Raw genomic sequence first — 55,399 nt, 5'->3', positions numbered from 1 at the left:
TGAGTTCTCAAGGAACGGACGCTTCCTTTGTACTCACCCTCTCGGGCTTTCCTCCGGGCGCTTCCCTTCGGTCTTGCGTTTCCGACTCTATCAGATCTTTCAGGACCAGATTTCCTCGGCGCTTTCCAGGTAATCCGCTTTCGCGTTTCCCTTTCCGGCGGTTCCGACTTTATCAGATTCTCTGAGTCGGAATTCCCGCCCCGTTCGGGGACCGGCTCCGAGGCACGAGGCTTCGGGGTTCCCGTTCAGGCGGAGACGTAAACGTACTGGAGCGGGGCGCCCCGATGCAAATCGAGGCGCCCCGCTCCTGGTCATGGCCTGATGGAAGGTCAGACCTCGACGACGACCGGCAGGATCATCGGGCGCCGGCGGTAGGTGTCAGACACCCACTTGCCCAGCGTGCGGCGGATGAGCTGCTGCAGCTGGTGGGGCTCGACCACACCGTCCTGGGCCGAACGCTCAAGCACCTCGGTGATCTTCGGGATGACGTCGGCGAAGACCGCGTCGTCGATGCCGGAGCCGCGTGCCTGCACGTGCGGACCGCCCGTGAGCTTCCCGGTGCTGGCGTCCATCACCACGAAGACCGAGATGATGCCCTCGTCGCCGAGGATCTTGCGGTCCTTCAGCGCGGGCTCACCGACGTCACCGACCGAGAGACCGTCGACGTAGACGTAGCCGGCCTGGACCTTGCCGGAGATCTTCGCCTTGCCCTCGACGAGGTCGACGACGACGCCGTCCTCGGCGATCACGATCCGGTCGTGCGGGACACCGGTCAGGGCACCCAGCTCGGCGTTGGCCCGCAGGTGGCGCCACTCGCCGTGGACCGGCATCAGGTTCCGCGGCTTGCAGATGTTGTAGAAGTACAGCAGCTCGCCCGCGGAGGCGTGACCGGAGACGTGCACCTTGGCGTTGCCCTTGTGGACGACCTTGGCGCCCCAGCGGGTCAGGCCGTTGATCACGCGGTAGACCGCGTTCTCGTTGCCCGGGATCAGCGAGGACGCCAGGATCACCGTGTCGCCCTGGACGATCCGGATCTGGTGGTCGCGGTTCGCCATCCGGGACAGGGCCGCCATCGGCTCGCCCTGGGACCCCGTACAGACGAGGACGACCTCGTGGTCCGGAAGGTCGTCGAGCGTCTTCACGTCGACGACCAGGCCCGGCGGAACCTTCAGATAGCCGAGGTCACGCGCGATGCCCATGTTGCGGACCATCGAACGGCCGACGAAGGCGACCCTGCGGCCGTACTCGTGGGCCGTGTCGAGGATCTGCTGGATGCGGTGCACATGGCTGGCGAAGCTCGCCACGATGATCCGCTTGCTGGCGCCGGCGAAGACCTGGCGCAGCACGTTCTGGATGTCGCGCTCGGGCGGGACGAAGCCCGGGACCTCGGCGTTCGTGGAGTCCGAGAGGAGGAGGTCGATGCCTTCCTCGCTCAGCCGGGCGAACGCGTGCAGGTCGGTGAGCCGGCCGTCCAGCGGGAGCTGGTCCATCTTGAAGTCGCCGGTGTGGACGACCATGCCCGCGGGGGTGCGGATGGCGACCGCGAGGGCGTCCGGGATGGAGTGGTTGACCGCGACGAACTCGCAGTCGAACGGGCCGACGCGCTCACGGTGGCCCTCGGCCACTTCGAGCGTGTACGGCCGGATGCGGTGCTCCTGGAGCTTGGCCTCGATGAGCGCGAGGGTCAGCTTGGAGCCGATCAGGGGGATGTCCGGCTTCTCGCGGAGCAGGAACGGGACGCCGCCGATGTGGTCCTCGTGGCCGTGCGTGAGCACGATGCCCTCGATGTCGTCGAGGCGGTCCCTGATGGACGTGAAGTCCGGCAGGATCAGGTCGATTCCGGGCTGCTCCTCCTCGGGGAAGAGCACTCCGCAGTCGACGATCAGCAGGCGGCCTCCGTACTCGAAGACCGTCATGTTGCGGCCGATCTCGCCGAGGCCGCCGAGCGGGGTGACCCGCAGGCCGCCCTTCGGGAGGGCCGGCGGTGCGCCGAGTTCAGGATGCGGATGACTCAAAAGACTCTCCTCACCACGCACGCCACGTACCTCGCAAGGCACGTGGCGTGCGTGACGTTCGTGCAGTAGCTGTTGTGTGGGGTGCAGGCCCAGGGCCTGCGGATCATGCGTATTCAGTTGTGAAGTCTGTGATCAGAGCTCTACCCCGCCGGCGCCAAGATCGATCTTGAGCTGGCTGGTCTCCTCGGGCGACAGTTCGACCATCGGGGCGCGGAGCGGACCGGCGGGCAGGCCCTGGAGGGCGAGCGCGGCCTTGGTCGTCATGACGCCCTGGGTGCGGAACATGCCGGTGAAGACGGGGAGCAGCTTCTGGTGGATCTCGGTGGCCTTCTGGACGTCCCCCGAGAGGTACGCGTCGAGCATCGCGCGCAGTTCCGGGGTGACGACGTGGCCGACCACGGAGACGAAGCCCACCGCGCCGACGGACAGCAGCGGCAGGTTCAGCATGTCGTCCCCGGAGTACCAGGCGAGGCCGGAGCGGGCGATGGCCCAGCTGGCCCGGCCGAGGTCCCCCTTGGCGTCCTTGTTGGCGACGATACGCGGGTGCTCGGCGAGCCGCACCAGGGTTTCGGTGTTGATGGGGACGCCGCTGCGGCCGGGGATGTCGTAGAGCATGACCGGCAGTTCGGTCGCGTCGGCGATGGCCGAGAAGTGGCGGTACAGGCCCTCTTGCGGGGGCTTGTTGTAGTACGGCGTGACGGTGAGCAGGCCGTGTGCGCCGGCGCGCTCGGCGTCGTGGGCGAGCTCGATGCTGTGGCGGGTGTCGTTCGTGCCCACGCCGGCGACGACGTGGGCGCGGTCGCCCACCGCCTCCAGAACGGCGCGCACGAGCTCCGATTTCTCCGCGTTGCTGGTGGTCGGGGACTCACCGGTGGTGCCGTTGATGATCAGGCCGTCGTTGCCTGCGTCCACCAGGTGGGTCGCGAGCCGCTGAGCGCCGTCGAGGTCGAGTCCGCCGTCCGCCGTGAAGGGCGTGACCATGGCGGTGAGGACCCGCCCGAAGGGGGTCTGCGGAGTGGAGGTCGGAGCCATGGGTAATACGCTACTCGCTGCTCACCGCGCGGTCTGCCCTCGGGGGCCACGACAAAGCATGACAAAGGTGGAACCCGGCACTGCCTGCTCGGGGGTTCAAGCAGTGCCGGGTCCGTTTGATCAGGCTAGATGAACTTCGCGAAATGCCGCAATACGGACACTTCGCTCGGCTGATCCGTACATCTGTGCCGGACCGGTGCGCAGTGGCGTGTTACGGCGCCACGCGCCCGTTGGCGTTGTAGGCCGCGTGTGTGAGAGGCATGAGCCGGGCCCACTCCGCCTCCATCTTCTCGGCGACCATCTCGATCTCCCGCTGCGGGAACGACGGCACCTTGGCGAGCTCGTGCTGGGTGCGCAGTCCGAGGAAGTGCATCAGCGAACGGGCGTTGCAGGTGGCGTACATCGAGGAGAAGAGACCGACCGGAAGGGTGGCCCGGGCGACCTCGCGGGCGACTCCGGCCGCCAGCATCTCCTGGTAGGCCGCGTAGGACTGCCGGTAGGAGTCCTCCATGGCCGCGGTGACCGTCCGGTGCTGCTCCGCGGTGCCCTGGACGAACTCGTACTTGCCGGGACGCCCCTGCTGGACCAGCTTGCGGTCCTCGCCGGGAACGTAGAAGACCGGCTCCAGCTCCCTGTAGCGGCCCGACTCCTCGTTGTACGACCAGCCCACGCGGTGCCGCATGAACTCACGGAAGACGAAGATCGGGGCGCTGACGAAGAAGGTCATCGAGTTGTGCTCGAAGGGGCTGCCGTGGCGGTCCCGCATCAGGTAGTTGATCAGACCCTTGGAGCGCTCCGGGTCCTTCTGGAGCTCCTCCAGCGACTGCTCGCCTGCGGTGGAGACACGGGCGGCGAACAGCACGTCGGCGTCGGAGGCCGTGTGCTTGATCAGCTCGACGGTGACATCGCTGCGGAAGAAGAGCTTGAAGTCGTCGGCCGGGTTGTCGGTCACGGTGCGGAGGGTCCTTCCCATCACTGGCTCGGGCGGCGACCACTCTACGGCGCGGCGTCCGGCCGGTGTCCCCAACCGGGCGTTCGGTGCGGGCCTCGACATTCGTCGGCGAACTTCTGCGAATTCGGTGATTCCGGGCACCTCTTGTAACGTTCGCCCGTCTGTATGAGTGAGAGTGATGCGTTCGAGCGGTTCGCGTCGCTTGTCATCGGATCACCCCGGACGTCCGGATCACCGGGCCGCGCGCCCGGCAGGCCCCCCAGAGGAGAAGCACCGCCCATGAGCCGTCGGCGCGAGCCCGTCCCGTTCGCCTTCACCGCCGAAGCCGACCAGTTCCGCAGCAATGTCGCTCCCCCGCCCCGCGAGCGGTCCTCCGCCGGGCAGATAGCCGGCCGGTGGCTCTTCGGCCTCACCCTGATGGCGGGGCTCGCCGGAGCCCTGGTCCTCGGAATGCCCGCCCTGTCACAAGATGGGTCACCTGCTCAGACGCAGCATTCCGTGGCGTCGGACGGCCGCTGACCCTTCCGGCCCCCCAAGGGTGGTGAGCACACAACCGGCTCGATAACCTCACCGGGCACAGCCCGTGCGTGGATCGAGTGAGGATCAGTCGTGCCCCTGCCCTTTCTGACGGCGGACCGCGCCTTTGACGAGGCGGCCGAGGATGTCGCGCTGCCCTTCGACGACCGCGACCGCTGGCGGCGCCCCTACCGGCCCGGCCCCTGGCGTGTGGGCGCGGCCGCGCTCGTCCTGCTGCTCGCCTCGTACGTGCTCGTCGCGGCCGTGATCATCGCCGTCGCCGGGACCCTGTCCGGCGCCGCCGTCTGCATGGCCGCCGCGACGGTCGTCATCCTGTGCGCGCTGCGCCTGTTGCGCATGGGCGTGTGGGTCAGTGCCCGGGGTGTGCGCCAGGTGGGCTTCTTCGTCACCCGGACGACGCCGTGGAAGCGGGTCGTGGCGGTGCGCACGGCACAGCAGCCGGTGCGCTGGCTCGGGCTGCCGCGCACGGTGCAGGGCCAGGCCCTGACGCTGGTGACCGCGGACCGCGCGCCCGGGGACGTACCCCCGCTGCTGACCACCCACAACGCCGACTTCCTGGCACGTGCCGAGGCCTTCGACCGGGCGGCGGACGTCATCGAGGTGTGGGCGGACGAGTACCGCCGGGCCTGAGACGGCACGGAGAGACATCACGGCGAAGGGGCCGGTCCGCACGAGGTGCGGGCCGGCCCCTTCGCCGTACGGCCTGATCAGGCTTCCAGGGTCCTGCCTTCGTGGAGGGCGATGGCCCGTTGCATGGCCTTGCGGGCGCGCGGGGTGTCCCGGGCGTCGTGGTAGGCGACCGCGAGGCGGAACCAGTTGCGCCAGTCGTCCGGGGCGTCCTCGGTCTCGGCCCTGCGACGGGCGAAGACCTCGTCGGCCGAGTCGCGGTCGATACGGCCGCCCTCGGTGCGCCGCAGCTCGTCCACGGGCAGTCCGCCCTCGGAGTCGAGCACGGCGGCGAGCTTGTTGGCCTTCCGGACGAACTGGGTGTTCTGCCAGAGGAACCAGATGCCGATGACCGGCAGGATGAGCACCGCGACACCGAAGGTGACGGTGAGCAGGGTGCCGTTCTGGATGAGCAGCACCCCCCGGCTGCCGACCAGGACGAAATAGACGACCAGGACGGCGGCCGTGATGGCATAGGTGATCTTCGCGCGCATGTCTGCCGGCTAACTGTCGTACGTACGTCCCCGGCTCAGCCGAGGTCGAGGAAGTGTTCCAGGCCGAAGGTGAGGCCCGGGGTGGTCACCACGCGGCGGACGCCGAGCAGGATGCCCGGCATGAAGCTGCTGTGGTGGAGGGAGTCGTGGCGGACGGTCAGGGTCTCGCCCTCGCCGCCGAGCAGGACCTCCTGGTGGGCCAGGAGGCCGCGCAGCCGGATGGCGTGCACCGGGACGCCGTCGACGTCGGCGCCGCGGGCGCCGTCCAGGGCGGTGACCGTGGCGTCCGGGGCCGGGGCGGTACCGGCCGCGCGGCGGGCCTCGGCGATGAGCTGGGCCGTGCGCGTGGCGGTGCCGCTCGGCGCGTCCACCTTGTTCGGGTGGTGGAGCTCGACGACCTCCACCGACTCGAAGTACGGCGCGGCGATCTGCGCGAACTTCATCGTCAGCACGGCGCCGATGGAGAAGTTGGGCGCGATGAGCACGCCCGTGTCCGGGGAGGCGGCGAGCGAGGTGCCGAGCTGCGCGAGGCGCTCATCGGTCCAGCCGGTGGTGCCGACCACGGCGTGGATGCCGTGCCGGACGCAGAAGTCGAGGTTGCCCATCACCGAGGCCGGGGTGGTCAGTTCGACCACGGCCTCGGTGCCGGCCTCGACCAGCGTCTCCAGCTTGTCGCCGCGGCCCAGCGCGGCCACCAGCTCCATGTCCTCGGCGGCCTCGACGGCTCGTACCGCCTCGGCTCCGATCCGGCCCTTGGCACCGAGGACCGCCACGCGCAGCTTGCTCATTGCTTCGTTCCTTACCGAGACGGGATTTACGCGACCGCGTCGTGCAGCCGGGACGCCTGCTTGTCCTTGACCGGGCCGATGACCGCCAGCGAGGGCCGCTGTCCCAGGACGTCCCGGGCGACGGAGCGGACCTCGTCGGGCGTGACCGACGCTATCCGGGCGAGCATGTCGTCGACCGACATCTGCTCGCCCCAGCACAGCTCACTCTTGCCGATCCGGTTCATCAACGCGCCGGTGTCCTCCAGGCCGAGGACCGTGGAGCCCTGGAGCTGGCCGATGGCGCGCCCGATCTCGTCGTCCGAGAGGCCGTTCTCGGCGACCTGGTCGAGCTCGTCGCGGCAGAGCTTGAGGACGTCGTGGACCTGGCTCGGGCGGCAGCCCGCGTAGACGCCGAAGAGGCCGCAGTCGGCGAAGCCCGAGGTGTACGAGTACACGCTGTAGGCCAGGCCGCGCTTCTCGCGGACCTCCTGGAACAGGCGCGAGGACATGCCGCCGCCGAGGGCGGTGTTCAGGACGCCGAGGGCCCAGCGGCGGTCGTCGGTGCGGGCCAGGCCGGGCATGCCGAGGACGACGTGGGCCTGCTCGGTCTTGCGGCCGAGGAGTTCGACACGGCCCGCGGTGCGGATCGTGCGCAGGCCGTCGCGCGGGGCGATGGGAGCGGCCGTCGCGTTCTTGAAGGCGCCGGCCTTCTCGAAGGCGGCGCGGACCTGGCGTACGACCTTGTTGTGGTCGACGTTGCCCGCGCAGGCGACGACGAGGTGCGTCGGGTCGTAGTGCTTCTTGTAGAAGCGGCGGATGCGGTCCGCGGTGAGGGCGTTGACGGTGTTGACGGTGCCGAGGACCGGGCGGCCGAGGGGGGTGTCGCCGAGCATGGTGTGCGCGAACAGGTCGTGCACGCAGTCGCCCGGGTCGTCCTCGGTCATCGCGATCTCTTCGAGGATGGCTCCGCGTTCGACGTTGACGTCGTCCTCGAGGATGAGCGAGCCGGTCAGCATGTCGCAGACCACGTCGATGGCCAGCGGCAGGTCGGTGTCGAGCACGCGTGCGTAGTAGCACGTGTACTCCTTGGCCGTGAACGCGTTCATCTCGCCGCCGACCGCGTCGATCGCCGAGGAGATGTCCAGCGCGGACCTGCGGCCGGTGCCCTTGAAGAGCAGGTGCTCCAGGTAGTGCGTGGCGCCGTTCAGGGACGGCGTCTCGTCGCGGGAGCCCACGTGCGCCCAGATGCCGAAGGTGGCGGAGCGCACGGAGGGAAGCGTCTCGGTGACGATGCGCAGCCCGCCGGGCAGGGTGGTCTTGCGGACCGTTCCGATACCGTTCGCGCCCTTGATGAGGGTTTGGGTACGGGCGACGGCCCGCGCCTCCGGAGAGGTGCGGGCCGTCGTCGTGGAGCTACTCGACGTCACTGGTCGGTGTCGTCCTTCTTGTCGTCGTCGCCTTCGCCCTCGACCACGGGGATCAGGGAGAGCTTGCCGCGGGAGTCGATCTCGGCGATCTCGACCTGGACCTTGGAGCCCACGCCGAGGACGTCCTCGACGTTCTCCACGCGCTTGCCGCCGGCGAGCTTGCGGATCTGCGAGATGTGCAGCAGTCCGTCCTTGCCCGGGAGCAGCGACACGAACGCGCCGAACGTCGTCGTCTTCACGACGGTGCCCAGGTAGCGCTCGCCGACCTCCGGCATGGTCGGGTTGGCGATCGAGTTGATCGTGGCGCGCGCGGCCTCGGCCTGCGAACCCTGGGCGGCACCGATGTAGATGGTGCCGTCGTCCTCGATCGTGATGTCGGCGCCGGTGTCCTCCTGGATCTGGTTGATCATCTTGCCCTTGGGGCCGATGACCTCACCGATCTTGTCCACGGGGATCTTGACGGTGATGATCCGCGGGGCGTTCGGGGACATCTCGTCCGGCGTGTCGATCGCTTCCATCATCACGTCGAGGATGTGGAGGCGGGCGTCGCGGGCCTGCTTGAGGGCCGCGGCCAGGACGGAGGCCGGGATGCCGTCCAGCTTGGTGTCGAGCTGGAGGGCGGTCACGAACTCCTTGGTGCCGGCGACCTTGAAGTCCATGTCGCCGAAGGCGTCCTCCGCACCGAGGATGTCGGTGAGGGCGACGTAGTGCGTCTGGCCGTCGATCTCCTGGGAGATGAGACCCATGGCGATGCCCGCGACGGCGGCCTTCAGCGGCACACCGGCGTTGAGCAGCGACATCGTGGAGGCGCAGACCGAGCCCATGGACGTCGAGCCGTTGGAGCCGAGGGCCTCGGACACCTGACGGATCGCGTAGGGGAACTCCTCGCGGGTCGGCAGGACCGGCACGATCGCGCGCTCGGCGAGCGCGCCGTGGCCGATCTCGCGGCGCTTCGGGGAGCCGACGCGGCCCGTCTCACCGACGGAGTACGGCGGGAAGTTGTAGTTGTGCATGTAGCGCTTGCGGGTCACCGGGGAGAGGGTGTCCAGCTGCTGCTCCATGCGGAGCATGTTGAGGGTGGTGACGCCCAGGATCTGGGTCTCGCCACGCTCGAACAGCGCCGAGCCGTGCACGCGCGGGATGGCCTCGACCTCGGCGGCCAGCGTACGGATGTCCGTGACGCCACGGCCGTCGATGCGGACCTTGTCCTTGATGACGCGCTCGCGGACCAGCTTCTTGGTCAGCGCGCGGTACGCGGCGGAGATCTCCTTCTCGCGGCCCTCGAACTGCGGGAGCAGCTTCTCGGCGGCGATCTCCTTGACGCGGTCCAGCTCGGCCTCGCGGTCCTGCTTGCCGGCGATGGTGAGCGCCTGGGCGAGCTCGCTGCGGACCGCGGCGGTCAGGGCCTCGAAGACGTCGTCCTGGTAGTCCAGGAAGATCGGGAACTCGCCGGTCGGCTTGGCGGCCTTGGCGGCGAGGTCCGACTGCGCCTTGCAGAGGACCTTGATGAAGGGCTTCGCGGCGTCGAGACCGGCGGCCACGACCTCCTCGGTCGGCGCCTCGGCGCCGCCCTGGACGAGCGTGATGGTCTTCTCGGTGGCCTCGGCCTCGACCATCATGATCGCGACGTCGCCGTCCTCCAGGACGCGACCGGCGACGACCATGTCGAAGACGGCGTCCTCGAGCTCGGTGTGCGTCGGGAACGCGACCCACTGGCCGTTGATCAGCGCGACGCGGACGCCGCCGACCGGGCCGGAGAAGGGCAGACCGGCCAGCTGGGTGGACGCGGAGGCGGCGTTGATCGCCACGACGTCGTACAGGTGGTCGGGGTTGAGCGCCATGATCGTCGCGACGACCTGGATCTCGTTGCGGAGGCCCTTCTTGAAGGACGGACGCAGCGGGCGGTCGATCAGACGGCAGGTGAGGATCGCGTCCTCGGAGGGGCGGCCCTCACGGCGGAAGAAGCTGCCGGGGATCTTGCCCGCGGCGTACATCCGCTCCTCGACGTCCACCGTCAGGGGGAAGAAGTCGAGCTGGTCCTTGGGCTTCTTGGAAGCGGTGGTGGCCGACAGCACCATGGTGTCGTCGTCCAGGTACGCGACGGCGGAGCCGGCGGCCTGCTTGGCCAGGCGGCCCGTCTCGAAGCGGATGGTGCGGGTGCCGAAGGAACCGTTGTCGATAACGGCCTCGGCGTAGTGGGTCTCGTTCTCCACTAGCGTTTTCTCCTCGTCTTCGTCCCGTCCTGCCCGTGTGGCAGGGGGACGGTGGCGGAGAAGCGCTCCTTCTGGTGCGGGCCGGTCTTCGATCGAAGCACCCGGGGCTCTGACGCCCGGGGGCCACTACCGAGGACCGGCGGCGATGAGGCGCGCTTCTCCTCGTTCGTTGTCGTGCAGATGCCCTACCCGGTGGGTGGGGCATCGTCACGCTGTGTTCGTCCGTGCTGTTTCCTGCGTATTGCGTTGTGCTACCACACTACAAAGCGTCGGTGACACTCCGCACGTAGAGAGCGCCCTCGGCAGCACATACAGCAAAAGGAGCGGCCCCCAGGATGTGGGAACCGCTCCCTTCACGGCGTCTTACTTGGCGCCGCCGGCCGCACCGCGGCGGATGCCCAGGCGGTCGACCAGCGCACGGAAGCGCTGGATGTCCTTCTTGGCCAGGTACTGAAGCAGGCGGCGACGCTGGCCGACCAGGATCAGAAGACCACGGCGGGAGTGGTGGTCGTGCTTGTGGGTCTTGAGGTGCTCGGTCAGGTCCGAGATGCGGCGCGAGAGCATGGCGACCTGGACCTCGGGGGAGCCGGTGTCGCCCTCCTTCTGACCGAACTCGCTGATGATCTGCTTCTTCGTAGCGGCGTCGAGCGGCACGCTTACTCCTCGTAGTCTCATGTCTGCCACCGAGTGCCCCTGGTCCACATCTCAGGGGAGCTTCCGTAACTCGGGAGGCGGGGATCCGCTGGGCGCGGCCTCCAGAGCAGCGCTCCGGGGGTGCGTACACAAACGGCCGTTTCACAGGGTACCAGCCTGGCCGGATACGCCTGCCCGGGTCGCCGAACCCCACCGGACGGCACGGACCGGGCCACTAGGGTGACGGAACAGCTCATTCGTACGTGGGGAAGGGGCCGGCGGAACATGGCCGACGAAGCGGGGAACGACGCCAGGGCGCGCAAGGAGCGGGAGAAGGACGAGCTCTACGCCCTCGACATCTCGGGCGCCGAATGGCAGAGCGCGCCGGGCACCGAGCAGCACGAGGAGCGGGTCGAGATCGCCCATCTGCCCGGGGGCGCGGTGGCCATGCGGTCGTCGCTCGACCCGGGGACGGTCCTGCGGTACACGGAGGCGGAGTGGCGCGCGTTCGTGCTCGGCGCCCGGGACGGCGAGTTCGACCTGGAGCCCGCTCCCCACGCGGGCGGTCCGGCGGAGTAGGCCGCCCTCGGGAACCCTGGGGCCGGCACGGAGACCTTCCGTGGCGGCCCTTTCGTCTGCCCCGCTCCGCCGCCCCTGCCCGGCCGCACCTCGCCGTCCGGTGCGCGCCCGTACGGCAAGTGGCCTTCCGGGTGGCGTTGTTTGTCCGCTTTCGAGGTCAATAGTGAGCGTGCGTACGCCACTTCTGGGCAGGGTGTGCCGTAACGGGCTCTCACGGTGGGGTGGACAGGCCTGCCCCGTGAACAGTCATGGTGATTAGGCTGGGACAGGCGCGACGCCTGAACCCGTGGACGGGGGGCGCGCGTTATCCGGGGAGCCGGTCAATTCGGGCGGCCTCGGACGGACTTCGGGCGGCCTCGGTCGTCCGTGAACGTCAACGGACGACAAGCAGACGGTCGAACCGGCTCGGCTCGAGGGTGCTCGACCACACCAGGAGGAATTGTGAACAGCGATCGGGGCGGGATCCGCGGGGGCTGGGCCACGCCCGGCGATGACCAGTCCGACGCCGAGTCCGCCGTCGAGACGACGGGCGAGTTCACCATCGACTACGCGCCGCCCGCCTGGTACACGCAGAACGCCTCGGACGGTTCCGGGCATCCGGGCGACGCGGGGGACGCGGAGGCGTCGAAGGGCTCGGACGACCCGGACGACCCGGAGGAGGCCGGCGGCCCGAGCGCGTACGAGGGTGTCTCCGGCGCGGTTACCGGTGGCCCCGACTCCGGGAACGGCGATCTGGAGAGCGGCGCGACGATGCGGTTCTCCGCCGTCGCGCTTCAGCGCGAGTTCGCGGAACGGGTGTCCTCCGAGGACGGCGGGACCGGGGTCACGGGCGCGCCCGTGACCGGGTCCGGCGGCGGGGAGGACGCGGGGGCCGGGAGCGTGGCGGGCGCCGTCGAGGTCGAGAGCGACGGCTCCGGTGACGACCGGGGCGACCGTGGCCCGATGCTGGGCGAGGACCCGGCCGAGGCGCCCGGGGCGACGGTGGCCGTGGAGGGAGCACCTGGCACGCCCGCACCTGTGGCGGAAGCGCCCGGTGCGACGGAGGCCGTGGCGGAGGAGCCCGATGCGCCCGTGACCGGGACGGAGGCGCCCGGTGCGACGGAGGCCGTGGCGGAGGAGCCCGGCACGCCCGTGGCCGGGACGGAAGCGCCCCACGCGCCCGTGACCGTGACGGAAGCGCCCGGCACGCCCGTGGCCGTGGCGGAAACGCCCGGCACGCCCGTGACTGTGGAGGACGCGCACGGCACGCCGGTGACCGTGGAGGACGCGCATGGCGGGCCCGTGACTGTTGCCGAGGCACCGGGCGCGCCCGTGGCCGTGACGGACGCGGTGGCTGTGGCGGAAGCCGCGCCCGCGCCCGTGGCGCAGGCCGTGGCCGCGCCGGAGGCCGTGGCTGTCGCGGAGGGCGCGCCCGTCGCCGTGGTCCGGCCGGAACAAGTGGAACCCTCCGATCAGTCGGCGCACGCCGAGCCCCTCACCGTGGTCCGGCCGGAGCAGGCGGAACGGCCCGGGCAGTCGGCGGACGCCGAGCCCGTCGCCGCTCTCGCGCCCGCCCCCGCGCCCGTCGTCGATCCCGCGCTCGCCTACCAGTCCCTTGAGGCGGCCTCCCAGTCCCAGCGCGCGGGCGTGGCCGACGTACCGATGGCGGAGCGAGGCGCCCCGGCCGGTGACGCCGTCGCCGCCGCGGGCCCCGAGTCCGGCCAGGAACCGGGCTCCGCCGTGGTCGCCGACGCCGTGGAGCCGAGCTCCGTGGACGACGGGGCCGCCGTGGTCGCCGACGCCCAGGACGCCGATGGCTTCCGGATCCAGGACGCCGCCCCGCAGGACGCCGCCCCTCAGGACTCCGTTCCCCGGGCCCCGGAACCCCTCGCCGACGAGCCCCAGGACGCGGTACCCGTCGTACGGCCGGAGGAGCCCGTGGGTGTGCAGGACGCGCCCCCCGCCTGGGCTCCGCCGCCGCTGCCCCAGGGCGGGCTGCCTCCGTTGCCGCCCGCCTACCAGCCCGCGGCCCCCACGTCGGCCCCCCAGTGGCCCGCCGGCGCGGAGCCCGCGCCGGACGCCCGGAGCAGGGTGCCGGACCAGGTGTCGATGCCTCAGCAGCCGCCCGCGGCACCGGCGCCGGGAGCTCCCTTCCAGCCTCCGGCCGCCCAGTCCCCCGCACCCGGCGAGCCGTTCCGGCCCGCCGCTCCCGTGCCTGCCCCCGGCCAGCCGTTCCAGCCCCCGGCGCAGGTCCCCGCACCCGGCCGACCCTTCCAGCCCGCCGCTCCCGCGCCCGGTCAGCCGTTCCAGCCCCTGGCACAGCAGCCCGTTCCGTCGGCGTGGTCGGCGCCCGCCGCTCCCGGTCCCGTGAGTGCGCCCCACGAGCCCGCGCCCGCGCGGCCGGCCGGATTCGACAGCGCCGTGCCGGCTCCCCCGCAGGCCCAGCCCCCGGTACCGCCGGCACCCGCACCCGAGGTGCCCGCCCAGGCCGCCCCGCACGGGAGTTACGGATTCCCCCAGCCCGGCGCCCAGGCCCCGGTGTCCGCCCCGCAGGGCAGCTACGGCTTCCCGCAGCCCGGCGCAGCCGCGCCGGCACCGGCCCCCGCTCCCGCTCCGGCTCCGGCTCCGGCGCCCGCCCAGACTCCCCAGCCCACCCCGGCCCCCGGGTACGGCTTCCCGCAGAACGCCCCCGCCGCCGCTCCGGAGCAGCAGGTCCCCGTCCAGCCCGCCCCCGGGTACGGGTTCCCGCAGCCCGGCGCCACGCCCCAGGACCGGCAGGCCGCCCCGCCGGCTCCCGGGTACGGGTTCCCGCAGCCCCAGCCCCAGCCGCAGAGCCCGCAGCAGCACCCGCAGCCCCCGCAGCAGCCCGGCCCGCCGCCCGTGGAACCGCTGGTGCAGCCCGCCGCCCCCGTCGACCCGCGGACCGGTACCGCCTGGCCCCAGCCCGTGCAGCACGACCAGCGGCAGCCGGTCAATCCGGGTGCGGCCCCGCTCGGGTACACCGCGGCGGTGGAGCTGTCGTCCGACCGGCTGCTCAACAACAAGCGGCAGAAGGCCAAGAGCGGTCGTCCCACCGCCGCGCCCTCCCGCTTCAAGCTCGGCGGCAAGAAGGAGGAGGCGGAGCGGCAGCGCAAGCTGGAGCTGATCCGGACGCCGGTGCTCTCCTGCTACCGGATCGCCGTCATCAGCCTCAAGGGCGGTGTCGGCAAGACGACCACGACCACCGCGCTCGGCTCCACGCTCGCCACCGAACGCCAGGACAAGATCCTCGCCATCGACGCCAACCCGGACGCCGGTACCCTCGGCCGCCGTGTGCGGCGCGAGACGGGTGCCACCATCCGTGACCTCGTCCAGGCGATCCCGTTCATCAACTCGTACATGGACATCAGGCGGTTCACCTCCCAGGCGCCCTCCGGGCTGGAGATCATCGCCAACGACGTCGACCCGGCCGTGTCGACGGCCTTCAACGACGAGGACTACCGGCGCGCGATCGACGTCCTGGGCAAGCAGTACCCGATCATCCTGACCGACTCCGGCACGGGTCTGCTGTACAGCGCGATGCGCGGGGTGCTCGACCTGGCCGACCAGCTCATCATCATCTCGACGCCGTCGGTGGACGGGGCGAGCAGCGCCAGTACGACGCTGGACTGGCTGTCGGCGCACGGGTACGCGGATCTCGTCGCGCGGTCCATCACCGTCATCTCCGGAGTCCGCGAGACCGGCAAGATGATCAAGGTGGACGACATCGTCAGCCACTTCGAGACGCGCTGCCGCGGTGTCGTGACCGTGCCGTTCGACGAGCACCTGGCCGCGGGTGCCGAGGTCGATCTCGACATGATGCGGCCCAAGGTGCGCGAGGCGTACTTCAACCTGTCCGCGCTGGTCGCCGAGGACTTCGCGCGGCATCAGCAGTCGCACGGGCTGTGGACCAACGACGGCAACCCGCCGCCGGTGGCCGCGCCGCCGATGCCTGGCCAGTACATCCCCGGTCAGCAGGTCCCCGGGCAGTACGCTCCCGGCCAGCAGGCCCCAGGGCAGCACACCCCCGGACACCAGACCCCCGGCCAGTACGTTCCCGGTCAGCAGGTTCCGGGTCCGCCCGCGCCCGGTCAGGCCCCGCAGCAGCAGCCGCAGCAGCCCATCCCCGAACCGCTGTACGGGCAGCCCGGGCACCCCTACCCGCAGACGCAGCCCCAGGCGCCGGGACAGGGATACCCGCAACCGCCGCAGCCGGGGCAGCAGTTCGAAGCCGGTCAGCCCGGTCAGCCCTATCCGCCGTACCAGGGCCAGACCCCGCCGCCTCCGGCACCGCAGGCACCTCAGGCACCTCAGGCACCTCAGGCACCTCCGCAGCAGTAGCAGTAGCCGCGGCCGGCCCCTCGCAGGGAGCCGGGACGCGCGAAGGCCCGCACCGTTCACGGACGGTGCGGGCCTTCGCGCGTGCGGACGCTACTGCCCGGCGTACGCCTCGATCAGTTCGCGCGAGCGCTTCACGTCGTCGCCGATCGCCACGAGCAGGGCCTCGATCGAGTCGAACCTGGCCTGTCCGCGGACGAACGCCAGGAAGTCGACGGCGACGTGCAGGCCGTAGAGGTCGAGGCCGACGCGGTCGATGGCGTACGCCTCCACCGTGCGCTCGGTGCCGTCGAACTGCGGGTTCGTGCCCACGGAGATGGCGGCCGGCATGACCTCGCCCTGGGCGTGCAGCCAGCCGGCGTAGACGCCGTCGGCGGGGATCGCGGTGTGCGGGAGGGTCTCGACGTTCGCCGTGGGGAAACCGAGTTCACGGCCGCGCTGGGCTCCGCGGACGACGACGCCCTCGACGCGGTGCGGCCGGCCGAGGATCTCGCGGGCGCCCTCGACGTCACCCTCGGCGACGAGCCGCCGCGTGAGGGTCGAGGAGAACGGCTCGCCGCCGCCGGCCTCTCCCGACACGAACAGGTCGACGACCTCGACCTCGAAGTCGTACGTCTCCCCCTGCTCGCGCAGGAAGTCGACGTTGCCCGCGGCCTTGTGGCCGAAGCGGAAGTTGGGGCCCTCGACGACCGCCTTGGCGTGCAGCTTGTCGACCAGCACCTTGACGACGAAGTCGGCCGGCGACAGCTTCGAGAACTCGGTGGTGAACGGCAGGATGAGCAGGGCGTCGACGCCGAGTTCGGCCATCAGTTCGGCGCGGCGGTGGTGCGGGGCGAGCAGCGGGGGGTGGCTGCCGGGGCGGACCACCTCGCTGGGGTGCGGGTCGAAGGTGACCACGACGGAGGGGACGCCCCGTTCACGGGCGCGGTCCACGGCATGCCGGATGATCAGCTGGTGTCCGCGGTGCACCCCGTCGTAGGAACCGATGGTGACGACGCTGCGCCCCCAGTCCTCGGGGATGTCCTCCAAGCCACGCCAGCGCTGCACTGTGACCGCTCCTTGTCGAACCCGTGTCCGTGATTGCCTTATTCGCAGCTCTAAGGGTGCCATGCCGTGCGCTCCCGGCTTGCATCGGCATCGGGCTGTGACCGATCAGTCAGCGCCACGGCGCACGGGCGTGGTTCAGACGGGAGCCCTCGCCCCGGTCAGGCTCTCGATGGTGTGGCGGGTGCCGGGGCCGACCAGGCCGGACCAGGTCCGGGGGTCGCCCGTCACCCAGCCGGCCACCAGGACGGCGAACCCCGGGACGCGCCGGGCCAGGTCGGTCAGGCCGCGGTCGAAGGCGGTGGCCCCGGCCGGTGTGCGGACGAGGAGGAGTCCGACGCGGTGCACGAGTTCGCGCGTGGCGGCCTCTCCCCTGCGGCCGAGGCCGTCGGCGGCGGCCCTCAGCACGGTGTCGAGGACGACCGGATCGCGCTCGTGGGCCAGCAGCAGATCGAGCAGTTCGCGCCGCAACGGGGCCGACGCCGGTTCGCCCGGGGTCGCGAGGACCTGCGCGAGCGCGCCGCGCACCGACCGGCCGCAGGTCTCCAGCAGGGCGCCGACCAGGTGGAACAGCACCTCGTGCGAGGCGTTCGCGTGGTCGATGCGCCGGTCGACGTCCGCGGCCGTGCAGGCGGCGGCCGCGGGGCACGCCTCCACGGTCTCCCGGACCAGGGCGGCGACGGGGCGGGCCAGCGCGGGTGTGGTGACGTCGGCGAGGGCGCGCAGCAGTTCGGCGGTGTCGGGGCCGACCCGTAGCAGGCGGTCGCGGAACGCGGCGAGCACGGGCTCAGGATCGGTGGTGAGCGCGGCGGCGAGCGCGCCCGGCGGCAGCCGGGGATCGGCGGCCGCGAAGCGTTCGAGCGCCTGCGGCAGGGAGCGGCCGCGCGTGAGCGGATCCCGTACGAGGATGCCGAGCGCCGCGCCGTGCAGGGCGCGGTCCGCCGGGCGGGCGAGCACGGCGAGGGCGGCCCCGCGCAGCAGTTCCCGGTCGGCCGGGGTGGGCGCGAACGGTGCCGCCCGCAGGCCGTGGGCGACCGCCGCCGCGCGGCGCGCCGGCCGTTCGTCGTGGGCCCACCGGTCGACCGCCCGGCACACGGCCGAGGGCTCCTCCTCGGCGAGCACGGCCAGCAGTTCGTCGCCCCGCGGGTGCGCGGCGGCCGTCAGCGCCTCGGCCAGGTCGTCCGGGGCGCGCCGCCGGTGCGCGTACAGCAGTGCCTGGGCGGCCGTCGCCACGGTCGCGTTCGGTGTGGCGGGCAGGGGCCGCTCGTCGTCGAACCAGCGGGTGAGGTGACGGTGTACGGCGATGGGGTCGGCGGCGAGGAGACGGGAGACGGTGTCGAGGTGGCGCGGGGCGGCGGGGGTCCCGCCCGGGCACGGAGGCTCGGCGGCCGGGGCGCGGCGGGGGTCGGCCACCACCAGGCGCCGGAGCAGATCGAAGCGTTCCGTGTCCGGGACGGGCAGCGCGACCCAGAAAGCGGGGCCGAACTCCTCCGGGACGGCCCGGCCCCGCTGCCGCCATGCCACGATCCGCTCGGTGAGGAGCCGCAGCGCACCGGTGTACGGGGTGGCGTCGGGCACGCGGAGCAGGGCGGTGGTCAGCAGGCGGGTGGCCCACCAGAGGGAGTCCGCCCGCGGCGAAGGGGAGGCCGGACGGGCGCCGGGCGTCGGGCCGTGCGGGGCGGTGTCCCGGTCCGGCGCCTCGGGGAGCAGTTCGTCGACCGCGTGGACGAGGTCCTCCAGGCGGAGGGCCGGTTCGGCGGTGTCCTGGTGACGGGCCGACAGGAGCAGGGCCTCGACGACGGGGCCGATCCTGTGGCGGGGCACGGGAACGGGGTCTGCGCCGGGGTCGGAACCGAGCCGGGAGCCCGTACCGGCACCGGCACCCGTACCCGTACCCGTACCCGTTACGGAGCTGCTCCCCGGGCCGGGACCTGTGCCCGTCACGATGGCGGAACCCGTCCCTGAGCCGCCTCCGACCGCGTCCCCGGAACCCGTGCCGATCGAGGTCGCAGAGCCCGTACCCGCGCCGGAACGGCTGCCGGTCCCGGAACCGCCGCGGCTCCGGGAGCCCGTGCCGATGCCTGGACCCGGGCCTGGGCCGATGTCTGTGCCGGTCCCGGAGTCGCAGCCCCTGCCGGACCCCAGGCCGGACCCCGAGCCGGCACCTCGTCGCGCTGTAGCTCGGTCACGGGCTCGACCTCGGGCTCGGTGGACCAGGCTGTCGAGCGCCGCGGTCAGGTCGAGGTGGGAGCCCTGGATCCAGTCGGCGAGTTCCTCGTGGGCGAAGCGGTAGCCGTCGCCCGCGGGGACCAGGAGGCCTTCGGTGAGGACGGCGGACGCCCAGCCGGTGATGCCCGCGAGCCGTCCCCGGGCGGGCCCCCAGGGGAACACGCTCTCGAAGGAGGCCCGGTCCAGACGGCCCTGCCCTGGGCCCAGACAGCGCCGCGCCGCTTCGTGGACCTGGCCGGAGACCCGGGCCGCGAGCCGTCGCACGGCGGTGCCGCGCAGCCCGTTCGCGTCGGCGAGCCGGACCGCGACGCGCAGGCACATCAGGTCGAGGTGGGCGGCGAACACGTCGTCGCGGTCCAGCGGTCCGGCCCCCGGTGCCGTGGCGGACCGCGGCGGCGGGTCGACGGGCGCGGCCAGCACCTCGGAGAGCAGCCGGAGCACCAGCGGACGGTTGGCGTCGCCCGGGGCGAGAACGCCCTCCGGGATCCCGCCTCCCGACCGCGCCCGCCGCCCCTCATCCTCGCTCAGCTCCCCGAGCGGGACACAGGGAGGCAGGGCTCCGCCCGGGGCCGGGACGGTCCGGCCGTCCGGGTCCGGTGCCCACGGGTCGGCCGGACCCGGCGCCGGGCGGTGCAGCAGGTCCGCGGGGAATTCCGCGCCCGCCGCTTCCCAGTGCTCGGGGCGGCAGGCGATCACCAGGCGGGCGCCGGTCTCCGTCAGCCACGCGGCCGTCGCCCCGGTCCAGTCGGGGAGCCGGTGGGCCAGTTCGGGGGGCATCTCCTCCGGGCTGTCCAGGAGGAGCAGGAGGGGACGGCCTGCGGCGTCGGCCGGGCCGGCGAGACGGTCCGGGGCGATGTCGCCGAGTTCACCGTCGTAGCCCTCGGGCGGCAGGACGCTCGCCGCGGCCCGGGACCGCCGGGCGGCGCCGGACTCGCCGGGATCGCGCCGGGACGCGGCCACGATCCGCCCGGCGCGCTCCAGTGCGCGCGTGGCGGCGTCCGCGACCGAGGTGTCGTCGGCGCGGAGGTCGGCGCCGCGCAGCCACAGGGTGGGGGCCGGTGCGCGGCCCCAGAGACGGCGGGCGGCGAGGGCGGCGAGTTCCGTCGTACGGCCGCTGCCGGGCGGGCCGACGAGCCCGAGGACGAGGGCCCGGCCGTTCCCGAAGGACGCCAACTCCCGCGCAACGTCGTCCCGTTCGACGATTCCGGGGTACGGGCCGGCGGTCCCGGACGCGACCGGCGGGCGGGGTCCGTCCGAGCCGACCGAGGTCGCCGTGAGTTCGAGGGCGGCGGCGAGGTTCAGATCGTCGCCGTACGCGGGCACGGTGGCCGTGTTGCGGGCCAGCAGTTCGGCGAGCGGTCCCGCGGCGGCGCGCAGGGGGACGGCGAGGCCGGGTGCGCGCTGGACCGCCGGGGTGTCCCCGGAAGGGGTGCGGGCGACCAGGGTGGTGCAGACGACCGCCACGACCGCGCCGGTCCTGGCGTCGAGGACCGGTCCGCCGGACGCTCCGCCGCCCGGCCTGAGCGCGTCCGCGCCCGCCGTTCCGATCGCCAACTCCAGTGCGCCGTCCAGGAGATGGGTGCGGCCGTCGGCCGTGTACGTCACGGCGGAGGAGTCCAGCACCCGCGCCTCGCGCCAGCCGCCCGCGGCGAGTCTGACGTACGTGCCGGTCGCGACGCGGTCCCGCACGGTGACGGGGAGCGGGACCAGGCCGAGCCCCTCGGTGTGCACCAGGGCCAGACCGAGGCCGGGCAGGGGGGTGACGGCGTCGGGGCCCAGCACGCGGGCGCGGCCCCCGGGGGCGTGCAGGACGAGCCCGTCCAGGCCCTCGACGGCCTCGTGGCTGGTGACGACCGTGCCGTCGTGGTCGGCGGCGAAACCCGTGCCGCGGGGACGGCCGGCCAGGTCGCAGAGGCGTACGAGGGCGTCGTCCCCCGTCCGCACGGCTCCGTCGGCCGTGTCGTCGTACCCCGTTCCCCCGGATCCGCCCGCCGTCCCTGCGAAACCGGTCCGCGGGCCTCGCCCCGCCATACCCGAACCTCCCCGCCGCGCTCCTGCGTCCGACGGTAGGGGCGAGTTGATCAGCGGGACAGATCGTGCGGGAAACGCGCCCCCGTCTACTCCCCCGGTTCACTCCGAGCGCCCGCCCGATGGGGTGAATACGGCAGGTCGGATGGATACACCCTTGGGTGGGGGAACCGAGGGGGACCGTCGAGCGGCGGGCACGAGACCCCGTGACCGCCGCTCCACGGGCGCCGTGCCGCGCCGTGCCGCGCGCCCGCCGGGGGCGCGCGGTGCTCAGGCGAAGACGGCCAGGCTCTTGGCCTTGCCCTTCTGCTCCTCGACCAGCGCGAGGAACTGCCCCTCGGGGTCGAAGACGGCGACGGTGCCGTTGCCCGCGTACTCGTCGGGCATCTCGATCCGGACGCCGTTGAGCAGCAGCCGGGCCCGCTTGGTGTCCACGTCCCAGCGCGGGAACGCGGCCGCGGCCGCCTCCGCGATCGGCATCACGGTCAGCTCCTCCTGGAGCTGGTCGAGGGTGCGCGCGGAGTCCAGCTTGTACGGGCCGACGCGGGTGCGGCGCAGGGCCGTGAGGTGGCCGCCGACGCCGAGGTCGGCGCCGAGGTCGCGGGCGATCGCCCGGATGTACGTGCCCGAGGAGCAGACGACGGAGACGACCAGGTCGAGCACCGGGGTGCCGTCCTCGGCGACCGCGTCACGGATGTCGTACACCGTGAACGAGGAGATGGTCACCGGGCGGGCCGGGATCTCGAAGTCCTCGCCCTCGCGCGCCCGCTTGTACGAGCGCACGCCGTCGATCTTGATGGCGCTGACCTTGGACGGCACCTGCATGATGGCGCCGGTCAGCCTGGCCACCCCGGCGTCGATCGCGTCCCGCTTCACGCCGGAGGCGTCCGCGGAGGAGGTGATCTCGCCCTCGGCGTCGTCGGTCAGCGTGTTCTGGCCGAGCCGGATCGTGCCGAGGTACTCCTTCTCGGTGAGCGCGAGGTGCCCGAGGAGCTTGGTGGCCTTCTCGACCCCGAGGACGAGCACGCCCGTCGCCATGGGGTCGAGGGTGCCCGCGTGGCCGACGCGGCGGGTCCTGGCGATCCCGCGCATCTTGGCGACCACGTCGTGCGAGGTGAAGCCCGACGGCTTGTCGACGATGACAAGCCCGTCGGGCGTTTTGGTCTTCTGCGTCATCGAGCCGAGTCGTCCTCGTCGTCCTCGTCGTCCTCGCCCGGCTTCTTGTACGGGTCGGCGTCGCCCGCGAAGGCGGCACCGGCCGAGACCTCGCGCACCTTCGCGTCCGAGGCCCGTGCCTTGTCGAGCAGGTCCTCGATGGTCTTGGCGGTGTCCGGGAGGGCGTCCGCGACGAACGTCAGCGTCGGCGTGAACTTCACGCCCGCCGCCGCGCCGACGGCCGAACGGAGTACGCCCTTGGCGCTCTCCAGGCCCGCGGCCGCCTCGGCACGCTGCTCGTCGTCCCCGTACACCGTGTAGAAGACGGTGGCCTCCCGGAGGTCCCCGGTGACCCTGGTGTCCGTGATGGTGACGTGAGTGCCGAGCCGCGGGTCCTTGATCCCGCGTTGCAGCTTCTGGGCCACCACCTCTCGGATGAGGTCCGCCAGCCTCTTCGCCCGCGCGTTGTCGGCCACTGGTCCGTCTCCTTCTTCGCCTTGCGTGTTGCGTCGGTCTTCGTCAGTCTTCGTCGCTGTGGAGCCTGCGTCGTACCGACAGCAGTTCCACCTCCGGTCGGGCCGCGACCAGCCGTTCGCACCGGTCCAGTACGTCGGTCAGGTGCGCGGTGTCCCCGGAGACCACCGCCAGGCCGATCTCCGCCCTGCGGTGAAGGTCCTGGTTGCCCGTCTCGGCGGCACTCACCGCGTACTTCCGCTGGAGTTCGGCGACGATCGGCCGGACGAGAGAGCGTTTCTCCTTGAGCGAGTGAACATCGCCGAGGAGCAGATCGAAGGACAGCGTCCCCACATACATGTGTAACCGGATGTCCCGCCGGTACGGGGTAGACGGCCTGCCAAAGCGCTTGGCAGGGACATCAGAACCGTACAACGAACCGTCGGCTCGCTCGACGGGGTTTCCGGGCCCGGTCACACAGTTCCCCGCGCCCCGGGAAGGGACGCGGGGAATCGTGTGATCCGGCAAAAGCCAGGCTGGCCGGCGGTGACTGCTCACCGCCGGCCAGCCTGGGAACCGCTTTACGAGCGCGGCTTCTCGCGCATCTCGTACGTCGCGATGACGTCGTCGACCTTGATGTCGTTGAAGTTTCCGAGGTTGATACCACCCTCGAAGCCTTCGCGGATCTCGGTGACGTCGTCCTTGAAGCGACGCAGCCCGGAGATGTTGAGGTTCTCCGCGATGACCTTGCCGTCGCGGACGAGGCGCGCCTTGGTGTTGCGCTTGACCTCGCCCGAGCGGACCAGGACACCGGCGATGTTGCCCAGCTTGGACGACTTGAAGACCTCGCGGATCTCCGCCGTGCCGAGCTCGACCTCCTCGTACTCCGGCTTGAGCATGCCCTTGAGGGCCGCCTCGATCTCCTCGATGGCCTGGTAGATCACCGAGTAGTACCGGACGTCGACGCCCTCGCGCTCCGCCATCTGCGCCGCGCGGCCCGCAGCGCGGACGTTGAAGCCGATGACGATGGCGTCGGAGCCGGTCGCCAGGTTGATGTCGGACTCGGTGACCGCACCCACACCGCGGTGCAGGACACGGATGTCGACCTCGTCGCCGACGTCGAGCTGGAGCAGCGAGGACTCGAGAGCCTCCACCGAACCGGACGCGTCGCCCTTGATGATGAGGTTGAGTTCCTGCACCAGACCGGCCTTGAGGGCCTCGTCCAGGTTCTCCAGGGAGAACCGGACACCCCGGCGGGCGAAGTTGGCGTTGCGCTCGCGCGCCGCCCGCTTCTCGGCGATCTGCCGCGCCGTGCGGTCCTCGTCGACGACGAGGAAGTTGTCGCCGGCGCCCGGGACGTTGGTGAGACCGAGGACGAGGACCGGGGTCGAGGGACCCGCCTCTTCCACGTTCTCGCCCTTGTCGTCGAGCATCGCGCGGACACGGCCGTACGCGTCGCCGACCACCATGGTGTCGCCGACCCGCAGGGTGCCTCGCTGGACCAGGACGGTCGCGACGGCACCGCGGCCGCGGTCGAGGTGGGACTCGATCGCAATACCCTGCGCGTCCTGCTCCGGGTTGGCCCGCAGGTCGAGCGAGGCGTCCGCGGTCAGGACCACGGCCTCCAGCAGGCTCTCGATGTTGAGGCCCTGCTTGGCGGAGATGTCGACGAACATGGTGTCGCCGCCGTACTCCTCGGCCACCAGACCGAACTCGGTGAGCTGTCCGCGCACCTTGGTCGGGTCGGCACCCTCGACGTCGATCTTGTTGACCGCGACCACGATCGGCACGTCGGCCGCCTTGGCGTGGTTCAGCGCCTCGATCGTCTGGGGCATCACACCGTCGTTGGCCGCCACCACGAGGATCGCGATGTCGGTCGACTTCGCGCCACGGGCACGCATGGCGGTGAACGCCTCGTGACCCGGGGTGTCGATGAAGGTGATCTTGCGCTCTTCGTCGTTGACCTGGGTCGTGACCTGGTACGCACCGATGTGCTGGGTGATACCGCCGGCCTCGCCCGCGACGACGTTCGTCTTGCGGATGGTGTCGAGAAGGCGGGTCTTACCGTGGTCGACGTGACCCATGACGGTCACGACCGGCGGACGCGCGACGAGGAACTCCTCGCCACCCTCGTCCTCGCCGAACTCGATGTCGAAGGACTCGAGAAGCTCGCGGTCCTCCTCCTCCGGGCTGACGATCTCGATGACGTAGTTCATCTCGCCGGCGAGCAGCTGGAGGGTCTCGTCGGAGACGGACTGCGTGGCAGTGACCATCTCGCCGAGGTTCATCATCACGGCGACGAGCGACGCCGGGTTGGCGTTGATCTTCTCCGCGAAGTCGGTGAGGGAGGCACCGCGCGACAGGCGGACGGACTGTCCGTTGCCGCGAGGCAGCATCACGCCGCCGACCGACGGGGCCTGCATGGCCTCGTACTCCTGGCGCCTCTGCCGCTTCGACTTGCGACCGCGACGCGCGGGACCGCCGGGACGGCCGAACGCACCCTGCGTGCCACCACGGCCACCGGGACCACCCGGACGACCGCCGAAGCCGGGACGACCGCCGCCGCCACCGCCGGGACCACCCGGACGGCCGGCGAAGCCGCCGCCACCGCCACCGGGACCACCGGGACGACCGGCGAAGCCGCCGCCGCCACCGCCGGGACCGGCCGGACGACCGGCGAAGCCGCCGCCGGGACGACCGCCGCCGGGACCGCCCGGACGACCGCCGCCTGCACCCGGACCACGGCCACCGGGGCCGCCGCCGGGACGCGGGCTGCCCGCGGCAGGACGCTGAGGCATCATGCCGGGGTTCGGACGGTTACCGCCCGGACCGCCGCCGGGACGCGGGGCCTGCGGACGGGGCATGCCGCCCGGGGTGGGACGGGCACCGCCCGGACCGCCCTGCGGACGCGGGGCGCCGCCGGGACCGCCCTGCGGACGGGGAGCACGGTCCTGGCCGCCGGCACCCTGCGGGCGCGGGCCGCCGGGGGCACCGGCGCCACCGGGACGCGGGGCACCGCCGGGACGGGGCGCCTGCGGGCGCGCCATGCCGGTGGAGCCACCAGAGGTGAACGGGTTGTTGCCCGGACGGGGACCCGCGGGACGGGCACCACCCGGACGCGGGGCCTGGCCGCCGGGACGCGGGGCGCCCTGACGGTCGCCGCGCTCGGGACGGTCACCACGGCCCTGACCGCCCTGGCCGGGAGTACCGGCCGGACGGGCACCGGGACGCGGGGCCTGGCCGGCGGGACGCGGGGCGCCCGGACGGGGACCCGCGGCCGGAGCCGAGGGGGCCTGCTGCTGCGGCGCGGCCGGCGCCGACGGGGGCGCCGTGAACTCGGCCGCGACCGGAGCCGGAGCCGCCGGAGCGGGCTTCGGGGCCGGCTTGGGGCCGGGCATCGGGCGCGGGCCCGAGGCGGCCGGGGTCACCGGAGCGGCCGCGGGCTTCTCGGCCGCGGCCGGCTTCGGGGCCGGCGGGCGCGGGGCGGCCGGACGGGCAGCCTGCGCCGGGGAGGGGGCGCCCGGCTTCGCCGGGGCAGCCTTGCGCGGGGCGGCCTTGCCGCCACCGTTGCCCTGCTGGAGGGCATCTGTCAGTTTGCGTACGACGGGGGCCTCGATCGTCGAGGACGCCGAACGGACGAATTCACCGAGTTCTTGGAGCTTGGCCATGACGACCTTGCTCTCTACGCCGAACTCCTTGGCGAGTTCGTATACCCGGACCTTAGCCACTTCGCTCCTTTTAGGTCCGGGTCTGCGTCCGGACCGTCGCTACTTCATGGGCGTACTCATCGCGTGCTCATCGAGTGCTCATCGCAATCTCGACCTACTTCCAACTCGCGGAATACCAGGGCCGCACGGGGGTTCCGTACGACGCTTCTTACGGTGCTGCCTGCTCGACGTAGAGGCGCAACGCCGCGGTGTCGAGCGGTCCCGGGGCGCGCAGCGCCCGTGGGATCGCCCGGCGGCGGACCGCCAGATCGAGACAGACCGGAACGGGGTGCACGTACGCACCCCGACCAGGCAGCGTACCGCGATGATCGGGGACACCTTCACCCTCGACCGCCACGATGCGCAGCAAGTCTCTCTTGGCCGCTCGCTCCCGGCACCCCACACAGGTGCGTTCAGGGCATGCGCGGGCTCGCGTCCGGCCAGACACTGTTAAGTCTACCTCCCCGTACCGACCTCACCCCTTTGGGGCAAGAATCGAACGGTTGTTGTCGTGATGTAAGCGACGCGCGGGCCGGATCTATTCCCGGTCTATTCCCCGCGCTGCCCGTCGGGCTGCTCGGTGTCCGGACGGATGTCGATCCGCCAGCCGGTGAGGCGCGCGGCGAGGCGGGCGTTCTGGCCCTCCTTGCCGATCGCCAGCGACAGCTGGTAGTCGGGGACCGTCACCCGCGCGGAGCGGGCCGCGAGGTCGACGACCTCGACCTTGGAGACACGGGCCGGCGAGAGCGCGTTGGCCACCATGTCGGCCGGGTCGTCCGACCAGTCGACGATGTCGATCTTCTCGCCGTTGAGCTCGGCCATCACGTTGCGCACCCGGCCGCCCATCGGGCCGATGCAGGCGCCCTTGGCGTTCAGGCCGCTGCGGTTGGACCGGACGGCGATCTTCGTGCGGTGGCCGGCCTCACGGGCGATGGCGGCGATCTCGACGGAACCGTCGGCGATCTCCGGCACCTCCAGCGCGAAGAGCTTCTTCACGAGGTTGGGGTGCGTACGGGACAGGGTCACGGACGGACCGCGGACACCCTTGGCCACCCGTACGACGTACGAGCGCAGGCGCAGGCCGTGCTCGTAGGTCTCGCCGGGGACCTGCTCCTGCACGGGCAGGATGGCCTCCAGCTTGCCGATGTCGACGAGCACGTTCTTCGGGTCGCGGCCCTGCTGGACCACACCGGTGACGATGTCGCCCTCGCGGCCCGCGTACTCGCCGAGGGTCGCGTCGTCCTCCGCGTCCCGCAGACGCTGGAGGATGACCTGCTTGGCGGTGGTCGCCGCGATCCGGCCGAACCCCGAGGGGGTGTCGTCGAACTCGCGGGCCTCCTGCCCCTCCTCCAGGTCGGCGGGGTCCTCCTTCGCCCACACGGTCACATGACCGGTCGACCGGTCGAGTTCCACGCGCGCGCGCCGGCGGCTTCCCTCGGTGCGGTGGTAGGCGATGAGGAGGGCCGACTCGATCGCCTCGACCAGCAGGTCGAAGGAGATCTCCTTCTCCCGCACCAGACCCCGCAGGGCACTCATGTCGATGTCCACGGCTACGCCTCCTCTTCCTTCTTGTCCTTGCGGTTGAACTCGACCTGGACGCGGGCCTTGACGATGTCTCCGAAGGCGAGCTTCCTGGCGGTGGGCTTGCGCCCCTTCACGCCCGGCACCTCGACGTCGAGACCGTCGTCCTCGACCCGCAGGATCCTGGCGAGCAGTTCGCCGTCCTCCGCCAGCTGGAACTTCACCAGGCGGTCGGTGGCGCGTACGTAGTGACGGTGCTCCTTGAGCTCGCGCTCGGCACCGGGGGTCCCGACCTCGAGGGTGTACTCACCGGCACCCATCACGTCGGTCTCGTCGAGCTTCGCCGAGAGCGCGCGGCTCACATCGGCGATCGCGTCCAGATCGGCGCCCTCGTCGGAGTCGACGACGACGCGCAGTACACGCTTACGGCCTACGGCCTCGACTTCGATCTCTTCCAGATCGAGTCCCTGGGAGGTCACGAGCGGATCCAGGAGTTCTCGAAGCCTCTCGCTCTGGGTCGTGCTCATCCGGGTGACTCCTCGGCCGCGTGTGCTGTTGTGGGTTGGTCGCGTGTCAGCTCAAAGGGTATCCGGTCGCGGGGGGTGTTGCCGTCCACCGGGCGGGCGGGGCGGCGCCCCGGGACCCCGGCGGGACCGCGCCGAACGGGGCCGGGGACAGTTGGAGGAGAGCCGCTGGGCCGTGTTCGGCCGATGCGCGGGTACCGTGATCACGGGCAGTTCGCCCATACATTCGTACGAGCCCTCCGAGGACGTCTGCCGTGTCGTTCCCCCTGCCGTCGCGCACCCCGTCGGGTCCGCGCCGAAGGACCCTGCTCGCGGCCGCCGCGGGTGCCTTCGCGCTCGCGGGCTGTTCCGCCGCTCCCGAGTCGTCGGGCGACACCACGAGCGGCAGCCCGTCGCTCGCGGACCGGACCCGCGCCCGTGCGGCCCGCGACAGCTCGACCCTCTCCGACCGGTACACCGCGGTGATCGCCGCGCATCCGCAGCTGGCGGAGCGGCTCGGTCCGCTGCGGGCGGAGGTCGTCCGGCACGCGAAGGCGTTCGGGGGCGGCAGCGCGGGAGCGACGGCGGCTCCGTCGGGGTCCGCTTCGGCGGCCGCCTCACCTACGGCGCCGGCATCTGCATCGGCTTCCGCGTCCTCCACCGGATCCCCGTCCGCGTCGGGTCCGGCTTCGGGTCCGGCTTCCGAGTCGTCCGCTTCGGGGTCGCCGTCCGCTTCGAGTTCGGCCTCGGCCTCGGCTTCGGGCGGGGCCTCCGGTGTGCCTGCCCGGCCCAAGGACGCGCTCGCCGAACTGGCCTCCGCCGAACTGGCGCTCGCGGACGAGCGGACACAGGCGCTGGTGCACGTCCCCGGCGAACTCGCCCGGCTGCTCGCCTCGGTGGCGGCGGCCGGCGCGGCCCACGCGTTCCTGCTGACGAAGGCGGCGAAGTGAGCAAGCGGAGCAGGACCGAGGAAGCGGAGCTCACGGCCCTTCAGGCCGCGCTGGGCGCCGAGCACGCGGCCGTCTACGGCTACGGCGTCGTGGGCGCCAGGATCGGCGCGGCCCGGCAGTCGGACGCCCGGTCGGCGTACGACGCCCACCGGGCGCGCCGCGACGAACTCACGCGCGCGGTCAGGGACATGGGCGCCGCGCCCGAGGCCGCGTCGGCCGCGTACATGCTGCCGTTCCCGGTGACGGACACCGCCGCGGCCATACGGTTCGCGGCCGACCTGGAGGAGCGGGTGGCCGACGTGTACTCCGACCTCGTGCGCGCCGCCACCGGCGACCGGCGGCGCATGGCGGCCGGGGCGCTGCGCGAGGCCGCGGTGCGCGCCGTGCGCTGGAGCGGCGAGAGCGTAGCCTTCCCTGGGCTCGCCGAGCGGGCGGCCACCCCGTCCCCGACGGCACCCTCGCCGACGTAACGCGACCTGGAAGGAAACATCTCGCGCATGGACTCGCGCATGGCCTTCGAACCGCCGCAGCGCCTTCTCCGGGCACTCGGCGAGACCCGCCGGAGCGGGCCGGAAGGCGCCGACGAGGCCGACGAGTGGCTGGAGAGCCTGCCCGGGCTGGCCCGACAGGCCGTCGCCGTACGCGAGTTGACCGTGGAACGGGTGCAGGCGCCGGGCGGGCGCAGCAGTCTGGTCGTGCTGGTGCGGCGGGCCGACGGCACGCCCGCGGTGCTGAAGCTGGCGCCCGCGCGGGCGCGTCCGCGGAGCGAGCGGGCCGCGCTCGCCCACTGGGACGGGCTCGGCGCGGTCCGGCTGCTCGACTCCGACGGCGTCGGGCAGGACGCGTCCGCCGACGGCGCCCTGCTGCTGGAGCGGCTGCACCCGGACGTGTCGGTGCGGTCGCTGCCGGAGGCGAAGGCCCTGCTGGAGGCGGCGGGGACGCTGCGGCGGCTGTGGGTCGAGCCGCCCCCGGACTCCGGCTTCGAGACCGTGGCGGAGCGGACCGGACGGCAGGCCGAGGCCATGCGGGCCACGGCGGCGGGCGAGGCAGGGGCCGGGGTCAGGGATCTGGTCGACGCGGCCCTCGCGGCCCGCGACGAGCTGCTGGCCGACCCGCCGGAGGCACGGCTGCTGCACGGCACGTTCCGCCAGAGCAAGGTGCTCGCCGCCGAGCGGCTGCCGTGGCTGGCCGTGGGGCCCGACCCGGTGGTCGGGGAGTGCGCGTTCGACCTGGCCCGGCTGGTCCGCGACCGGGTGGAGGACCTCATCGCCTCTCCTTCGGGCGCGTCGATCACCCGCCGGCGGATCAAGCGGCTCGCCGAGTCCCTGGACGTGGACCAGGCGCGGCTGCGCGGCTGGACCCTGTTCCGCGCCGTCGAGTCGGGCGTCCGGGCGGGCCGGGTCGGCCGCGCCCAGGACGCCGAACTGCTCCTGGAGTTCGCCGGCTGGCTCTGAGCTCGTCCCCTGCACGGGTTCACGGTTCACGGCTTTACGGGTTCACGGCCATACGGGTTCACGGAAACGACCGAGCGGCGCCGCGCACCCTGTCCGGGGTGCGGGGCGCCGCTCGGGTCGTCGGCTAGGCCGTGAGGCGGGCGATCGCCTCTTCGACGGTCAGTTCCTCGCGCTCGCCGGTGCGGCGGTCCTTCAGTTCCAGGACGCCCTCGGCCGAACGGCGGCCCGCGACCAGGATCTTCGGGACGCCGATGAGCTCCGCGTCGGTGAACTTCACGCCCGGGGAGACGCCCGCGCGGTCGTCGACCAGGACCCGGATGCCCGCGGCGCCGAGCTGCTCGGAGACGTCGAGCGCCAGCTCGGTCTGGAGGGCCTTGCCCGCGGCGACGACGTGCACGTCGGCGGGAGCGATCTCCTTGGGCCAGCACAGGCCCTGCTCGTCGGCCGACTGCTCCGCCAGCGCGGCGACGGCGCGGGAGACGCCGATGCCGTACGAGCCCATGGTCACGCGGACCGGCTTGCCCTGCTGCCCGAGGACGTCGAGGCCGAAGGTGTCGGCGTACTTGCGGCCGAGCTGGAAGATGTGGCCGATCTCGATGGCACGGTCCAGCTTGAGGCCGGCGCCGCACTTGGGGCAGGGGTCGCCCTCTTCCACCACGACCACGTCGAGGTAGTCGTCGACCTCGAAGTCACGGCCGGCCACGACGTTCTTCGCGTGCGTGTTGATCTTGTTGGCGCCGGTGATCCAGGCGGTGCCGGGGGCCACGCGCGGGTCGGCGATGTAGCGGACCTTCTCCAGGCCCTGCGGGCCCACGTAGCCGCGTACGAGGTCCTCGCGGCCCACGAAGTCCTCGGCCGTGACGAGTTCGACGACGGCCGGGGCCAGGTGCTCGCCGAGCTTGCCGAGGTCGACCTCGCGGTCGCCGGGGACGCCCACGGCCACGATCTCGCCGTCGATCTTGACCAGCAGGTTCTTCAGCGTCGCCGAGGCGGGCACGCCGAGGTGCTGGGCGAGCGTCTCGATGGTCGGGGTGTCGGGGGTGTCCAGCTCCTCGACCGCGCCGTGCTCACCGGCGACGGGCGTGAGCTTGAAGGTCACGGCCTCGGTGTTGGCGGCGTAGTCGCAGGCCGGGCAGTCCACGAAGGTGTCCTCACCTGCGGGCGCGGGCGCGAGGAACTCCTCGGAGGCCGAGCCGCCCATGGCGCCGGAGACGGCGGACACGATGCGGTAGTCGAGGCCCAGACGCGCGAAGATCTTCTGGTAGGCCTCGCGGTGCAGCCGGTAGGACTCGGCGAGACCCTCGTCCGTGATGTCGAAGGAGTACGAGTCCTTCATCTGGAACTCGCGGCCGCGCAGCACACCGGCGCGGGGACGGGCCTCGTCGCGGTACTTCGTCTGGATCTGGTAGAGCATGACCGGCAGGTCCTTGTACGAGGCCACCTGGTCCTTCACGATCAGCGTGAAGATCTCCTCGTGCGTGGGACCGAGCAGGTACTCGGCGCCCTTGCGGTCCTTGAGGCGGAACAGCAGGTCGCCGTACTCCTCCCAGCGGGCCGAGGCCTCGTAGGGCTCCTTGGGCAGCAGGGCCGGGAGGAGGACCTCCTGGGCGCCGATCGCGTCCATCTCCTCGCGGACCACGCGGGAGATGTTGTCGAGGACCTTCTTGCCGAGCGGCAGCCAGGTCCAGATGCCCGCGGCGTTGCGGCGGACGTAGCCGGCGCGGACGAGCAGCTTGTGGTTGAGCGTCTCGGCGTCCGCCGGGTCGTCACGCAATGTCTTGACCATCAAACGGGACATGCGCTGGACCTGGGCCATGGTTCTCGACTCCTGCTGCGTAAGGGTGATGTCTGGAGGTTATCCGGGCGGCGGCCGTCCCCGGAAATCCATTAGGGGTGTCGGAGGGGCAAGGGGGCGCCCATCACCGCGTACGGCTTGGGGGCGCTCGGGAACAGGACCCGGCGCGCGAGGTCCTCGTAGCCCAGGGAGCGGTACAGGCCGCGGGCCGGGCTGTCGATGTCGATCGCGGAGAGGATCGAACGGGGCTCGGTCGCCGTGTCGGTGATGGCGGTGATCAGGGTGCGTCCCACGCCCCGGTTCTGGAAGCGGGGGTGGACGTGCAGTTCGGTGATCACGAAGGAGTCGTCGAGCCAGCCGTCGTGGCCCTGGGCCCGCAGATACGGTTCGACGACGGTGGACCACCAGTGGGCGCGGTCGTTCGGCATGCCGTAGACGAATCCCACGAGCCGTCCGTCGGCGGTGGTGGCGCCCAGCGCGCGTGCTCCCGGGCAGGTGAGGTGGCGCAGCACGATCTGGCGTCGTACGGCGATCTCGTCGGCGCCGAGCCCGAACGCGAGCGCCTGCACGGCGAGCGCCTCGTCGACGCGCGCGGCGAGATCCAGCGGGCCGATGACCACGTCGTCGAACCGGCGGTGGCCGTGACCGGGGAAGCGCAGCATGCCGGGAGACTACCTGGCGGACCGTGTGAGGCGTGAGGTGCGGGCGGGCCCGCTCCCGGCGTCAGAACAGGACACTCATGAACGCGCCGGCCTCCTGGAAGCCCACGCGGCGGTACGTCGCCCGCGCCGCGGTGTTGAAGTCGTTGACGTAGAGGCTGACGACCGGGGCGACGTCGGCGAGGGCGTAGCGCAGCACGGCCGCCATGGCGGGGGCCGCCAGTCCCCGGCCGCGGTGCTCGGGGGCCATCCACACCCCCTGGATCTGGCAGGCCTCCGCGGTCGCGGCGCCGATCTCCGCCTTGAAGACGACGTTGCCGTCCTGGTCGAGGCGGGCGAAGGAGCGGCCCGAGCCGACGAGCTCGGCGACCCGGGCCTGGTAGAGCAGTCCGCCGTCGCCGGCCAGCGGGGAGACGCCGACCTCCTCGGTGAACATGGCGACGCAGGCCGGCATGATCGTCTCCATCTCGTCCTTGCGGATGCGGCGGACGTACGGATCCGGGGTGATGCCCGCGGGCAGCCGGTCGGTCACCATCAGCGGCTGGTGGGCGCGGACGTCGCGGGCGGGGCCCCAGCTCGGTTCGAGGAGCCGCCACAGCTGGGCGGTGGACTCGGCGGGTCCGACGATGGAGGAGCAGCGGCGGCCGCTTCTGCGGGCACGGTCGGCGAAGCCGCGGACGGCGCGGGGGGTGGCGCAGATCGGGACGAGGTTGGCGCCGGCGTAGCACAGGGACTGGAGCATGCCGTCCTCGTACCAGCCCCACATCTCTCCGCCGAGCCGCCACGGGTCGAGCCCGGCGACCTGTACTCGGGAGGTGACGAAGGCGTTCGCCACCGGCTCGCGGCCGAGGACGGCGAGCGCGGCGTCCAGGTCACTCGGTTCGAGGACCCTGGTGGTGGTCTGGGTCAACACGTGCGGGGGCCTCACCCTGGGATCTGCTGATCTCCGCACTGTACCTGGCGAGGTTGTGCCCCGCCGCCCCTCGTACCGGCGGAACGGTCCGGCCCGTGCCGTGCGGTCAGCGGGCGACGAGCTGCTGGCCGCCGTCCACGTCGAAGGTCGCGCCGGTGAGTGCTTCGTTGACCATGAGGTGGACGGCGAGCGCCGCCACGTCCTCGGGTCCCACGACCCGGCGGATGGGCAGGGTCCGGCGCAGTTCCTCCCGGCGTTCCTCCAGCCGGTCGCCGAGCAGCGCGGCGGACAGGGGGGTGTCGACGAATCCGGGGGCGATGAGGTTGGCCCGGATCGGTGCGAGTTCGAGGGCCAGGTTGGCGGTGAGGGCGGGCAGGGCCGCGGTCATGGCGCCGACGATCGACATGCCGGGTCCTGGCCGGCGGCCGCCGGTGCCGCCGATGAAGATCAGGGTGCCGCCGGCCCGGACCTTGTCCCTGCTGCCGAGGGCGACGCCGAGTGTCATGGACAGGCGCTGGGCGAACGCACGGCTCGCCCTGTCGACCTCCATGTCGTCCAGGGGCATGTAGGCGGGGCTGCCCGCGGTGAGGAGGATGTGGTCGACCGGGCCGGGCAGGTTCTCGAAGAACTCCGCGAGGCGGGCGGTGTCGCTCGCGTCGAACGCGGCCGTGCCGACCGGCTGGAGTTCCCGTGCGGCCTCCTCCAGCCGTTCCGGGTTCCGGCCGACGAGGACCAGGTGCCCGCCGTCGGCGCGTACCTGGCGGGCCGTCTCCCGTCCGATGCCGGCGCTCGCCCCGATCACCACGACCGTCTGGCCGGCCAGACCCTGCGGGCGAGGCGTTTTAGGTACTGCTCGGTCAGCGGTCATGGCGTGCCTCCTGGGCCGGGCGCACCGGCCGTGGGTCGCGTGACAGGGGCCGTGCGGTCACCTGGGCTCGGACCAACACCCCGCCCCGCCGTTCGTCCGTGCCTGCGGAAAGCCGCGCCGGGACCGTACGGTCCGGCGCTCCGCCCCATCGTCGCGCCCGTCCCCGGAACGCGCCTGTCGGAGGGACCGGGGCGGGACGCCGGGCGGGGGCGACGCCGGGCGCGGCCAACACCACCGGGACGCGGCGCACCGACTCGACGCACGCCAGGACGCAGCGCATGCCGGGAAGCGGCAGCCGTCGGGGCGCAGCCGGGGCGCGGCCAGGCCGGGGCGCCCGGTGAATGCCGGAGCCCGGGGCGTTCGGCCGGGTGTCGGAGTGGCAGAGGCCCCCGGGCCCCGCGCCTTGCCGGGAGCCCCAGCCGTCCGGTGTCGGATCGGGGGGTCGGAAGGCGCGGGGCCCGGGGGCCTCGTAAGGGACTGCTGGGAGCCGGGGCGTCAGCCCGCCACGGACACCGACGGTTCGCCGGAGGCGACTCCGTCGGCCTCCATCTGCTCGGCGAGCTTCATCGCCTCTTCGATCAGGGTCTCGACGATCTTCGACTCGGGGACGGTCTTGATGACCTCGCCCTTGACGAAGATCTGGCCCTTGCCGTTGCCGGAGGCGACACCGAGGTCGGCCTCGCGGGCCTCGCCGGGGCCGTTGACGACACAGCCCATGACGGCGACGCGGAGCGGGACCTCCATGCCGGTGAGGCCGGCGGTGACTTCCTCGGCCAGCTTGTACACGTCGACCTGGGCGCGGCCGCAGGACGGGCAGGAGACGATCTCCAGGCCGCGCTGGCGCAGGTTCAGCGACTGGAGGATCTGGAGGCCGACCTTGACCTCCTCGACCGGCGGGGCCGACAGCGAGACGCGGATGGTGTCGCCGATGCCCTCGGAGAGCAGGGCGCCGAAGGCCACGGCCGACTTGATGGTGCCCTGGAAGGCGGGTCCCGCCTCGGTGACGCCGAGGTGCAGCGGGTAGTCGCAGGCCGCGGCGAGCTGGCGGTAGGCGTTCACCATGACGACCGGGTCGTTGTGCTTGACCGAGATCTTGATGTCCCGGAAGTCGTGCTCCTCGAAGAGGGAGGCCTCCCACAGCGCGGACTCCACGAGCGCCTCGGGCGTGGCCTTGCCGTACTTCTGGAGCAGGCGCTTGTCGAGGGAGCCCGCGTTGACGCCGATCCGGATCGGGGTGCCGGTGTCCTTGGCGGCCCGCGCGATCTCCTTGACCTGGTCGTCGAACTGCTTGATGTTGCCGGGGTTGACGCGGACGGCCGCGCAGCCGGCGTCGATCGCGGCGAACACGTACTTCGGCTGGAAGTGGATGTCCGCGATGACGGGGATCTGGGACTTCTTGGCGATCGTGGCGAGCGCGTCGGCGTCGTCCTGGGTGGGACAGGCGACCCGCACGATCTGGCAGCCGGACGCGGTCAGCTCGGCGATCTGCTGGAGCGTCGCGCCGATGTCCGACGTACGCGTGGTCGTCATCGACTGCACCGAGACGGGTGCGTCTCCACCCACGGCGACGGTCCCGACCTGGATCTGCCGGGTCTTGCGGCGCTCGGCCAGCTTGGTCGGGACGGACGGCATGCCGAGAGAAATCGCAGTCATCTGATGTGCAACCCCAAGTTGTGGATCAAGGTCCCGGAAATCGTGGGCTCCGGGGTCCGAGATTACGGTACGGGCGCACCACCGGGCACATCACGCCCCCGGCGTTCAAACCCCCAGGACGGACGACGGCCGGGCACCCGAAGGTGCCCGGCCATCGCCTCTGCGGTACGACTACGAGATTTTCACGGGGTTGACCACGTCCGCGATCAGGACGAGGACCGTGAAGCAGACGAAGATCCCGGCCACCACGTAGGCCACCGGCATCAGCTTCGCCACGTCGAACGGGCCCGGGTCGGGGCGCCGGAGCACCTTCGCCGTGTTGCGCCGCAGCGACTCCCACAGGGCCCCGGCGATGTGCCCGCCGTCGAGCGGGAGCAGCGGGAGCATGTTGAACAGGAAGAGGGAGAGGTTGAACCCGGCGACGAGCAGGAGCATCATCGCGACCTGCTGCGACGCGGGGATGTCCAGGGTGAAGACGTCGCCGCCGATGCGGGCCGCGCCGACGACGCCCATGGGCGAGTCGGCCTTGCGCGGGGCGTTGTCGAAGGCCGCGTTCCACAGGTCGGGGACCTTGCCGGGCAGCGACACCAGGGACTCGATGCCGTTCTGCATCATGTCGCCCATGCGGGTCACGGACTGGCCGAAGGACTGCTGGACGATGCCGGAGGCGGGCGTGAAGCCGAGGAAGCCGGCGTACACGTACTTGCCCTCGACGTAGCCGCCGTTGCCGTCCGTCTTGCTCACCTGGTTCTTGATCAGGTGGGCCTTCAGGGGGACCTGCTGCCCCTTGCGCTCGACGGTGATCGTGACGTCCTTGCCGGGGTTGGCCCGGATGTCGGACTGGAGGGCGGACCAGTCGGAGACCGGCTTGCCGTCGAAGGCGACGATCTTGTCGCCGCCCTTGAGGCCGGCGGCCTTCGCGGGTGCCGCCTGGTCGTTCGCGGCGCACTTCGTGCGGTTCTCGCTCTGCTGGATGACGCAGTCGGAGACCTTGCCGACCGTGGTGGTCTGGGTCTGGACGCCGAACGTCATCATCACGCCGAGGAAGATCGCGACGGCGAGCACGAGGTTCATGAAGGGGCCGGCGAACATCACGATCACGCGCTTCCACGGCTTGCGCGTGTAGAAGAGGCGGGTCTCGTCCCCGGGCTGGAGTTCCTCGAAGGCGGCCGACCGGGCGTCCTCGATCATGCCCCGGAACGGGGAGGTCGAGCGGGCCTCGATCCGTCCGTCGGGGCCGGGCGGGAACATGCCGATCATGCGGATGTAGCCGCCGAGCGGCACGGCCTTGATGCCGTACTCGGTGTCGCCCTTCTTGCGCGACCAGATGGTCGGCCCGAAGCCCACCATGTACTGCGGCACCCGGATGCCGAAGAGTTTGGCCGTCGACAGATGTCCCAGCTCGTGCCACGCGATCGAGATCAGCAGCCCGAGCACGAAGACGACTATGCCGAGGATCATCATCAGGGTCGTCATGCACGAGCCTCCGGGCTTGTCGTCTGTGCCGTCAGTTCACGGGCCCGGGCGCGCGCCCAGGTCTCCGCTTCGAGGACGTCCGCGACGGTCAGAGAAGTTCCCGTACACGGTGTGCCGTGTTCCTCGACGACCCGGGTGACGGTCTCCATGATCCCGTTGAACGGCAGTGTGCCGTTCAGGAACGCGTCCACGCACTCCTCGTTGGCGGCATTGAACACCGCCGGAGCCGTGCCCGCGAGCCGCCCCACGTGCCGGGCGAGTCCCACGGACGGGAAGGCGTCGGTGTCGAGCGGGAAGAACTCCCAGCTCGACGCCTTCGTCCAGTCGAAGGCGGGTGCCGCGTCCGGGACGCGTTCGGGCCAGCCGAGACCGATGGCGATGGGCCCCCGCATGTCGGGGGGCGTCGCCTGCGCGATCGTCGAGCCGTCCGTGAATTCCACCATCGAGTGGACATACGACTGCGGGTGCACGACCACCTCAATGCGGTCGAAGGGAATGTCGTAGAGGAGGTGCGCCTCGATGACTTCCAGCCCCTTGTTGACCAGGGTCGCGGAGTTGACGGTGATGACCGGCCCCATGGCCCAGGTGGGGTGCGCGAGGGCGTCGGCCGGCTTCACGTCCGCCAGCTCCGCCTTCGTACGGCCGCGGAAGGGGCCCCCGGACGCGGTCACGACCAGTTTGCGGACCTCGGCGCGGGTGCCGGAGGCGAGCGACTGGAAGAGGGCGGCGTGCTCGGAGTCGACCGGGATGATCTGGCCGGGCTTGGCCAGCGCCTTCACCAGCGGCCCGCCGACGATGAGCGACTCCTTGTTGGCGAGCGCCAGCGTGCGGCCCGCCTCCAGCGCGGCGAGGGTGGGCGCGAGGCCGATGGAGCCGGTGATGCCGTTGAGGACGGTGTGGCAGTCGGAGGCGGCGACCTGGGTGGCCGCGTCGGGTCCGGCGAGCAGCTCGGGAAGGGCCTCACCGGGCGCGTACCGGGCCGCGAGGGCCTCCCTGAGCGCGGGGACGGCGTCCTCGCGCGCCACGGCGACGGTCCGTACCCGCAGCCGGTGGGCCTGCTCGGCGAGGAGGTCGACCCGGCCGCCGGCGGCGGACAGCGCGGTGACCCGGAACCGGTCGGGGTTGCGCAGCACGAGGTCGATGGCCTGGGTGCCGATCGAGCCGGTGGATCCGAGGATCACGACATCCCTGACTCCGTCCACGGGGTCGAAGACGAGATGCGGATCGGCGAGGGGGGCTGGACTGTCGCTCATCCCCCCATTGTGGCCGCATCGCGGCGGCCACAGGACAGGGCGTCCCTCATTCCGCCGCCCTTCCCCGTGACCGGTGGCGGCCTGCGGGGCCGAGGGGCCGCGGCGGGGGGCCGGTGTGCCTCCGCCGGGTGCGGCGGTCGGTGCCCGCCCGCCGGGGCCGCGGTCCCACCGCCCGCCTGCTGATCCGCAGGTCAGCGCTTGCGGCGGCGCCGGGAGGCGGGCTTCGACGGCTGCCGGCGGCCGCGCGTGGACACTCCGCCGGACGGTCCGGGAGCGGTGGCCGCGGCCACGGTGGGCGGTACGGGGGCGAACGCGCCTTCGACCACCCCCTCGGCCGTGTCGAGGGTCGGCGCGGTGAACTGGAGGCGGTCGGCCCGCTCGCGCCGTTCCGGGGCTCCGGGGGCGGGGGCCTCGGCGCCGAGGTTGAACACGTAGCCGACGGACTCCTCCTTGATGGCGTCGGTCATGGCCCCGTACATGTCGTAGCCCTCGCGCTCGTACTCGATGATCGGCTCGCGGCCGAGGGTCCAGCGCAGCCCGATGCCCTCGCGCAGGTAGTCCATCTCGTAGAGGTGCTCGCGCCACTTGCGGTCGAGGACGGACAGGACGACGAGCCGTTCCAGGTCGCGCAGGGCCGCGGAGCCGAGTTCGGACTCGCGTTCCGCGTAGCGGGCACGGATGTCCTCGGTGACCGCCTCGACGATCCGCTCGGTGGTGAGGTCGTCACGGCCGCCGTAGCGGTCCTCCAGGTCCTCGGCCGTGATCCCGACGGGGTAGAGCTGCCGGAGCGCGCCCCACAGCCGTTCCAGGTCCCATTCCTCGCCGAAGCCCTCGCCGGTCTCGCGCTCGATGTAGGCCCGGACGGTGTCCTCCATGAAGCGGGTGATCTGTTCGCCGAGGTCCTCGCCGGCCAGGACCCGGCGGCGCTCGGCGTAGATCAGCTTGCGCTGGCGGTTCAGGACCTCGTCGAACTTCAGGACGTCCTTGCGCGCCTCGAAGTGCTGCTGTTCGAGCTGGGCCTGGGCGGAGGCGATGGCCCGGGTGACCATCTTGTTCTCGATCGGTACGTCGTCGGGGACGTCGGCCAGGGACATCACGCGGTCGACGACGTTGCCCCGGAACAGCCGCATGAGGTCGTCCTCCAGCGAGAGGTAGAAGCGGGAGGCGCCGGGGTCGCCCTGGCGGCCGGAGCGGCCGCGCAGCTGGTTGTCGATGCGCCGTGACTCGTGACGCTCGGTGCCCAGGACGTACAGTCCGCCCAGTGCCGTGACCTCGTCGTGCTCGGCGGCGGCCGCGGCGGTGATCCGGTCGAGGACCCGGCGCCGCCGCCCGGGGTCCGCGTCCTCGCCGGTCTCGGCGAGCGCCATCGCCTCCGGGTTGCCGCCGAGCATGATGTCGGTGCCGCGGCCCGCCATGTTGGTGGCGACGGTGACGGCGCCGCGGCGTCCGGCCTGGGCGACGATCCGGGCCTCGCGCAGGTGGTTCTTGGCGTTGAGCACCTCGTGCCGGATGCCCAGGCGGCGCAGCAGCGCGGAGAGCGTCTCGGACTTCTCCACGGAGGTGGTGCCGACGAGGACCGGCCGTCCGGCCTCGTGCTGGTGGGCGATGTCGGCGAGGATCGCCGCGTACTTCGCGTCCTCGGTGCGGTAGATCTGGTCCGGGTCGTCCCGCCGGACCATGGGCCGGTTCGTGGGGATCGGGACGACGTGCAGGTGGTAGATCTGGTGGAACTCGGCCGCCTCGGTCATGGCGGTGCCGGTCATGCCGGCGAGCTTGCCGTAGAGGCGGAAGAAGTTCTGGAGGGTGATCGTGGCGAGCGTCTGGTTCTCGGCCTTGATCTCGACGCCCTCCTTGGCCTCGATGGCCTGGTGCAGTCCCTCGTTGTAGCGGCGGCCGTCGAGGATGCGGCCGGTGTGTTCGTCGACGATCAGCACCTCGCCGTCCACGACGACGTAGTCCTTGTCCCGCTTGAAGTGTTCCTTGGCCTTGAGGGCGTTGTTCAGGTGCCCGATGAGGGGGGTGTGGTCGGACTCGTAGAGGCTGTCGATGCCGAGCTGGTCCTGGAGGTACTCGACGCCGGGGTCGAGGATCGACACGGTGCGTTTCTTCGGGTCGTACTCGTAGTCGTGCCGGGTCCGCAGGACGGCGAGGCGCTCCTTGTCGGCCGGGCTGGTGAACCGCTCCTCCTGCACCCGTACGCCGTCCATGTGCCCGGCGAAGGCGGCGAAGGCCTCGTACCAGTGCGTCGGCTGGTCGGCCGGGCCGGAGATGATCAGCGGGGTGCGCGCCTCGTCGATGAGGATGGAGTCGGCCTCGTCGACGATCGCGAAGTGGTGCCCGCGCTGGACGAGTTCGCCGTCGGACCAGGCCATGTTGTCGCGCAGGTAGTCGAAGCCGAACTCGGTGTTGGTGCCGTAGGTGACGTCACTGGCGTACTGGGCACGGCGTTCGGCGGGGGTCGACCCGGCCTCCAGGACGCCGACGCTCAGACCGAGGAAGCGGTAGGCGCGGCCCATCCATTCCGCGTCGCGGCGGGCCAGGTAGTCGTTGACGGTGACGAGGTGGACGCCGTCGCCGGTCAGGGCGTTGAGGTAGACGGGCAGGGTGGCGACGAGTGTCTTGCCCTCCCCCGTCTGCATCTCGGCGACGTGGCCGAGGTGCAGGGCCGCCCCGCCCATGACCTGTACGTCGAAGTGGCGCATGCCGAGGACGCGGCGGGAGGCCTCACGCATCGCGGCGAAGGCCTCGGGCAGCAGGTCGTCCAGGGTCTCCCCGGCGGCGAGGCGCTCCTTGAACTCCGGCGTGAGGGACTGGAGTTCCTCGTCGCTCAGGGTTCTGAACCCCTCTTCGAGGGAGGCGACCTGCGCGGCGAGGTGTTCGAGGCGGTGCAGCATCCGGCCCTCGCCCGCCCGCATGATCCTTCCGGTGATGGCCTCGAGCCCTTTTACTGGCATGGGAATTCCCTCGCAGTCCGGCACGGCCAGTGCCGGGGAACCGCCAGGGCGTCTCGGTGGAGTTCCCCGTTCGCCGTTGCGTTCATTGTCGGCGCCCTGCTTCGGCGCGGCAAGCAGCGCGGCGGCGGACGGGGGTGACCTCGCTCCACCGGGGAAACGGTCAGCGGATGGGCCGGTGCACGTTCTCCCTGGTGCTGGCGCCGGGCGTGGCGTCGGCGATCCAGGGACCGTCGCCGGACGGGTCGAGGACGCCTTCCTCCAGCCAGGTGTACGTACCGGACAGGACGCCCTTGACGACCTTGCGGTCGATGTCGTCGGTGTTGCTCCACAGGCGTCCGAAGAGTTCCTCGACCCGGATGCGGGACTGGCGGCAGAAGGCGTCGGCCAGCTGGTAGGCCTCGCGCCCGTGATCGCCCTGGGTGCGCAGGAGTTCGGCCCGTACGCAGGCCGCGCTCATCGCGAACAGCTCGGCGCCGATGTCGACGATCCGGCCGAGGAAGCCCTGTTTGGTCTCCATCCGGCCCTGCCAGCGCGACATCGCGTAGAAGGTGGACCGGGCGAGCTTGCGGGAGCTGCGCTCGACGTAGCGCAGATGGGTGGAGAGGTCCACGTCGTGCCGGAACTCGCCGTACGAACCCGGGATCCGGCCGGCGCCGGCCACCAGCTTCGGCAGCCACTTGGCGTAGAAGACACCGGCGTTCGCGCCCGCCTTCGCCTTCTCCGAGAGGGACTTGTCGGGGTCGATGAGGTCTCCGGCCACCGAGAGGTGGGCGTCGACGGCCTCCCGGGCGATCAGCAGGTGCATGATCTCGGTGGAGCCCTCGAAGATGCGGTTGATGCGCAGGTCACGCAGGACCTGTTCGGCGGGGACCGCGCGTTCGCCGCGGGCCGCCAGCGACGCGGCCGTCTCGAAGCCCCGGCCGCCGCGGATCTGGACGAGTTCGTCGGCCATCAGACAGGCCATCTCGGAGCCGTACAGCTTGGCGAGGGCGGCCTCGATGCGGATGTCGTTGCGGTTCTCGTCGGCCATCTGCGAGGAGAGGTCGAGGACCGCCTCCAGCGCGAAGGTGGTGGCCGCGATGAAGGAGATCTTGGCGCCGACGGCCTCGTGGAGGGCGACCGGCTTGCCCCACTGCTCCCGCACCGACGTCCACTCGCGGGCGATCTTCAGGCACCACTTGCCCGCGCCCGCGCACATGGCGGGCAGCGAGAGGCGGCCGGTGTTCAGGGTGGTGAGCGCGATCTTCAGGCCCGCGCCCTCGGGTCCGATGCGGTTGGCGGCCGGCACCCGCACCCGGTGGAAGCGGGTGACGCCGTTCTCCAGGCCGCGCAGGCCCATGAAGGCGTTGCGGTTCTCGACGGTGATGCCCTCCGAGGAGGCCTCCACCACGAAGGCGGTGATGCCGCCCTTGCCGGACTCGGACTTCGGCACGCGCGCCATGACGACGAGGAGGTCCGCGACGACGCCGTTGGTCGTCCAGAGTTTCACCCCGTCGAGGATGTAGTCGTCGCCGTCCGGCACGGCGGTCGTGGCGAGCCGCGCCGGGTCGGAGCCGACGTCCGGTTCGGTGAGCAGGAAGGCGGAGATGTCGGTACGGGCGCAGCGGGGCAGGAAGGTGTCCCGCTGTTCCTGGGTGCCGAACAGTTTCAGGGGCTGCGGTACGCCGATCGACTGATGGGCGGAGAGCAGCGCGCCGAGCGCCGGGTTCACGGAGCCGACCAGGGCGAGGGCCTTGTTGTAGTACACCTGGGTGAGGCCTAGGCCGCCGTACTTGGTGTCGATCTTCATGCCGAGGGCGCCGAGCTCCTTGAGCCCGGTGATGGTCTCGTCCGGGATCCGCGCCTCGCGCTCGATCCGGGCGGAGTCGATCTTCGTCTCGCAGAAGTCCCGCAGTTTGGCCAGGAACTCCTCGCCGCGCAGGGTGTCCTCGTCGGCGGGGAGCGGGTGCGGGTGGATGAGGTCGAGGCGGAAGCGGCCGAGGAAGAGTTCCTTGGCGAAGCTGGGCTTCTGCCAGCCCTGTTCCCGCGCGGCCTCGGCGACCTGTCGGGCCTCACGTTCGGTGACTGTGGGCTGGTGGGGTGTTGCGGACATGAGGCTCACCTCGCCGCGAATAGGGATCTTGGGGAAGTCCGTTACCGACCGGTTCTACTCGATCGTATTTACCCGATTCCGGATGACCCCACCAGTCCTGGCGCAGCGTTCGGCTCAATGGGCACTCCGTGAACCGGGTGCCCGGGGTGGCGCGGGGAGGGGTGTGCGTGATCCGGGCGGCGCGGAGGGGGTGGCACGCGTACCCGGCACCCGGGACGGCGCCCGTGGCCCGCTCACCCCGGAGACAGGGGTCCGGCACCGGAAGGCATCGGCGCCGGACCCCTTCACGACGACGTTAGCTGAAAACGATTGTCACCAGGCACGCCGTTTTCGGTCATGTCCCGACCGCCGTGTCCCACGCCCCGCACCGCGCCGCACGGACGGCGCCAAGGGATCCGCCCCGGCCGTCCGGGCGTACACATGAGCGATAATCACCCCGTTCTGCGCAGTGGGCGAGAGCCATGTGTGACGGGGGATCAGAGTGACCAGAAGTCAGGGGGTCGGCGGTGGCGTGCCGTCGGGCAGAGAGGCGCTCGCGGCCGAGCTGCGGCGGCTGAAGGAGAGGTCGGGGCTCAGTTTCGGACGCCTGGCCGGCAAGACGCACTACAGCCGCTCGTCGTGGGAACGCTTCCTCAACGGCAAGCAGCTGCCCACCGCCGTGGCCCTGGAGGAGTTCGCCGCCGTCATGGAGGCGGACGCGGACTTCCTGCTCGGGCTGCTGGAAGGGGCCCAGGAGACGCCGGGGTCCGGGGGCGAGGCACGGGCCCAGGGGGTCTCCCCGGGCGCGGCAGCACCGGCACCCACACGGGCACCGTCACCGACCACGGAACCGTCCGCGGAGCCGGAGGCCGCACGGCACGCCCTTGTGCGGCCCACGGTGCCGGATACCGTCGTCCCGGCCGGGGCTGTCCCGACGCGACCGGCGCCTGCACAAGCCGTCGCAGCGCAGGTCGTCGCGGCACAGGTTGTCGCGGCGCAAGCCGCCGGTGCGCAGCCCGTCTCCGTACAACCCGTCTCCATACAACCCGCCTCCGTGCAGCCCGGCTTCGTATCGGCGCCCTCCGTCGAGGTCCCGCCGACGCCCGCGCCCCCGACCGAGCCTGAGCCGCCGTCGCCCGCCGCGCGGGACTGGAAGCCCGGCGTGAAGATGGCCGGGCTGGTGGCCGCCGGTGCGCTGCTGGGCAGTCTCGCCACCACGTTCGCGCTCGGCGCCGGCCCGTTCGACGGCTCCCCCGGCACGGCGGACCCCACCCCGAAGACCCCGCGGCCCGGCTGCTCCAAGGACAGCTGCCAGCGGCGCGACCCGCAGGCCATGGACTGCCAGTGGGACGCCACGACCGCCCGCGAGACCTGGCTGCGCGGCATGCACATCGAACTCCGCTACAGCGCCGCGTGCGGGGCCGTCTGGGGACGGATCGAGAGCGGGGCGGTGGGCGACTCGGTGACCATCAAGGACAAGTACGCCCTCGAACTGTCGGCCACGGTCCGCGTGGACCGCGACACCTACACCGGCATGCTGCCCGTCGACTCCACGGCACCGCCCCGCACGGTGACGATCTGCGGCCGGATCCCGAAGTACCACGCGATGGAATGCTCCCCCGAGGGCTCCGTCGAACCCTGAACTCCCGTTCCCCGTACGGCGGACCCGGCAGTACGGCTGCCGGGCCCATCCGTTGGTTGCAGTCCCGCCCCAGCTTTTGCGGAAGAGGGATCGGAACCGCGCGCGCCACAGCTGAAGGCCTCGGGGAACGTCACGCTGCGCAGCGGCAACGGTTACCGGGGTGACCACTACAACGTCTTCGCCGGGACGGCCACCATTCATTGCGCGTAATGTGCCGATCGGGAGTCAGCCAGCGAATGGGGAACGCGTGGGCAACGAAGGGCGCCGTCCTGATGCAGCGGACATCGGGATGGCCGGATGCGGATGGCTCCTGATCGTGGCCGTCATCGCCATGCCCGGACTCATCCTGAACGACGGACCACTGACCATGTATCTGGTCGTTGTCGGCGGGGTGATCGGGGCTATTTGGGCACGTAAGAGGCTCGTCCGCTGACCTGACTCGCCACGCAAGCGAAGCAGCCTGAACGCAGTTGAGCCCCGCCGGCACGAGATCGGTGGGGCTCAACTGCGTCGAGCAGCATCGGCAATGACCAGGCGAGCGTACGGACCAGGGCCGCCGCCCCGGCGAGAGGGGGTCATGCGCTCATGCATCGGCTTCACGATGGACGTTGAGCGCCCAGGGGTTCCGGGGCGCGTCTCCTCCGATGCCCGGATCGGGTGCCGTTGATTCGAAGGCTCCGCCTGATCTTGGATCAGCGGCTTCTGTCAGTTACGGCGGAGCGCGTACTGCTGGCGCTGTGAGCGCGAAGCCCCAAAGGAAAATGCCGACAACGCCGCCACCATCATGTGCTTCTCGATACTGCGGCAGCTCTCCGGACACCGAGCAGGCGGGACGACGTTGAACGTCACACCTCCGCCGTACGCGCCGAGTTGATGCTCCTGCGCACTCCTTTCCCGGGTGTAGTTCAAGTGCCTGCGGCAGTGGCAACGATCGGCACCCTGCTCGAGCGGTTGACTCAGCAACGCAGCCGACTGGGCCTGACCCGAGATCCGTGCTTGCGTCGACTCGCGCAGCCCGCTCGCAGGGATTGCGGTCACGCAGAGGCGGCTCGGCGACCTTTGCTTCCTTGAGCACGGACGACAGCAGGGCATGCAGGCCCCGGAGCGTCTCGGGTGACATCGGCTTCGGCGGACCGGACATCGCAGCGGGGCGCTGGATACACCGACGGCCCGAACCCCCGCACAGTGGGTTCGGGCCGTCCGTCTTGGGCGGGGTCGGTCAGAGGGCGAGGCCCGTCAGGACGAGCACGCGCTCGTAGGTGTAGTCGTCCATCGCGAACTTGACGCCCTCGCGGCCGACGCCGGACTGCTTCGCGCCGCCGTACGGCATCTGGTCGGCACGGTAGGAGGGGACGTCGCCGATCACGACGCCGCCCACCTCCAGGGCGCGGTGCGCGCGGAACGCGGTCTGGAGGTCGTGCGTGAACACGCCCGTCTGGAGGCCGTACTTGGAGTTGTTCGCGGCCTCGAACGCGGCCGCCTCGCCGTCGACCTTCTGGACGGTCAGGACCGGTCCGAAGACCTCCTCGCAGGAGATCGTGACATCGGCCGGGACGTCGGCGAGCACGGTCGGGGCGTAGGAGGCGCCCTCGCGCTTGCCGCCGGTGAGCAGGGTGGCGCCGGCCGCGACGGCCTCGTCCACCCAGGTCTCGACGCGCTCGGCGGCGGCCTGGCTGACCAGCGGGCCGACGTCCGTCCTGTCGTCCGACGGGTCGCCGGTGACCTGGGCCTCGACGGCGGCGACGACGCGCGGCAGCAGCCGGTCGTACACCGCGGCGTCCGCGATCACGCGCTGCACCGAGATGCAGGACTGGCCGCCCTGGTAGTTGGAGAAGGTCGCGATCCGGGTCGCGGCCCAGTCGAGGTCGGCGTCGCTCGCGAAGTCCGCGAGGACGACGGCCGCGCCGTTGCCGCCGAGCTCCAGGGTGCAGTGCTTGCGCGGCACCGAGTCCATGATCGCGTAGCCGACCGTCTCGGAACCGGTGAAGGAGATGACGGGAAGGCGCTCGTCCTGGACCAGGGCGGGCATCTTCTCGTTGGCGACCGGGAGGATGCTCCAGGAGCCGGCCGGGAGGTCGGTCTCGGCCAGCAGGTCACCGAGGATCAGACCGGACAGCGGGGTCGCGGGCGCCGGCTTGAGGATGATCGGGGCACCGGCGGCGATGGCCGGGGCGACCTTGTGGGCGCACAGGTTCAGCGGGAAGTTGAACGGCGCGATGCCGAGGACGACCCCCTTGGGGAAGCGGCGCGTGAGAGCCAGCCGGCCCTGGCCGCCCGCGTCGGTGTCGAGGCGCTGGGCCTCGCCGCCGTTGAAGCGGCGGGCCTCCTCCGCGGCGAACCGGAACACGGACACCGCGCGGCCGACCTCGCCGCGGGCCCACTTGATCGGCTTGCCGTTCTCGGCGGAGATCAGCTGCGCGATCTCCTCGGTGCGCTCGGCCAGCCGGCGCGAGACGTGGTCGAGGGCGGCGGCACGTACGTGGGCCGGGGTGGCGGCGAACTCGTCGCGCACGGCGTACGCGGCGGCCACGGCCTCCTCGACCTGGGCGTCGGTGGGCACGCTGACCTGACCGACGAGGCGGCCGTCCCACGGCGAGGTGACGTCGAAGGTGGTCTCGCCGGTGGCCTGGCGGCCGGCGAGCCAGAAGGCGTGGGTGGAAGTCATGTGCGAGTCCCGGCCCTTCCATAGGGGTGCTGATGGGGGGTGTTCCTGCTGGTGCTGCGCTTTCCCGTCCACGGTAGGGCCGGGATCACCGGGGGGCGTTTGTCCGACGCGTAACAGTCGGGGGGCCTGATGCTCCGGTTTGGACTGATCCCCGGGGACTGTCCAGGTACGGGGCCAGGGGGACCGTGCAGGCACGAGGCCCGGGAAGCCGTCCAGGTACGGAACCCCGTCGCCGGAAGGCCCCGGCCGACCCCCTCAGCTGCCAGCCCCCGTCACTCCCCCGTCGCCGACGTCGCCTTCAGGGCCAGCCACAGCTCCATCCGGACGTCGGGGTCGTCCAGTGAGCGGCCGAGGATCTCCTCGACCCTGCGCATGCGGTAGCGCAGGGTGTGCCGGTGGACTCCGAGGTCGGCGGCCGCCGCGTCCCACTGGCCGTGCCGGGACAGCCAGGCCCGCAGCGAGGCGACCAGGTCCCCGCGGCCGGTGGCGTCGTGTTCGTGGAGCGCCCGCAGGAGCCCGTCGGCGAACGCCCGCACGGCGTCGTCCGCGAGCAGCGGCAGGACGGACCCGGCCGCCAGCTCCTCGTGCTCGACGAGGAACCGGCCGCGTCTGCGGGCGACGGAAAGGGCCTGTTCGGCCTGCTTGTAGGCCGCGCGGGCGGCGATGGGGCCCGCGGGGGCGGAGAGCCCGACGACGAGTTCGTCCTCGTCCCCGCCGGCCCCGGCACCCTGCTCGCGCGGAACGGCCCGTGCGGACTCCAGCGCGGCGGCGTAGTCCCCGCAGGCCGTGACCGCGGCGCCGCCGTCCACGGCGAGGACGACCAGCCGCTCCCCGTCGGGCACGACGAGCACCGACTCCCCCGAGCGCACGGCGGCGGACTCGACGACCTCCGCGAGGGCCCCCAGGGGATCGCCCTTGACGTCGGGCACGGCGACGGCGGTCTTCGCGGGCGCCGCCGCGCCCACGCGCGCGTGGCCGTCGGCGTGCGCCCGCCCGGCCGACGCCGACACCGACTCGGCGATGATCAGCCGGAAGGGCGCGTCCAGCAGTTCGCCGTAGAGGTCTCCGGCGACGGCCCGCGCGTGGTCGGGTTCCCCGGCGAGCAGCATCCCGAGGACGGCCGCGCCGATCCGCTGTTCGGCGGCGTGCAGGGACCGGGAGCGTTCGGTGGTGAGGGTCAGCAGGGCGATCGCCGAGTGCACGGCGTAGCGCTCCGCCGTACCGAGGGCCCCGGCGGTTCCGACGGCGAGCGCGGCGCGCGGTCTGCGGCCCGTTCCCAGGGAGTGCAGTTCGACGCGGTCCTCGCCGCCCACGACCGAGCTGGCGGGCGCGGGCCGCTCGCGCAGCCGTTCCACGTCCGGGGTGAGCCGGGCGGCCCGGCGGCCGGCCCAGTCCGGGGCCGCGGCGACGACGGCGCCGGAGGCGTCGTAGAGCGCCGCCCAGCCGTCGACCTGTCCGGCGAGCGCGGCGAGCAGTCCCTCGGGCCCCTCGTTCAGCGCCTGCTTGGTGAGTTCGCGCTGGGCGGCGAACCCGGCGGTGACGGCCCGGTACTGATCCGCGGCGATGGCGGCGGACACGGCCTTGCTGATGGCGAGGAAGGGGGTGCGCCGGGGTACTTCGAGGAGCGGGAGGCCCTCCTCGGCGGCCGCGTCGACGAGCGCCTTGGGGATCTCGTCGTAGTTGACGCCGACGGCGAAGCCGATCCCGACGACTCCGGCGCCGGCCAGCCGCTTCACGTACCGCCGCATGACCTCGGGATCGTCCGCGTCCAGCTTGAGCGCGGTGATCAGCAGCAGTTCCCCGCCCTCCATGTACGGCACGGGGTCGGCGAGCTCGCTGACGTGGGCCCAGCGGACGGGCACGTCCAGGCGGTCCTCGCCCGCACGCACCGTGAGCTTGAGCGCGGAGTGGTGGACGAGCGAGGCGAGCGTGGGGGGCATGAGGCCTTCAGGTCGGTGTGAGCTCGGTGATCTCTGTGATCTTTTGGCCGTGGCGTATGAACGGCCTGTGTCGATTCTGCCTCACCGTACGGTCGCCGCGTGCGTTCCCGCTCATACGCCCTGGTCGGCGGGTCCGTATGTTCATGCCTTCCGCCTCATACGTCCCCCGCGCCGCTCTCCGGCCGAACGGCACGGCCCGGCACGGTCCCCCCGCGCCCCGGCCGCCGTCAGCCCCGCAGGTCGACCAGCAGCGGCGGGGCGTGCTCCCCCTTCACGCTGGTCAGCGACAGCACGGCGTGTCCGGCCGGGACCGCGTGGGCCAGTTCGGACGCCGACCAGCGCTCCCGCTCGACCTGGCGCACGGTCACGGCGTCCGTGGTCACCGCCTTGCCGGTGACCAGCTTGCGCAGCGCGTGGATGGCCCGGGTCATGGGCTGGTCGGCGAAGACGGTGTGCTTGGCCACGTCCCGCGTCTCCACCCACTCGGTGCCCCAGGACTCGGCGAACCGGCCGCCGTCCCACGTGGTGACGCCGGAGAAGGCCATACGGCAGCCGACCGCGCCGTACAGCGGTCCGTGCAGGGCCTCGGGGATGTCGCCGATGGTCCGCAGGGCGAGGACCACACCGGCGTTGTGGGCCCGCAGGCCCTGGATGCGGCGTACGGTCTCGGCGGTCAGCGCGCCGGTCGCGTCGTCGAGGACCAGGCAGGCGAAGTGCCCGCGCCGGTCACCGCCGCGGACGACGGCCGCGAACTGGGCGAGCAGCAGCCGGGTGATCAGCCGGGAGGCCTCCTCGTAGCCGCGTTCCGGCAGGTCGACGCGCACGCGCAGCGGATGATGGGCCACCGCCCGGAGCGAGAACGGCCGGGCGCTGGTGCCCGAACCGAAGAAGTCCGCGAAGACTGGCCGGTCCAGCAGCGCCAGACGGTCCGCCAGCACCGGGCCCGGGTCGTTCGGGCCGCCGCTCTGGCGCAGCCGTGCCTCCAGTTCGCGCAGCATCGCGGGGTGGCCCCCGGCCGACAGGTCCTGGCGCAGGGGTTCCAGCAGCGCGGGCACCCCGTCGAGCAGTTCGCGCAGCACGGGGATCGTCGGGAAGGTTCCGTGCACGGCCCGGTAGGGGCCGAGGAGCTGGGCCAGGGCGGTGGCGGCGCGCCGGACGTCGACGCCGTCGACGCTCCCGACCAGGCCCTCCGCGAGGAAGGCGGCGGCTTCGTCGGGGTCGTCGCTGTCGGCGTACAGGTCCAGGTCGTGGACCGACCCGGGATCGCCGAGCTTGACGACGACGTCGTACGAGGCCTCGGGGCCCAGCGGTGTGCCGGCGGCGGCCACGACGACGACGGCGCAGCGCGCGGTGAGGGCCTGGAGCCCGAGGGATTCGGCGACGGGCCGCACCAGGTGGCGGGTCTTGCCGGAGCCCGCGGGTCCGACGGCGAGGAGCGAGGTGCCGAGGGCGGCCGGGCCGAGGGCGGCGCCCGCGCCGGAGTAGGCGAGGGGGGTGCGCTCGCGGGCGACCCAGCGGCCGAGCCGCACCTGGGCGGCGAGCAGGTCGTGCGCGGCGGAGCGGACGGGCAGGTCCCGGTCTCCGGAGGGGTGGGTCCAGGCCGCGGCGCCGCGGCTGAGCACGGTGTCGCTGAAGGCGGAGAGCCGCCCGTCCCGCCCGGCCGCGGTCCAGGCGCGCAGGATCCGCGCGCAGTCCACGTCGTTCATGCGCTCGGTGAGCACCTCGGAGGACAGGAGGTCCGCCGCCTCGTGCTGTCCGGTGGCCCTCAGTCCTGGCCATTCGGCCGGCGGCCCCGAGGGCTCCGGCGGTGCGGCCGGTGAGGGGACGGGGGCGCCCTTGGCGGGCGGACGCGATCCGAACCGCTCCAGGGCGAGCGGCCACCATCCACCGAGCTTGGCGAAGGGCAGCAGGACGAGCACGGTGATCACCGCGTAGACGCCGTAGCTGAGGGCGAGCGACTGGAACACGTCGTCCCCGCCGGCGATCAGCGCCACCAGGGACAGCACCGGATTGACGATCGGCAGCGGGTCCCAGCCGACGCCCGGGAAGGCCTCCGGCCAGACGAACGTCAGCGTCACCAGGGCCGCGAGCGCCGCGAGAAGGGCCCGGCCGGGCTGCGGGCGCCGGACGACGAAGTGGTGGGCGATCTCGCGCCAGCTGCCGAGCCGCCCCATCGTGTAGACGAGCGCGGCGAAGAACAGGCCGTCGTAGACGACGATCGCGTCCCGGCCCTGCCAGGACTTGGGCGCGGTCGTACCGCCCCACCACCAGCCGTCCGGGGTGAACAGTTTCAGCACGACCAGCTGATAGGGGATGTTGCCGCGGCGCCACAGGGACCAGACGATCAGCCCGATGACCAGGGGGATCAGCAGGCCGACGATCGTGACGGAGGGCAGGCGGCCGCGTTCCCTGGACGCCTTGGGTGCGACGTAGCCGTAGCGCCAGATCCCCAGAGCGGCGTCGGGGCGGGGCGTGTTCAGCCAGTCGCGTACGGCGGGCCGGGACGCCGGCGGGGAACCGGGGACGGGCGGCGGGCCCGCGGGCCTGGGCGGAGCGGCGCCGGGAACGGCGGACCGTCCCGGCGGAGCGGCCGGACGAGGCACGTGGTCGGCATGCGTGCCCCGTGCGTCGCGCGTACCGTCGAAGTCCATCGTGTGCGCCCCCCTGACCAGCCAGTCCGCCTGTCGCTCCAAGGCCAATCTAGTGGTCCCACGGGGCGAGTTCACCGTTTACACGGCCGCGCCCGCGGGGACGGACCGCCACACGTCCGCGTCCGCCGTTCTGTCCCTTCCGTGTACCGCCATGTCCATCGCTATGTCCATCGCGGACAACGGATTCCTCGGACAACGCCCACATGGCGCATGCCGAGCACCCCTTTTCGGCTCTAGCCTGCGAAGAAAGCAGGCAAGCGTCCGAAAACCCCCCGCCCGGACCGCCCCGCGTTCGCCGGGGACCCGTCCGGTTCGCATCATCATCAGGGAGCCCCTCATGACCGCCCTTCCGCAGGAGCGCCGCGTCGTCACCGCCATTCCCGGCCCGAAGTCGCAGGAGCTGCAGGCCCGACGCCTCGCCGCGGTCGCGGCCGGTGTGGGGTCGACGCTCCCGGTCTTCACCGCGCGCGCCGGCGGCGGCATCATCGAGGACGTCGACGGCAACCGCCTCATCGACTTCGGCTCCGGCATCGCCGTGACGTCGGTCGGCGCGAGCGCCGAGGCCGTCGTGCGCCGGGCCTCCGCCCAGCTCCAGGACTTCACCCACACCTGCTTCATGGTCACGCCGTACGAGGGGTACGTCGCCGTCGCCGAGGCGCTCGCGGAGCTGACCCCGGGCGACCACGCCAAGAAGTCCGCCCTGTTCAACTCGGGCGCCGAGGCCGTCGAGAACGCCGTCAAGATCGCCCGCGCGTACACCAAGCGCCAGGCCGTCGTCGTCTTCGACCACGGCTACCACGGCCGGACGAACCTCACGATGGCGCTGACCGCCAAGAACATGCCGTACAAGAACGGCTTCGGTCCGTTCGCGCCCGAGGTCTACCGCGTGCCGGTCGCCTACGGCTACCGCTGGCTGACCGGCCCGGAGAACGCCGGTGCCGAGGCGTCCGCCCAGGCCATCGACATGATCAACAAGCAGATCGGCGCCGACAACGTCGCCGCGATCATCATCGAGCCGGTGCTCGGCGAGGGCGGCTTCATCGAGCCGGCCAAGGGCTTCCTGCCGGCCATCCGCCAGTTCGCCTCGGACAACGGCATCGTCTTCGTCGCGGACGAGATCCAGTCCGGCTTCTGCCGCACCGGCCAGTGGTTCGCGTGCGAGGACGAGGGCATCGTCCCGGACCTGATCACGACCGCCAAGGGCATCGCGGGCGGTCTCCCGCTCGCCGCCGTGACGGGCCGCGCCGAGATCATGGACGCGGCGCACGCGGGTGGCCTGGGCGGCACCTACGGCGGCAACCCGGTGGCCTGCGCCGGTGCGCTCGGCGCGATCGAGACGATGAAGGAGCTCGACCTCAACGCCAAGGCGAAGCACATCGAGTCGGTCATGAAGACCCGCCTCGGCGCCATGGCGGAGAAGTTCGAGATCATCGGCGAGGTCCGTGGCCGCGGCGCCATGATCGCGATCGAGCTCGTCAAGGACCCGGCCACCAAGGAGCCGAACCCGGAGGCGGCCGGCGCGCTCGCCAAGGCCTGCCACCAGGAGGGCCTGCTGGTCCTGACCTGTGGCACCTACGGCAACGTCCTGCGCTTCCTGCCCCCGCTGGTCATCGGCGAGGACCTCCTCAACGAGGGTCTCGACATCATCGAGCAGGCCTTCTCCCGCATCTGACCCGGCCCGCACCCCGACGCCGCAGCACCGGAACCGCGGACCCGCCCGAGGGCGGAGTCCGCTGCGGTTCCGGTGCTGCGGCGTTCCCGTGGGGGCGTGTGAAGAAGGTGTGCGAGGTAGATGGCGGGACGCGAATCCGTCTGTCGGTGGCGCGGCCGCTGCCGTAGGTTCTACCCAGATCAGGGATGCACCCGCCCGCAGGGGGCTGCGGGCCACCGGGCCGAGCCACCCCGGCTTCGCCCTGGTCGTGCCCTCGCGCACACACCCGGAGCTTGCGGCTCCGGTTCTCCTCACCGATCGGAGTGCCGCCCGCCCCAAACCCCCCGGGGGGGGCGGCACTCCGGTCCGGGGGGGGGGGCCCGGCCCCCCCCCCCCCCCCGGGGGCCGCGCCCCCGCCGGGCCCCCCCCGACTCGACCGCGGCGACACCGCACACGGTGGCCGACAGCAGGCGCGGTCCGAGCGGACGCAGGACGGGCACGGCCAGTACGGCGA

39 protein-coding genes and 1 pseudogene are annotated in these 55,399 nt (G+C 72.1%); 10 read left to right on the top strand and 30 right to left on the bottom strand.

Annotation, left to right across the window (positions count from 1 at the left end; genetic code table 11):
- Positions 1-329: 329 nt before the first annotated feature.
- From ACFWI4_RS32985 to thyX, 3 genes are all read right to left on the bottom strand, one after another.
- The gene (locus ACFWI4_RS32985) at positions 330-2,015 is read right to left on the bottom strand and encodes a ribonuclease J (protein ID WP_387203830.1); all 1,686 of its coding nucleotides are present in this window, start codon (positions 2,013-2,015) and stop codon (positions 330-332) included.
- A 132-nt stretch (positions 2,016-2,147) separates the two neighbouring features.
- The gene (gene dapA, locus ACFWI4_RS32980) at positions 2,148-3,047 is read right to left on the bottom strand and encodes a 4-hydroxy-tetrahydrodipicolinate synthase (protein WP_385408895.1); all 900 of its coding nucleotides are present in this window, start codon (positions 3,045-3,047) and stop codon (positions 2,148-2,150) included.
- A 211-nt stretch (positions 3,048-3,258) separates the two neighbouring features.
- Positions 3,259-3,999: an FAD-dependent thymidylate synthase gene (gene thyX, locus ACFWI4_RS32975; protein WP_385408893.1), complete on the bottom strand. Its 741-nt coding sequence runs from the start codon at positions 3,997-3,999 to the stop codon at positions 3,259-3,261.
- A gap of 279 nt (positions 4,000-4,278) precedes the next feature.
- Here thyX and ACFWI4_RS32970 point away from each other — a divergent pair, with 279 nt between their 5' ends.
- Positions 4,279-4,518, top strand: a complete 240-nt coding sequence (locus tag ACFWI4_RS32970; protein WP_385408891.1) for a hypothetical protein — start codon at positions 4,279-4,281, stop codon at positions 4,516-4,518.
- Positions 4,519-4,608: 90 nt separating this feature from the next.
- Positions 4,609-5,166: a hypothetical protein gene (locus ACFWI4_RS32965; RefSeq protein ID WP_387203826.1), complete on the top strand. Its 558-nt coding sequence runs from the start codon at positions 4,609-4,611 to the stop codon at positions 5,164-5,166.
- Between the two features lie 77 nt (positions 5,167-5,243).
- On the opposite strand, the gene ACFWI4_RS32960 is transcribed toward ACFWI4_RS32965, so the two are convergent.
- From ACFWI4_RS32960 to rpsO, 5 genes are all read right to left on the bottom strand, one after another.
- Complete coding sequence (locus ACFWI4_RS32960; RefSeq protein ID WP_385408887.1) at positions 5,244-5,696, bottom strand: hypothetical protein; 453 nt, start codon at positions 5,694-5,696, stop codon at positions 5,244-5,246.
- 35 nt (positions 5,697-5,731) lie between these two features.
- Positions 5,732-6,484, bottom strand: a complete 753-nt coding sequence (gene dapB / locus ACFWI4_RS32955; RefSeq protein WP_387203822.1) for a 4-hydroxy-tetrahydrodipicolinate reductase — start codon at positions 6,482-6,484, stop codon at positions 5,732-5,734.
- Between the two features lie 26 nt (positions 6,485-6,510).
- Positions 6,511-7,890, bottom strand: coding sequence for a M16 family metallopeptidase (locus tag ACFWI4_RS32950; RefSeq protein WP_385408883.1), 1,380 nt, complete (start codon positions 7,888-7,890; stop codon positions 6,511-6,513).
- Complete coding sequence (locus ACFWI4_RS32945; protein ID WP_385408881.1) at positions 7,887-10,103, bottom strand: polyribonucleotide nucleotidyltransferase; 2,217 nt, start codon at positions 10,101-10,103, stop codon at positions 7,887-7,889. Before ACFWI4_RS32945 ends, ACFWI4_RS32950 begins: the two co-directional genes overlap by 4 nt.
- 363 nt (positions 10,104-10,466) lie before the next feature.
- Positions 10,467-10,757, bottom strand: coding sequence for a 30S ribosomal protein S15 (gene rpsO / locus ACFWI4_RS32940; RefSeq protein ID WP_148010781.1), 291 nt, complete (start codon positions 10,755-10,757; stop codon positions 10,467-10,469).
- Positions 10,758-11,021: 264 nt separating this feature from the next.
- Between rpsO and ACFWI4_RS32935 the strand changes: the two genes are divergently transcribed.
- Complete coding sequence (locus tag ACFWI4_RS32935) at positions 11,022-11,315, top strand: DUF397 domain-containing protein (protein ID WP_387203818.1); 294 nt, start codon at positions 11,022-11,024, stop codon at positions 11,313-11,315.
- 441 nt (positions 11,316-11,756) lie between these two features.
- Positions 11,757-15,653, top strand: a complete 3,897-nt coding sequence (locus tag ACFWI4_RS32930; protein ID WP_387203815.1) for an SCO5717 family growth-regulating ATPase — start codon at positions 11,757-11,759, stop codon at positions 15,651-15,653.
- 90 nt (positions 15,654-15,743) lie between these two features.
- On the opposite strand, the gene ACFWI4_RS32925 is transcribed toward ACFWI4_RS32930, so the two are convergent.
- The 9 genes from ACFWI4_RS32925 to rimP all read right to left on the bottom strand — a co-directional run bounded on the left by ACFWI4_RS32925 (position 15,744) and on the right by rimP (position 28,314).
- Positions 15,744-16,697: a bifunctional riboflavin kinase/FAD synthetase gene (locus ACFWI4_RS32925; RefSeq protein ID WP_385408842.1), complete on the bottom strand. Its 954-nt coding sequence runs from the start codon at positions 16,695-16,697 to the stop codon at positions 15,744-15,746.
- 135 nt (positions 16,698-16,832) lie between these two features.
- Positions 16,833-20,954: a serine protease gene (locus tag ACFWI4_RS32920; RefSeq protein WP_387203812.1), complete on the bottom strand. Its 4,122-nt coding sequence runs from the start codon at positions 20,952-20,954 to the stop codon at positions 16,833-16,835.
- A 267-nt stretch (positions 20,955-21,221) separates the two neighbouring features.
- Complete coding sequence (gene truB / locus ACFWI4_RS32915; protein ID WP_387203809.1) at positions 21,222-22,127, bottom strand: tRNA pseudouridine(55) synthase TruB; 906 nt, start codon at positions 22,125-22,127, stop codon at positions 21,222-21,224.
- Entirely contained in the window at positions 22,124-22,582 is a 459-nt protein-coding gene (rbfA, locus tag ACFWI4_RS32910) for a 30S ribosome-binding factor RbfA (RefSeq protein WP_387203806.1), read from the bottom strand. Before rbfA ends, truB begins: the two co-directional genes overlap by 4 nt.
- 43 nt (positions 22,583-22,625) lie before the next feature.
- Positions 22,626-22,919, bottom strand: a complete 294-nt coding sequence (locus tag ACFWI4_RS32905) for a DUF503 domain-containing protein (protein WP_385408850.1) — start codon at positions 22,917-22,919, stop codon at positions 22,626-22,628.
- Positions 22,920-23,140: 221 nt separating this feature from the next.
- Positions 23,141-26,287 carry a translation initiation factor IF-2 gene (gene infB / locus ACFWI4_RS32900; protein WP_387203803.1) on the bottom strand — a complete coding sequence of 1,049 codons (3,147 nt, stop codon included), beginning with the start codon at positions 26,285-26,287 and terminating at the stop codon, positions 23,141-23,143.
- 148 nt (positions 26,288-26,435) lie between these two features.
- A complete protein-coding gene (locus ACFWI4_RS32895; protein ID WP_385408854.1) occupies positions 26,436-26,714 on the bottom strand; it encodes a YlxR family protein in 279 nt (92 codons plus the stop codon).
- 101 nt (positions 26,715-26,815) lie between these two features.
- Complete coding sequence (gene nusA / locus ACFWI4_RS32890; RefSeq protein WP_385408856.1) at positions 26,816-27,814, bottom strand: transcription termination factor NusA; 999 nt, start codon at positions 27,812-27,814, stop codon at positions 26,816-26,818.
- Between the two features lie 2 nt (positions 27,815-27,816).
- Complete coding sequence (rimP, locus tag ACFWI4_RS32885) at positions 27,817-28,314, bottom strand: ribosome maturation factor RimP (protein ID WP_387203799.1); 498 nt, start codon at positions 28,312-28,314, stop codon at positions 27,817-27,819.
- Between the two features lie 251 nt (positions 28,315-28,565).
- On the opposite strand from rimP, the gene ACFWI4_RS32880 reads away from it, so the two are divergent.
- The 3 genes from ACFWI4_RS32880 to ACFWI4_RS32870 are packed head-to-tail and all read left to right on the top strand — an operon-like array spanning position 28,566 to position 30,694.
- Positions 28,566-29,240 (top strand): hypothetical protein, encoded by a 675-nt coding sequence (locus ACFWI4_RS32880; RefSeq protein WP_387203796.1) that lies wholly within the window; start codon positions 28,566-28,568, stop codon positions 29,238-29,240.
- On the top strand, positions 29,237-29,710 hold the full coding sequence (locus ACFWI4_RS32875) for a ferritin-like domain-containing protein (protein WP_385408862.1): 474 nt from the start codon (positions 29,237-29,239) through the stop codon (positions 29,708-29,710). The genes ACFWI4_RS32880 and ACFWI4_RS32875 overlap by 4 nt, the downstream gene beginning before the upstream one ends.
- 39 nt (positions 29,711-29,749) lie before the next feature.
- Complete coding sequence (locus ACFWI4_RS32870) at positions 29,750-30,694, top strand: aminoglycoside phosphotransferase family protein (RefSeq protein ID WP_387203836.1); 945 nt, start codon at positions 29,750-29,752, stop codon at positions 30,692-30,694.
- A 124-nt stretch (positions 30,695-30,818) separates the two neighbouring features.
- Here the strand turns inward: ACFWI4_RS32870 and ACFWI4_RS32865 are convergent, their stop codons facing one another.
- The 9 genes from ACFWI4_RS32865 to ACFWI4_RS32825 form a co-directional block, all read right to left on the bottom strand.
- Positions 30,819-32,510: a proline--tRNA ligase gene (locus tag ACFWI4_RS32865; RefSeq protein WP_387203793.1), complete on the bottom strand. Its 1,692-nt coding sequence runs from the start codon at positions 32,508-32,510 to the stop codon at positions 30,819-30,821.
- Positions 32,511-32,581: 71 nt separating this feature from the next.
- Entirely contained in the window at positions 32,582-33,151 is a 570-nt protein-coding gene (locus ACFWI4_RS32860; RefSeq protein WP_385408866.1) for a GNAT family N-acetyltransferase, read from the bottom strand.
- A gap of 61 nt (positions 33,152-33,212) precedes the next feature.
- Positions 33,213-34,061, bottom strand: coding sequence for a GNAT family N-acetyltransferase (locus ACFWI4_RS32855; protein WP_387203789.1), 849 nt, complete (start codon positions 34,059-34,061; stop codon positions 33,213-33,215).
- Positions 34,062-34,167: 106 nt separating this feature from the next.
- Positions 34,168-34,929, bottom strand: coding sequence for an SDR family oxidoreductase (locus ACFWI4_RS32850; RefSeq protein WP_387203786.1), 762 nt, complete (start codon positions 34,927-34,929; stop codon positions 34,168-34,170).
- Positions 34,930-35,424: 495 nt separating this feature from the next.
- The gene (gene ispG / locus ACFWI4_RS32845) at positions 35,425-36,582 is read right to left on the bottom strand and encodes a flavodoxin-dependent (E)-4-hydroxy-3-methylbut-2-enyl-diphosphate synthase (RefSeq protein ID WP_339131929.1); all 1,158 of its coding nucleotides are present in this window, start codon (positions 36,580-36,582) and stop codon (positions 35,425-35,427) included.
- A 171-nt stretch (positions 36,583-36,753) separates the two neighbouring features.
- On the bottom strand, positions 36,754-38,058 hold the full coding sequence (locus ACFWI4_RS32840; protein WP_385403844.1) for a M50 family metallopeptidase: 1,305 nt from the start codon (positions 38,056-38,058) through the stop codon (positions 36,754-36,756).
- Positions 38,055-39,311 carry a 1-deoxy-D-xylulose-5-phosphate reductoisomerase gene (dxr, locus tag ACFWI4_RS32835; RefSeq protein ID WP_387203782.1) on the bottom strand — a complete coding sequence of 419 codons (1,257 nt, stop codon included), beginning with the start codon at positions 39,309-39,311 and terminating at the stop codon, positions 38,055-38,057. Before dxr ends, ACFWI4_RS32840 begins: the two co-directional genes overlap by 4 nt.
- 191 nt (positions 39,312-39,502) lie before the next feature.
- On the bottom strand, positions 39,503-42,265 hold the full coding sequence (secA, locus tag ACFWI4_RS32830; protein ID WP_387203779.1) for a preprotein translocase subunit SecA: 2,763 nt from the start codon (positions 42,263-42,265) through the stop codon (positions 39,503-39,505).
- 160 nt (positions 42,266-42,425) lie between these two features.
- The gene (locus ACFWI4_RS32825) at positions 42,426-44,357 is read right to left on the bottom strand and encodes an acyl-CoA dehydrogenase family protein (RefSeq protein WP_387203776.1); all 1,932 of its coding nucleotides are present in this window, start codon (positions 44,355-44,357) and stop codon (positions 42,426-42,428) included.
- A gap of 481 nt (positions 44,358-44,838) precedes the next feature.
- Here ACFWI4_RS32825 and ACFWI4_RS32820 point away from each other — a divergent pair, with 481 nt between their 5' ends.
- Together ACFWI4_RS32820 and ACFWI4_RS32815 are read left to right on the top strand one after the other, a co-directional pair.
- Entirely contained in the window at positions 44,839-45,978 is a 1,140-nt protein-coding gene (locus ACFWI4_RS32820) for a helix-turn-helix domain-containing protein (protein WP_387203773.1), read from the top strand.
- Between the two features lie 247 nt (positions 45,979-46,225).
- Entirely contained in the window at positions 46,226-46,411 is a 186-nt protein-coding gene (locus ACFWI4_RS32815) for a hypothetical protein (protein ID WP_387203770.1), read from the top strand.
- A gap of 786 nt (positions 46,412-47,197) precedes the next feature.
- Here the strand turns inward: ACFWI4_RS32815 and ACFWI4_RS32810 are convergent.
- The 3 genes from ACFWI4_RS32810 to ACFWI4_RS32800 form a co-directional block, all read right to left on the bottom strand.
- Positions 47,198-48,643: an aldehyde dehydrogenase family protein gene (locus tag ACFWI4_RS32810; protein ID WP_385403866.1), complete on the bottom strand. Its 1,446-nt coding sequence runs from the start codon at positions 48,641-48,643 to the stop codon at positions 47,198-47,200.
- Positions 48,644-48,915: 272 nt separating this feature from the next.
- Positions 48,916-50,583: a PucR family transcriptional regulator gene (locus tag ACFWI4_RS32805; protein WP_387203767.1), complete on the bottom strand. Its 1,668-nt coding sequence runs from the start codon at positions 50,581-50,583 to the stop codon at positions 48,916-48,918.
- Between the two features lie 227 nt (positions 50,584-50,810).
- On the bottom strand, positions 50,811-53,234 hold the full coding sequence (locus tag ACFWI4_RS32800) for an ATP/GTP-binding protein (protein ID WP_387203833.1): 2,424 nt from the start codon (positions 53,232-53,234) through the stop codon (positions 50,811-50,813).
- Between the two features lie 337 nt (positions 53,235-53,571).
- Between ACFWI4_RS32800 and gabT the strand changes: the two genes are divergently transcribed.
- The gene (gabT, locus tag ACFWI4_RS32795) at positions 53,572-54,906 is read left to right on the top strand and encodes a 4-aminobutyrate--2-oxoglutarate transaminase (protein ID WP_385403871.1); all 1,335 of its coding nucleotides are present in this window, start codon (positions 53,572-53,574) and stop codon (positions 54,904-54,906) included.
- A 353-nt stretch (positions 54,907-55,259) separates the two neighbouring features.
- Here the strand turns inward: gabT and ACFWI4_RS32790 are convergent.
- Positions 55,260-55,399: pseudogene (locus ACFWI4_RS32790) on the bottom strand (EamA family transporter); the annotation flags it as partial.

This window comes from Streptomyces sp. NPDC127038 (assembly GCF_042725875.1).
GTDB lineage: Bacteria > Actinomycetota > Actinomycetes > Streptomycetales > Streptomycetaceae > Streptomyces.
This window is presented reverse-complemented; position numbering and strand designations above follow the sequence as displayed.

Coding starts and splice junctions, on each gene's coding strand:
- dapA (WP_385408895.1), bottom strand. CDS start 3,047: ATGGCTCCGACCTCCACTCCGCAGACCCCCTTCGGGCGGGTCCTCACC.
- ACFWI4_RS32970 (WP_385408891.1), top strand. CDS start 4,279: ATGAGCCGTCGGCGCGAGCCCGTCCCGTTCGCCTTCACCGCCGAAGCC.
- ACFWI4_RS32960 (WP_385408887.1), bottom strand. CDS start 5,696: ATGCGCGCGAAGATCACCTATGCCATCACGGCCGCCGTCCTGGTCGTC.
- dapB (WP_387203822.1), bottom strand. CDS start 6,484: ATGAGCAAGCTGCGCGTGGCGGTCCTCGGTGCCAAGGGCCGGATCGGA.
- ACFWI4_RS32935 (WP_387203818.1), top strand. CDS start 11,022: ATGGCCGACGAAGCGGGGAACGACGCCAGGGCGCGCAAGGAGCGGGAG.
- ACFWI4_RS32920 (WP_387203812.1), bottom strand. CDS start 20,954: ATGGCGGGGCGAGGCCCGCGGACCGGTTTCGCAGGGACGGCGGGCGGA.
- truB (WP_387203809.1), bottom strand. CDS start 22,127: ATGACGCAGAAGACCAAAACGCCCGACGGGCTTGTCATCGTCGACAAG.
- ACFWI4_RS32905 (WP_385408850.1), bottom strand. CDS start 22,919: ATGTATGTGGGGACGCTGTCCTTCGATCTGCTCCTCGGCGATGTTCAC.
- rimP (WP_387203799.1), bottom strand. CDS start 28,314: ATGAGCACGACCCAGAGCGAGAGGCTTCGAGAACTCCTGGATCCGCTC.
- ACFWI4_RS32870 (WP_387203836.1), top strand. CDS start 29,750: ATGGCCTTCGAACCGCCGCAGCGCCTTCTCCGGGCACTCGGCGAGACC.
- ACFWI4_RS32865 (WP_387203793.1), bottom strand. CDS start 32,510: ATGGCCCAGGTCCAGCGCATGTCCCGTTTGATGGTCAAGACATTGCGT.
- ACFWI4_RS32860 (WP_385408866.1), bottom strand. CDS start 33,151: ATGCTGCGCTTCCCCGGTCACGGCCACCGCCGGTTCGACGACGTGGTC.
- ACFWI4_RS32850 (WP_387203786.1), bottom strand. CDS start 34,929: ATGACCGCTGACCGAGCAGTACCTAAAACGCCTCGCCCGCAGGGTCTG.
- ispG (WP_339131929.1), bottom strand. CDS start 36,582: ATGACTGCGATTTCTCTCGGCATGCCGTCCGTCCCGACCAAGCTGGCC.
- ACFWI4_RS32840 (WP_385403844.1), bottom strand. CDS start 38,058: ATGACGACCCTGATGATGATCCTCGGCATAGTCGTCTTCGTGCTCGGG.
- dxr (WP_387203782.1), bottom strand. CDS start 39,311: ATGAGCGACAGTCCAGCCCCCCTCGCCGATCCGCATCTCGTCTTCGAC.
- secA (WP_387203779.1), bottom strand. CDS start 42,265: ATGCCAGTAAAAGGGCTCGAGGCCATCACCGGAAGGATCATGCGGGCG.
- ACFWI4_RS32825 (WP_387203776.1), bottom strand. CDS start 44,357: ATGTCCGCAACACCCCACCAGCCCACAGTCACCGAACGTGAGGCCCGA.
- ACFWI4_RS32810 (WP_385403866.1), bottom strand. CDS start 48,643: ATGACTTCCACCCACGCCTTCTGGCTCGCCGGCCGCCAGGCCACCGGC.
- ACFWI4_RS32805 (WP_387203767.1), bottom strand. CDS start 50,583: ATGCCCCCCACGCTCGCCTCGCTCGTCCACCACTCCGCGCTCAAGCTC.
- ACFWI4_RS32800 (WP_387203833.1), bottom strand. CDS start 53,234: ATGGACTTCGACGGTACGCGCGACGCACGGGGCACGCATGCCGACCAC.
- gabT (WP_385403871.1), top strand. CDS start 53,572: ATGACCGCCCTTCCGCAGGAGCGCCGCGTCGTCACCGCCATTCCCGGC.